At 50.4% G+C, this 57671-nt stretch carries 61 protein-coding genes and 1 riboswitch (2 of these 62 cut by a window edge); of the genes, 40 read left to right on the top strand and 21 right to left on the bottom strand.

Annotation, left to right across the window (positions count from 1 at the left end):
- The 4 genes in view from thiD to thiM are tightly spaced (at most 43 nt apart) and all read right to left on the bottom strand, a layout consistent with a single transcriptional unit that may run on beyond the window.
- Positions 1-621 carry the 5' portion of a bifunctional hydroxymethylpyrimidine kinase/phosphomethylpyrimidine kinase gene (gene thiD, locus LX24_RS01440; protein WP_243131564.1) on the bottom strand. 165 nt of this gene lie to the left of the window's left edge, so 621 of the gene's 786 nt are visible here — the first part of the coding sequence; the start codon lies at positions 619-621; its stop codon lies beyond the left edge, outside the window.
- A 43-nt stretch (positions 622-664) separates the two neighbouring features.
- Positions 665-1312, bottom strand: coding sequence for an MtnX-like HAD-IB family phosphatase (locus LX24_RS01435; protein WP_166510348.1), 648 nt, complete (start codon positions 1310-1312; stop codon positions 665-667).
- The gene (thiE, locus tag LX24_RS01430; protein ID WP_166510430.1) at positions 1297-1935 is read right to left on the bottom strand and encodes a thiamine phosphate synthase; all 639 of its coding nucleotides are present in this window, start codon (positions 1933-1935) and stop codon (positions 1297-1299) included. The genes LX24_RS01435 and thiE overlap by 16 nt, the downstream gene beginning before the upstream one ends.
- Positions 1929-2747 (bottom strand): hydroxyethylthiazole kinase, encoded by an 819-nt coding sequence (thiM, locus tag LX24_RS01425; RefSeq protein WP_207706492.1) that lies wholly within the window; start codon positions 2745-2747, stop codon positions 1929-1931. Before thiM ends, thiE begins: the two co-directional genes overlap by 7 nt.
- Positions 2748-2838: 91 nt before the next feature.
- A riboswitch (TPP riboswitch) is annotated at positions 2839-2949 on the bottom strand.
- A gap of 172 nt (positions 2950-3121) precedes the next feature.
- Here thiM and LX24_RS01420 point away from each other — a divergent pair.
- From LX24_RS01420 to LX24_RS01365, 12 genes are all read left to right on the top strand, one after another.
- Positions 3122-4072, top strand: a complete 951-nt coding sequence (locus LX24_RS01420; RefSeq protein WP_166510347.1) for a hypothetical protein — start codon at positions 3122-3124, stop codon at positions 4070-4072.
- Positions 4073-4333: 261 nt separating this feature from the next.
- Positions 4334-4669, top strand: a complete 336-nt coding sequence (locus LX24_RS01415) for a hypothetical protein (RefSeq protein ID WP_166510346.1) — start codon at positions 4334-4336, stop codon at positions 4667-4669.
- A gap of 247 nt (positions 4670-4916) precedes the next feature.
- Positions 4917-5351, top strand: a complete 435-nt coding sequence (locus tag LX24_RS01410) for a Fur family transcriptional regulator (protein WP_166510345.1) — start codon at positions 4917-4919, stop codon at positions 5349-5351.
- A complete protein-coding gene (locus LX24_RS01405; RefSeq protein ID WP_243131563.1) occupies positions 5352-6368 on the top strand; it encodes a metal ABC transporter substrate-binding protein in 1017 nt (338 codons plus the stop codon).
- Positions 6361-7113, top strand: coding sequence for a metal ABC transporter ATP-binding protein (locus tag LX24_RS01400; RefSeq protein ID WP_166510344.1), 753 nt, complete (start codon positions 6361-6363; stop codon positions 7111-7113). The genes LX24_RS01405 and LX24_RS01400 overlap by 8 nt, the downstream gene beginning before the upstream one ends.
- Before the next feature lie 7 nt (positions 7114-7120).
- Complete coding sequence (locus tag LX24_RS01395) at positions 7121-7930, top strand: metal ABC transporter permease (protein WP_166510343.1); 810 nt, start codon at positions 7121-7123, stop codon at positions 7928-7930.
- A gap of 140 nt (positions 7931-8070) precedes the next feature.
- A complete protein-coding gene (locus LX24_RS01390; protein WP_243131562.1) occupies positions 8071-8631 on the top strand; it encodes an NUDIX hydrolase in 561 nt (186 codons plus the stop codon).
- A gap of 146 nt (positions 8632-8777) precedes the next feature.
- Entirely contained in the window at positions 8778-9368 is a 591-nt protein-coding gene (locus LX24_RS01385) for an anthranilate synthase component II (RefSeq protein WP_166510341.1), read from the top strand.
- The gene (pabB, locus tag LX24_RS01380; protein ID WP_166510340.1) at positions 9358-10806 is read left to right on the top strand and encodes an aminodeoxychorismate synthase component I; all 1449 of its coding nucleotides are present in this window, start codon (positions 9358-9360) and stop codon (positions 10804-10806) included. Before LX24_RS01385 ends, pabB begins: the two co-directional genes overlap by 11 nt.
- 51 nt (positions 10807-10857) lie before the next feature.
- Complete coding sequence (locus tag LX24_RS01375) at positions 10858-11739, top strand: aminotransferase class IV (protein ID WP_166510339.1); 882 nt, start codon at positions 10858-10860, stop codon at positions 11737-11739.
- A 198-nt stretch (positions 11740-11937) separates the two neighbouring features.
- Positions 11938-13026: a GNAT family N-acetyltransferase gene (locus tag LX24_RS01370; protein WP_243131561.1), complete on the top strand. Its 1089-nt coding sequence runs from the start codon at positions 11938-11940 to the stop codon at positions 13024-13026.
- A gap of 620 nt (positions 13027-13646) precedes the next feature.
- Entirely contained in the window at positions 13647-14369 is a 723-nt protein-coding gene (locus LX24_RS01365; RefSeq protein WP_166510337.1) for a metallophosphoesterase, read from the top strand.
- A gap of 5 nt (positions 14370-14374) precedes the next feature.
- Here the strand turns inward: LX24_RS01365 and LX24_RS01360 are convergent, their stop codons facing one another.
- Positions 14375-15223 carry an LIM domain-containing protein gene (locus tag LX24_RS01360; protein ID WP_166510336.1) on the bottom strand — a complete coding sequence of 283 codons (849 nt, stop codon included), beginning with the start codon at positions 15221-15223 and terminating at the stop codon, positions 14375-14377.
- 172 nt (positions 15224-15395) lie between these two features.
- On the opposite strand from LX24_RS01360, the gene LX24_RS01355 reads away from it, so the two are divergent.
- Together LX24_RS01355 and LX24_RS01350 are read left to right on the top strand one after the other, a co-directional pair.
- On the top strand, positions 15396-15728 hold the full coding sequence (locus LX24_RS01355; protein ID WP_166510335.1) for a hypothetical protein: 333 nt from the start codon (positions 15396-15398) through the stop codon (positions 15726-15728).
- Between the two features lie 157 nt (positions 15729-15885).
- Positions 15886-16044 (top strand): hypothetical protein, encoded by a 159-nt coding sequence (locus tag LX24_RS01350; protein WP_166510334.1) that lies wholly within the window; start codon positions 15886-15888, stop codon positions 16042-16044.
- A 204-nt stretch (positions 16045-16248) separates the two neighbouring features.
- Here the strand turns inward: LX24_RS01350 and LX24_RS01345 are convergent, their stop codons facing one another.
- Together LX24_RS01345 and LX24_RS01340 are read right to left on the bottom strand one after the other, a co-directional pair.
- Positions 16249-17442, bottom strand: a complete 1194-nt coding sequence (locus LX24_RS01345) for a pyridoxal phosphate-dependent aminotransferase (RefSeq protein ID WP_166510333.1) — start codon at positions 17440-17442, stop codon at positions 16249-16251.
- A gap of 227 nt (positions 17443-17669) precedes the next feature.
- Positions 17670-19070, bottom strand: coding sequence for a metallophosphoesterase family protein (locus LX24_RS01340; protein ID WP_166510332.1), 1401 nt, complete (start codon positions 19068-19070; stop codon positions 17670-17672).
- A gap of 93 nt (positions 19071-19163) precedes the next feature.
- Between LX24_RS01340 and LX24_RS01335 the strand changes: the two genes are divergently transcribed.
- Entirely contained in the window at positions 19164-20375 is a 1212-nt protein-coding gene (locus LX24_RS01335; RefSeq protein WP_166510331.1) for a DegT/DnrJ/EryC1/StrS family aminotransferase, read from the top strand.
- Positions 20376-20522: 147 nt separating this feature from the next.
- Complete coding sequence (locus LX24_RS01330; RefSeq protein ID WP_341473547.1) at positions 20523-20930, top strand: ATP-binding protein; 408 nt, start codon at positions 20523-20525, stop codon at positions 20928-20930.
- A 1-nt stretch (position 20931) separates the two neighbouring features.
- Here the strand turns inward: LX24_RS01330 and LX24_RS01325 are convergent, their stop codons facing one another.
- The 6 genes from LX24_RS01325 to LX24_RS01300 form a co-directional block, all read right to left on the bottom strand.
- A complete protein-coding gene (locus LX24_RS01325; protein ID WP_166510330.1) occupies positions 20932-21186 on the bottom strand; it encodes a hypothetical protein in 255 nt (84 codons plus the stop codon).
- 104 nt (positions 21187-21290) lie between these two features.
- Positions 21291-21509, bottom strand: coding sequence for a hypothetical protein (locus LX24_RS01320; RefSeq protein WP_166510329.1), 219 nt, complete (start codon positions 21507-21509; stop codon positions 21291-21293).
- A 95-nt stretch (positions 21510-21604) separates the two neighbouring features.
- Positions 21605-21940 carry an AMP-binding enzyme gene (locus tag LX24_RS01315; RefSeq protein ID WP_166510328.1) on the bottom strand — a complete coding sequence of 112 codons (336 nt, stop codon included), beginning with the start codon at positions 21938-21940 and terminating at the stop codon, positions 21605-21607.
- 46 nt (positions 21941-21986) lie between these two features.
- A complete protein-coding gene (locus LX24_RS01310) occupies positions 21987-22838 on the bottom strand; it encodes a 3-hydroxybutyryl-CoA dehydrogenase (RefSeq protein ID WP_207706491.1) in 852 nt (283 codons plus the stop codon).
- A gap of 4 nt (positions 22839-22842) precedes the next feature.
- Positions 22843-24024, bottom strand: coding sequence for a thiolase family protein (locus LX24_RS01305; protein WP_166510327.1), 1182 nt, complete (start codon positions 24022-24024; stop codon positions 22843-22845).
- Positions 24025-24225: 201 nt separating this feature from the next.
- Positions 24226-24600 (bottom strand): VanZ family protein, encoded by a 375-nt coding sequence (locus LX24_RS01300; protein ID WP_166510326.1) that lies wholly within the window; start codon positions 24598-24600, stop codon positions 24226-24228.
- A gap of 140 nt (positions 24601-24740) precedes the next feature.
- Here LX24_RS01300 and lspA point away from each other — a divergent pair, with 140 nt between their 5' ends.
- Positions 24741-25211 carry a signal peptidase II gene (gene lspA, locus LX24_RS01295; protein WP_207706490.1) on the top strand — a complete coding sequence of 157 codons (471 nt, stop codon included), beginning with the start codon at positions 24741-24743 and terminating at the stop codon, positions 25209-25211.
- A complete protein-coding gene (locus LX24_RS01290; protein WP_166510324.1) occupies positions 25198-26127 on the top strand; it encodes an RluA family pseudouridine synthase in 930 nt (309 codons plus the stop codon). Before lspA ends, LX24_RS01290 begins: the two co-directional genes overlap by 14 nt.
- A 12-nt stretch (positions 26128-26139) precedes the next feature.
- Here the strand turns inward: LX24_RS01290 and LX24_RS01285 are convergent, their stop codons facing one another.
- Both LX24_RS01285 and comA read right to left on the bottom strand, forming a co-directional pair.
- Positions 26140-26592: a DUF441 domain-containing protein gene (locus tag LX24_RS01285; RefSeq protein ID WP_166510323.1), complete on the bottom strand. Its 453-nt coding sequence runs from the start codon at positions 26590-26592 to the stop codon at positions 26140-26142.
- A 200-nt stretch (positions 26593-26792) separates the two neighbouring features.
- Entirely contained in the window at positions 26793-27614 is an 822-nt protein-coding gene (gene comA, locus LX24_RS01280) for a phosphosulfolactate synthase (RefSeq protein WP_479723361.1), read from the bottom strand.
- A 228-nt stretch (positions 27615-27842) separates the two neighbouring features.
- Between comA and LX24_RS01275 the strand changes: the two genes are divergently transcribed.
- The 3 genes from LX24_RS01275 (at position 27843) to LX24_RS01265 (ending at position 30817) form a co-directional block, all read left to right on the top strand.
- On the top strand, positions 27843-29522 hold the full coding sequence (locus LX24_RS01275) for an Ig-like domain-containing protein (protein ID WP_166510321.1): 1680 nt from the start codon (positions 27843-27845) through the stop codon (positions 29520-29522).
- A gap of 192 nt (positions 29523-29714) precedes the next feature.
- Complete coding sequence (locus LX24_RS01270; RefSeq protein WP_166510320.1) at positions 29715-30062, top strand: DUF4870 domain-containing protein; 348 nt, start codon at positions 29715-29717, stop codon at positions 30060-30062.
- A gap of 215 nt (positions 30063-30277) precedes the next feature.
- Positions 30278-30817: a carbonic anhydrase gene (locus LX24_RS01265; RefSeq protein ID WP_166510319.1), complete on the top strand. Its 540-nt coding sequence runs from the start codon at positions 30278-30280 to the stop codon at positions 30815-30817.
- A 599-nt stretch (positions 30818-31416) separates the two neighbouring features.
- On the opposite strand, the gene LX24_RS01260 is transcribed toward LX24_RS01265, so the two are convergent.
- Both LX24_RS01260 and LX24_RS01255 read right to left on the bottom strand, forming a co-directional pair.
- Complete coding sequence (locus LX24_RS01260; RefSeq protein ID WP_166510318.1) at positions 31417-32559, bottom strand: FG-GAP repeat domain-containing protein; 1143 nt, start codon at positions 32557-32559, stop codon at positions 31417-31419.
- 320 nt (positions 32560-32879) lie between these two features.
- Positions 32880-34226 (bottom strand): MFS transporter, encoded by a 1347-nt coding sequence (locus LX24_RS01255; protein WP_166510317.1) that lies wholly within the window; start codon positions 34224-34226, stop codon positions 32880-32882.
- A gap of 116 nt (positions 34227-34342) precedes the next feature.
- On the opposite strand from LX24_RS01255, the gene LX24_RS01250 reads away from it, so the two are divergent.
- From LX24_RS01250 to pyrF, 9 genes are all read left to right on the top strand, one after another.
- Positions 34343-34618, top strand: a complete 276-nt coding sequence (locus LX24_RS01250; RefSeq protein ID WP_166510316.1) for a YqhV family protein — start codon at positions 34343-34345, stop codon at positions 34616-34618.
- Positions 34619-34952: 334 nt separating this feature from the next.
- Positions 34953-35501: a bifunctional pyr operon transcriptional regulator/uracil phosphoribosyltransferase PyrR gene (gene pyrR / locus LX24_RS01245; protein ID WP_166510315.1), complete on the top strand. Its 549-nt coding sequence runs from the start codon at positions 34953-34955 to the stop codon at positions 35499-35501.
- Positions 35502-35688: 187 nt separating this feature from the next.
- Positions 35689-36627, top strand: a complete 939-nt coding sequence (locus tag LX24_RS01240; RefSeq protein ID WP_166510314.1) for an aspartate carbamoyltransferase catalytic subunit — start codon at positions 35689-35691, stop codon at positions 36625-36627.
- Complete coding sequence (locus LX24_RS01235) at positions 36611-37882, top strand: dihydroorotase (RefSeq protein ID WP_166510313.1); 1272 nt, start codon at positions 36611-36613, stop codon at positions 37880-37882. The genes LX24_RS01240 and LX24_RS01235 overlap by 17 nt, the downstream gene beginning before the upstream one ends.
- Before the next feature lie 84 nt (positions 37883-37966).
- Positions 37967-39046 (top strand): glutamine-hydrolyzing carbamoyl-phosphate synthase small subunit, encoded by a 1080-nt coding sequence (gene carA / locus LX24_RS01230; RefSeq protein WP_166510312.1) that lies wholly within the window; start codon positions 37967-37969, stop codon positions 39044-39046.
- Position 39047: 1 nt separating this feature from the next.
- Positions 39048-42266, top strand: a complete 3219-nt coding sequence (carB, locus tag LX24_RS01225) for a carbamoyl-phosphate synthase large subunit (RefSeq protein ID WP_166510311.1) — start codon at positions 39048-39050, stop codon at positions 42264-42266.
- 58 nt (positions 42267-42324) lie between these two features.
- The gene (locus tag LX24_RS01220; RefSeq protein ID WP_166510310.1) at positions 42325-43128 is read left to right on the top strand and encodes a dihydroorotate dehydrogenase electron transfer subunit; all 804 of its coding nucleotides are present in this window, start codon (positions 42325-42327) and stop codon (positions 43126-43128) included.
- Positions 43128-44051, top strand: a complete 924-nt coding sequence (locus LX24_RS01215; RefSeq protein WP_166510309.1) for a dihydroorotate dehydrogenase — start codon at positions 43128-43130, stop codon at positions 44049-44051. The genes LX24_RS01220 and LX24_RS01215 overlap by 1 nt, the downstream gene beginning before the upstream one ends.
- A 146-nt stretch (positions 44052-44197) precedes the next feature.
- Positions 44198-44914, top strand: a complete 717-nt coding sequence (pyrF, locus tag LX24_RS01210) for an orotidine-5'-phosphate decarboxylase (RefSeq protein ID WP_166510308.1) — start codon at positions 44198-44200, stop codon at positions 44912-44914.
- 306 nt (positions 44915-45220) lie between these two features.
- Here pyrF and LX24_RS01205 read toward each other — a convergent pair whose 3' ends face one another.
- Positions 45221-46594, bottom strand: a complete 1374-nt coding sequence (locus tag LX24_RS01205) for an S-layer homology domain-containing protein (RefSeq protein WP_166510307.1) — start codon at positions 46592-46594, stop codon at positions 45221-45223.
- A 229-nt stretch (positions 46595-46823) separates the two neighbouring features.
- On the opposite strand from LX24_RS01205, the gene LX24_RS01200 reads away from it, so the two are divergent.
- The gene (locus LX24_RS01200; RefSeq protein WP_207706489.1) at positions 46824-47579 is read left to right on the top strand and encodes a DUF1287 domain-containing protein; all 756 of its coding nucleotides are present in this window, start codon (positions 46824-46826) and stop codon (positions 47577-47579) included.
- A 43-nt stretch (positions 47580-47622) separates the two neighbouring features.
- Here the strand turns inward: LX24_RS01200 and LX24_RS01195 are convergent, their stop codons facing one another.
- From LX24_RS01195 to LX24_RS01185, 3 genes are read right to left on the bottom strand one after another with little or no spacing between them, the layout of a single operon-like run.
- The gene (locus LX24_RS01195; protein WP_166510306.1) at positions 47623-47970 is read right to left on the bottom strand and encodes a cupin domain-containing protein; all 348 of its coding nucleotides are present in this window, start codon (positions 47968-47970) and stop codon (positions 47623-47625) included.
- Between the two features lie 25 nt (positions 47971-47995).
- Positions 47996-48451 carry a hypothetical protein gene (locus tag LX24_RS01190; RefSeq protein WP_243131559.1) on the bottom strand — a complete coding sequence of 152 codons (456 nt, stop codon included), beginning with the start codon at positions 48449-48451 and terminating at the stop codon, positions 47996-47998.
- Positions 48451-49179 (bottom strand): NAD(P)/FAD-dependent oxidoreductase, encoded by a 729-nt coding sequence (locus tag LX24_RS01185; protein ID WP_166510305.1) that lies wholly within the window; start codon positions 49177-49179, stop codon positions 48451-48453. Before LX24_RS01185 ends, LX24_RS01190 begins: the two co-directional genes overlap by 1 nt.
- 330 nt (positions 49180-49509) lie before the next feature.
- Between LX24_RS01185 and LX24_RS01180 the strand changes: the two genes are divergently transcribed.
- From LX24_RS01180 to ruvA, 9 genes are all read left to right on the top strand, one after another.
- Positions 49510-49800: a hypothetical protein gene (locus LX24_RS01180; protein WP_166510304.1), complete on the top strand. Its 291-nt coding sequence runs from the start codon at positions 49510-49512 to the stop codon at positions 49798-49800.
- A 273-nt stretch (positions 49801-50073) separates the two neighbouring features.
- Positions 50074-51786, top strand: coding sequence for an SLC13 family permease (locus tag LX24_RS01175; RefSeq protein ID WP_166510303.1), 1713 nt, complete (start codon positions 50074-50076; stop codon positions 51784-51786).
- A 220-nt stretch (positions 51787-52006) separates the two neighbouring features.
- Positions 52007-52891, top strand: coding sequence for a putative RNA methyltransferase (locus LX24_RS01170; RefSeq protein ID WP_207706488.1), 885 nt, complete (start codon positions 52007-52009; stop codon positions 52889-52891).
- A gap of 115 nt (positions 52892-53006) precedes the next feature.
- On the top strand, positions 53007-54398 hold the full coding sequence (locus LX24_RS01165) for a CCA tRNA nucleotidyltransferase (protein ID WP_166510302.1): 1392 nt from the start codon (positions 53007-53009) through the stop codon (positions 54396-54398).
- A gap of 82 nt (positions 54399-54480) precedes the next feature.
- Complete coding sequence (gene nadE / locus LX24_RS01160; RefSeq protein WP_166510301.1) at positions 54481-55209, top strand: NAD(+) synthase; 729 nt, start codon at positions 54481-54483, stop codon at positions 55207-55209.
- Between the two features lie 40 nt (positions 55210-55249).
- Complete coding sequence (locus tag LX24_RS01155) at positions 55250-55987, top strand: YebC/PmpR family DNA-binding transcriptional regulator (protein ID WP_166510300.1); 738 nt, start codon at positions 55250-55252, stop codon at positions 55985-55987.
- Positions 55988-56124: 137 nt separating this feature from the next.
- Positions 56125-56739 (top strand): hypothetical protein, encoded by a 615-nt coding sequence (locus LX24_RS01150; RefSeq protein WP_166510299.1) that lies wholly within the window; start codon positions 56125-56127, stop codon positions 56737-56739.
- 131 nt (positions 56740-56870) lie between these two features.
- On the top strand, positions 56871-57359 hold the full coding sequence (gene ruvC / locus LX24_RS01145; protein WP_166510298.1) for a crossover junction endodeoxyribonuclease RuvC: 489 nt from the start codon (positions 56871-56873) through the stop codon (positions 57357-57359).
- Between the two features lie 73 nt (positions 57360-57432).
- Positions 57433-57671: the 5' portion of a Holliday junction branch migration protein RuvA gene (gene ruvA, locus LX24_RS01140; protein ID WP_166510297.1), read on the top strand. 382 nt of this gene lie beyond the right edge of the window; the window shows 239 of its 621 coding nt (coding positions 1-239); the start codon lies at positions 57433-57435; its stop codon lies off the right edge, out of view.

Raw genomic sequence — 57671 nt, 5'->3', positions numbered from 1 at the left:
GTGGGTATTCCTGGTATCCACCCTGGGCAGGGTAAAGGTGTGCATTTTTTGCCCGTCAAAAAACACATCGGTGGCTTCATGATCATCCATGTGCCCGCCTTTGATCAAAACTCCCCGGGCACCCAGGCCATGGATTAGCCGGGCCGCCCTGTAAACAGAGTCCGCACCGGTAATCTTTATACCCGCCAAAATTTCAGCCTCATATTTATTGGGGGTAACGATAAAAGCCCGGGGCAGTAATTTTTCTTTAATGGTTTGCACGGCGTCGGTTTCCAGCAGCAGGTCGCCGCTGGTGGCCACCATCACCGGGTCCACCACCACATATTTTACATCATGGGCCGCCAGCCGCTCCGCCACGGCCGCAGTTACTGCAGCATTGCCCAGCATACCAACTTTAACGCTGTCCACACCGATGTCGGATATCACCGCATCTATCTGGGCGGCCACCGTTTCCGCCGGCAGCTGGTGTATGCCCTGCACCCCCAGGGTGTTCTGGATGGTCACGGCGGTGATGGCACTCATGCCGAAGACCCCGATATTCTCAAAGGCCTTTAGGTCCGCCTGAATACCCGCGCCCCCGCCGGAATCGGAACCGGCTATGGTTAAAGCCCTTTTCAGCACTTGTCACGGCCTCCCCTTTCCTTATAAGTTTATTTGAACTGTTTTATTCCGTTAATTTTTGCATCTGAATTAATATATCCTGAAAATTATTGAACCGGCGGGCGGTTATGCCCTCCCGGGCGCAATAGGCCTCTAGCGATCTGCCTGCCCTGGCGAAAACCAAACCGGCAAAATGCGCCGGGCAGCGATCGGAGTAACCGTCTCCGATATACACGTTCAAGCCGTCCGGGTCCATCAGCTCCAGCATGATTTTACTTTTGCACACCCCGCAGCGCCCACAGCGAGGGTTGTCGTGGGGGGTCTCTATTTTCCAGCCCTGCCGGTAATGCATCCGGTTGGCGTAAAAGGGCAGCCCCAGATTGTACCTGGCCAACATGGGGCGGATGTAATTATCGTACCCGTCGCTCAATATATATATGGGGTATCCCTTTTTCCCGGCCCAGGCGGCAAAATCGAGAAAGGTGGGGTCCAGCACCTGTTCTGCGATAAAATCATCCAGTTTCGCCGGGGTCATGTCCATCAGATCCAGGGTTCGCTGGGCGCAATCCCGGGTGGAAAGTTTCCCCGCTTCCCACAAACAGTTGAGCTCATGCCAGCCGGAAGCGGCAAACCGTTTCACCATGGTGGCGCAGACATCTTTGTCGGCAATGGTGCCGTCAAAGTCCGAAAAAAATATTATCGATTTTGCCACAGGTTAATCATCCTTCGGGCGGCGGCCTGGATATCCGGGGACGTCATTAAGGCTGATACCACGGCCACCCCGTCCATGCCGGTATCCCGGACGGCTTTTAAGTTGTCCAAATCAATACCGCCGATGGCCACCAGGGGCAGGCGGGTTTTTTGCCGTAGCAGGCGCAGTTTTTCTATGCCCAGGGGTGCCGCGGCGTCGTCCTTGGTGGGGGTGGCAAATACCGGCCCCACTCCCAGGTAATCCGCCCCGGTGTTTTCCCCCTCCCGCAGTTCTTCTTCGTTACTCACCGACAGGCCGATTATTTTATCTTCCCCCAGCAGGGGGCGCACCACGGTTACGGGTAAATCCTCCTGTCCCACGTGCAACCCGTCGGCGTCCGCCGCCAGGGCAATATCCAGCCGGTCGTTGATAATCAGGGGTACCCCCCGGGGCACCAGGGCTTCCTTTAAAGCCAGGGCCAATTGATAAAAATCCCGGCTGTTGGCGTTCTTTTCCCGCAGTTGCACCACGGTTACGCCGCCGGCCACGGCCTTTAAAACCTCCGCCACCAAATCGCGCCCGCCCAGGTAATGGCGGTCAGTCACCAGGTACAGTGCATAATCTATTTGTTTACCCTTCACCAGCACTGCACCCGCCCTTCCTTAATAACATCGTCGCCCCGCAGCTGGTAGAGCCGGTCCACCAGGGCGATCCGAAAACTCCCCGGCCGGTCCCCTGTTTGCCGGGCGGCCCGCTCTCCGGCAATATTAAAGCCCAGGAGACCGGTTACCGAGGCCAGCCACGGTTCTTCCGGTGCGGCCCCCAGGCAGGCGGCCATAACTCCCCCCACCATACAGCCCGCCCCGGTGATTTGTTGAAATAAATGTGTGCCGTTGGCAGTGCTTGCCACCTGCCGGGCATCCGCCACCACGTCAACGGCGCCGGTGGCTACCACAACAATATTATCCCGCCGGCTTAACTCCCGGCAAACCGTGTCCAGGCCGTCGCCGCTGTCCAGGGAATCCACCCCCCGTGCTTTGCTGGCCACCCCCGCCAAACTTTTTATTTCGGCGATATTGCCCTTTACTACTTTTAAAAATTCAATTTCCTGCAACCTGTGATACAATTTCCGCCTGCCTGGTATGGCACTGCAGCCCACCGGGTCCAGCAGGCCGGGCACTTTATTTTCACGGGCACTACCTGCTGCTGCCATTATGGCGGCTTCCTGTTCCGTGGTCAGTGTGCCCGGGTTGATGTACAGGGCGGCGGCCAGAGCGGCGAAGTCCCCGGCTTCAGCCGGGTTTTCCACCATGGCCGGGGAGGCCCCGGAGGCGATGATGGTATTGGCCACGTCGTTAACCGTTACATAGTTGGTGATGCAGTGCACCAGCGGGTTGCTGCGGCGCACGGCGTCCCACAATTCGGCACATTTTTTTAACAGAGCGCTGGTTTCCATATTGTTTCCCCCTTAGTTACAGCATAGTTATTATGGCTTTTTAGGATAAAAAAATAAAGATGAACCAGCACAGGGTTCATCCTTAAACACTTTTAAATCATTTACACTTTCCTCCGCTGGTATTAGCCAGATCAGGTACAAAGGGTCAAAAGCTGCCGCTTTACTCTCAGCCCCGGCTTCAGGAGCCCCCCCAGTGTGCCTATATTTAATTGTATGGTAATCATTTTATAGTTAATGGCAATACCCGTCAAGGGGTGGCTAAAATTGGGGGGAACAATTTGCCGTGGAATTAAGTCATATAATTCAAGTGCCGGGCAATGTGCAAGGGTGTAGCGGGTGCCCGGTGGCAAACTACTATCAACGGGGAGGAAAAAATGTTGCTGAAAAAAATATTACTGCCGGCAGTATTAATAGTATGCCTGGCCATGTCCCTGATTGGTTGTTCCACCAACCAGGCGGGTACCGGCGACGACACGGACCGGGGTCAAGGCACCGGGCAAGGCATCAGCCGGGAAGAGCAAACTGTGCTAATGGATGACTTCGGTGCCCTGGTGGCAGGCAGTGGGGATATTGATGAAATAATTAAATACGTGGACGACAACATCTCCAAGCTTTCTCCGGAGAATGCTTCGCAAATGATTACCGGGCTGGAAAAAGCCCAGCAGGATTATTTACCCGAGATGGAAGCCAGGTTTTACCCCGACGGCATAGCCCAAAAATTCTTTGCGGTCTACCAGGCCGGTGGGGATATTAACGACCCTGATACCATAAAGGACCAGGAGATAAAACAGCTGGTGCAGCAAACTAAAAATGCGGGCTATAAGGTGGATACCGCCGAGGGTATGTATTACCCCGTTATCGATTACCAGCGGTACCGGGAATACAGTTCCATGGTGACTCCAGATATTAAAGCCTATATCGATATTATGGCCGCCCACTCCAACAATCCTCCCGCCAAAGATGCCGCGCTGGTGATTGGCTGGGATGAATTACTGTCCCGGGCGTTGCAACAGGAAAAGTTTGTCGATACCTATGCTGACTCAGCCAAGCTTGCCGGTGTGCGGGATATGTACCGGCTGTATGTTCAATTTGTTTTATTCGGGCTCAATAATACCCCTTTGTTCAGTTATGATGATAAAGCCATGTCCCCTGATGCCAAAACAGGCTACGCCAGAGTACTGGCGGAAAGCGAACCCAGCCGGCTGACCGAAATTGTCCAGGGTTTCCTTGACCTTGTGGAGCAAAATAATAACCGGCTGACGGGTGAAGTGGAAAAATACAGGCAAAAATGTCTCGAAGATATTGGCATTGCGGGCATAGATTAATAGGGTTCTAAACAGGCTAATTCCATTCCACGGTTGTGACCACCCGTGGAATTATTTTTACCACCGGGGGAAAGATGTCTAATGGACATGCCGGCACATCCATGATATAACATAATTATGGAAGGGGCTGTTCGAAATGCCGCGCGGGATTCACTTGTAATCCTTACGTTGGCTGGCTTTTGCGCTTTTCGAACAAACTGTAGAAGAGACTCTCTCTAATAAGGTTGTTTACAATAATATTATATAGAAGGAGTTGGACCGATGGAGAACAAGGAAAAAAGTACGGACGCCCGCTATCTGCTGGCTGCTTTAATTGAGATATACCGGGGCAATGTTGTTTATTTGCCCGAGTTTGACCCTCAAATGGAAAGGGATTTGCTACGGGATGTTTTTTCATCCGCTATTAGCTTTGCCAGGTTTGATGAATCCCGGCAAACCATCAGCAATGAGATATTCAAATGCGTCAACGAAGGGGCCACGGTGAAGGAGCAGATGGAACTGGCCAAAGACCAAACCCCCGATGTATTAAACGCAAAAATGGTTGCCGCCGCCCATGTGTTGAAAATCATGGACGACAGTAAAATTATGCTTTCATAAAGCAGCTAACCTGCTCCTTGATTAATCACCATCGCAAGAAATAACCCCGCTATGGCAGGGGTTATTTTTATGCCTGGTTAATGCCGGGCCAGGCATTGTTAAAAGAATAAAATTCCCGGATAACTTCTAATCCTTTGTGTTATTAAATAGTATTAACTATGGATACCGTCCATTAACTTGACAAGTAAAAACAGGTGGGGTATTTTTATTTAAATAAGAACAATTCCTGTTTAGGAGTGATACTGTTTTGACGGCCCAGGATATTTTTGACAAATTAAAGGAGCATGGTTATAAAATAACTCCCCAGCGCCAGGAAATTATCCATTTGCTGGCCCGGGAGAAAAGGCATATGACCGTGGAAGACATTCATAACCATATAGCGGCCCGTTTCCCAAATTTAAGCGTGGATACCGTTTACCGCAATGTCGGTGTGTTGGAGCGGCTGAATATGCTGGACAGAACGGATTTTGGCGACGGCAAGGGCAGGTACAAACTGGTGGAAAGGGAAGGTCACCGGCACCATTTAATCTGCCTGAAATGCGGCTTTTCCGAGGAAGTGGATTTCTGTCCTTTGGATTACATTGACCAGCAGAGTATCAGGGAAAAAAATTTTGCCATTGAGAGGCATAATTTTGAGATCTTTGGTTATTGTGCCCGGTGTGGAAAAAAGGGGGATAAGTAATTGCGTAAAACAGCTGTTTTATGGTTATCGATCGTATTATTAATCAGTTTATCAATAACGGGCTGTAGTGATTCCGCCGGCCAACGGGGTGACACCGGGACGCAGGAGGATGAGATGCTGGTTTATGCCACCATTTACCCTGTTTATGATTTTGCCGCTCGAATTTGCGGTGACCGGGCCCGGGTGGTGCAGCTGGTGCCCGACGGAGTGGAACCCCATGATTGGGAACCTTCACCCGGGGATATGGTTAACTTGCAAAAGGCCGGGGTATTGATTTACAACGGCGCGGGTATGGAAACCTGGGTGGAAAAGGTGCTGGCCGGCCTTAAAAAGGGCGGGCCGGTGCCGGTGGACTGCAGCGCGGGGATTGCACTGCTCCCTGTGGATGGCCCAGCCCACGGTCACCAGCACCCTTTGGAAACCGCCGGGCATGACGCCCACACCGGCGGCCACGACGACGGGTACGGGCACGGCTCGAATATTGACCCGCATATCTGGCTGGATCCCCAAAACGCTTGCAAGATGGTGGATAACATACTCCGGGGAGTGCAACAGGCAGACCCGGAAAACGCCGCCTATTATGAGGCCAATGCCCGGCAGTACCAGGAACAGTTAAAACAATTGGATCAAAGGTATGCCGAAACCCTGGGCGGGGCTGGTATGCGCAAGTTTATCGTATCCCACGCCGCCTTTGGTTACCTGGCCCACCGGTATGGCCTGGAGCAGGTGCCCATCCGGGGTATATCCCCGGAGGCCGACCCCAGCCCGGCCCGGATGACGGAAATCATCAAAACGGTACGCCAGGAGGGGGTCAAATATATCTTCTTTGAAACCCTGGTCAGCCCGCGGGTTTCCGAGGTGATTGCCCGGGAAGCGGGGGCCGAAACGCTGGTGCTCAACCCCCTGGGCGGTTTGACCGCCGGGGAAAGGCAGGCGGGTAAAGATTACCTGGCCGTGATGGAGGAAAACCTGCACAACCTTTCCCTGGCCCTGGGAGTGATAGAAAACCATGATTGAATTAAATAATGTGCATTTTACTTACGGGTGCCACCCGGTGCTGGACGGTATCTCCCTGCATGTGCATGAAGGTGAAGTGGTGGGGATAACCGGTCCCAACGGAGCGGGCAAGAGCACTTTGCTTTATATCATCCTGGGGCTTTTAAAACCCCAGTCCGGGGAGGTTAAAATCCTGGGCGTGCCGGTAAACAGGTTCAGGGAATGGCACCGGATCGGTTACGTTTCCCAGAGGGCCACCCTTTTTAACCGCAGTTACCCGGCCACGGTATTTGAAGTGGTACTGTCGGGCCGGGCGGCGCTGCGGGGCATGTTTCGCTTTTTCGGCCGGGGGGATAAACGTTGCGCCGAGGAGGCGCTGGAGCGGGTGAATATGTTGTCGTGGCGCAATACCCCCATCAGCGCTTTATCCGGGGGGCAGCAGCAGAGGGTGATGATTGCCCGCGCCCTGGCGGTAAAGCCCCGGATTTTAGTGATGGATGAGCCCACCAATGGCGTGGACGCCGCCAACCTGGCGGATTTGGCCCGGCTGCTCAAGGATTTGCGCTCCGATGGCGTCACCATGCTGCTGGTGTCCCACGAGCCGGAATGGCTTTCTTCCCTGGCCAGCAGGCGGGTTTGCCTGGACCGTAAAATTTGCTCCTGCCATTGCCATGACTATCCCGGTGAACTGCTCTGGCGGGAATGCACGCAGAGCCGGGAAGAAAAAATAAGCCTGGACTGCGCGGACAGTCTGGTCAGGGGGTAGGTACCCGTTGGAGATATTTCAGTATGATTTTATGCTGCGGGCTCTGGGTGGGGGGCTGCTGGCGGGGGTTATTTGCCCCATTATCGGGCTTTTTATCACCCTGCGCCGCATGTCCATGATTGCCGACGCCCTGTCCCACGTTTGCCTGTCCGGGGTGGCGGCCGGCCTTTTAATGGGCACCCAGCCCGTGCTGGCGGCATCCGCCTTTGCCCTGGGCGGCTCACTGTTAATTGAAGGCTTGCGGGACAAATACAAGCATTATGCCGAGCTAGCCATTGCCATTATTTTATCGGCCGGGGTGGCCCTGGGGGCTATCCTGATTGGTTTGGGCAACGGCTTTAACGGCAGTTTTATGAGTTACCTGTTCGGCAGTATCGTCCTGATCACCGGGGAGGATATTTATGTCATGGCGGCCATCGGCCTGCCGGTGCTTCTGTTGACAGTGTTCTTTATTAAAGAACAGTTTGCCATCACCTTTGATGAGGAGACCGCCAGGGTCAGCGGTTTGCCGGTGAAATTGATCAATGTGGGCTTTACTGCCCTTACGGCGTTGACCATTGCGGTATCCATGCGTATTGTGGGAATATTGCTGGTTTCATCGCTGATGATTTTACCTGTGGCGGTGGCCATGCAGGTAGCCAAAAGCTTTCGGGGCACTCTGGTTACTGCGGTCGCCACCGGGGAGGCGGCTGTATTAATAGGCCTGTTATGCTCCTTTTATCTGGATTTGCCGCCGGGGGGTGCCATTGTCATGACGCTGGTGCTGCTGCTGGTGCTGACCCTGGCCGTAAATTCCCGCCGGGCGGCTACCGCGTAACAACCTTGTATGCATGGCCTTGCCAGGGCACAAAAGGTCATGAAAGAATGTTTACGTTGAGGTTTGATCTTGAGGGGTTTTTCCAACAACTTCTATCATAACTCTATATTATGTCCGGTTTAACAGGGGTGAACATAAGCGTGATTGCAAAGGAACAGAGGTTGGAACAGAGGTTTTTTTACTGTCCCAAATGCGGGGGAAAACTGTCATACCGTTACCGAGAGGGGGACCGCCCACGGCTCACCTGTAGTGCCTGCCGGTATATTTTATATGAAAACCCGGTGGTGGGTGTGGCCGCCATTGTTCTAAACCCCCGCAACCAAATACTGCTGGGGCGCCGGGTTGGGGGAAAATACGCCGGGTTATGGTGTATTCCCTGCGGTTACGTTGAATATGACGAAGATGTATACCAGGCGGTACGGCGGGAGTTTAAGGAGGAAACCAACCTGGATATAGAGCCCCTTGGGGTATACACGGTACAGTCCAATTTCCATGACCCGGAAAAACATACCGTGGGTATCTGGTTTTGGGCCCGGGTAACCGGCGGGGAATTGCGGGCCGGCGATGACCTGGACCGTGCCGGTTATTTTGATCTGTATAACCCCCCGCCGCTGGCCTTTCCCACCGACCGGGTGGTTATTGAGCGCTTGGGTGATGATATAAAGAAAAGGGTATTGACAGCCCGGGCGGGGTTGTATTAACATGATGCTGACAATTTAATGGCGGAGCGGAGCAATAGCGTTGATGAGATAGTTTAGCCGAGACGACTCGGAGACTTGCGGGGTGAGAACCAGCTTATTTGGGCTGGTTTTTTTTATTGCCCCAATAAGTTAAAGGGAGGCCAGCCATGATACTGCTCATTGATAATTATGATTCCTTTGTTTATAACCTGTATCAATACCTTTGTGAGCTGGGACAGGAAGTGGAGGTATACCGTAATGACAAAATAACCCCGGAGGAGATAGAGGCGCTGTCCCCGCAATGTATTGTGCTGTCACCGGGGCCCTGCAGCCCGGATGAGGCCGGCATTTCCCTGGAGGTGGTCAGGCGTATGGCCGGCAAGATTCCCATTTTCGGTGTTTGCCTGGGGCACCAGACCATCGGCCAGGCCTTGGGGGGTAAAGTGGTGCGGGCTCCCAGGCTGATGCACGGCAAAACCTCCCGGGTATTTCACGATGGCCGGGGAATATATGCCGGCCTGCCCAATCCCATGGCGGTGGCCCGTTACCATTCATTGATTCTGGAAAGGGAAAGTTTGCCGGAATGCCTTGAGGTTACTGCGGTTACCGCCCGGGGGGAAATAATGGGGGTGCGTCATCGCCACTTACCGGTGGAAGGGGTGCAGTTCCACCCCGAGTCGATATTGACCACCTTCGGGAAAAAAATTATGAGCAACTACCTCAATTCCATCGAGGGAGGGATGGGACATGCCGGTTAATTTGCCTTTATATAAAAAACTGTCCTTCCGTGTTGAAGCGCCGGTGTTGCTGGAAAAGCTTAAATTCCTGGATTACCCCTTTTTGCTGGACACGGGTATGCAGGTTAACGGTCTGGGGCATCACTCCTTTGTGGGGGCCGATCCCTTTATGGTGCTGACCGGCAAGGGAAACCGGGTTACCCTGCACCGGGGTAATGAAGTGGCTGAATACCAGGGTTCGCCCGTGACGGAATTGCAAAGATTGATGGAACAACTGGCCATGCCGCCGGAGTGCGGTTTATTTCCGTTAAACGGCGGGGCGGTTGGTTACTTCAGTTATGACCTGGGGCGGCAGTTTGAAGAAATACCGGTGCAGGCCGTCGATGATTTGCAAACTCCCGACCTTTGCCTGGGTTTTTACGATACCCTGGTGGCGGTGGATGTACGGACAAATGAGGCCACCATTATATCCACCGGTTTACCGGAGCGGGGTGAGGCGGCCTTCAGGCGGGCCAGGCAGCGGCTGGAGTGGTTTGAAACCTGGTTGAGCTCGGATACAAACCCGCCAGCCGGGCATTTGCCCGGCCGGGACACCGGGTTTTGCTCCCGAAAGGCCCGTGAAATGGAGTCCAATTTTACCATGGACCAGTACTGCAGTGCGGCGGCCCGGGCTGTGGAATACATAGCCGCCGGGGATATTTTCCAGGTCAACCTGAGCCAGCGTTTCACCGTGCCCCAAGCCATGGATGCCTGGACCCTGTACCGGCGGCTGAGAAAAATTAATCCCGCCCCCTTTGCCGCCTACCTCTCCTACGGTGATATGGAAATAATCTCCGCTTCTCCGGAGCGTTTTTTAAAGGTGGAGGGGGATTTGGTGCAAACATGTCCCATCAAGGGTACTAGACCCCGGGGGCACACCCCTGCAGAAGACCAGCGCCTGCGCCGGGAACTGTGGCACAGTGAAAAGGACCGGGCCGAGCTGATGATGATTGTTGACTTGGAGCGCAACGACTTAGGCCGGGTTTGCCAGGTAGGTTCAGTCCACGTGCCGGATCTGTACCGCCTGGAGGAATACGCCACTGTATTCCACCTGGTGTCCACGGTGGAAGGCCGGTTGCTGCCCGGCAAGGGTATTGCCGACCTGTTGGCCGCCACTTTCCCCGGTGGGTCAATAACGGGTGCGCCCAAAATCAGAGCCATGGAAATTATTGAGGAAATTGAGCCGGTGCGCCGGGGAATATACACCGGCTCCATCGGCTATCTCGGATTTGACGGGCGGGTGGATTTAAATATAGTTATCCGCACCATACTGGCCACCGGAGGTAATATGTATTTTCAGGTGGGCGGGGCCGTTACCGCCGATTCGGACCCTTATAAAGAATACATGGAAACCCTGGACAAGGCCCGGGCACTGATCAGGGCGCTGGGATGGGATACCGGCTGTGCCGGGTTGAAATAAGCAGACCAGAGCTTACTTTTAAACAAGCTTTTTAAGGAGGCTAAAAATAATTTGTCTGAATTTTACCTGGTTAATGGTCAAATCGCCACCGGCACCGGTATGAAACCGGGATTAAAGGATATGGCACTGCTGTATGGTTACAGCCTGTTTGAAACCATGCTGGTTGTGCGGGGCAGGCCGGTATTTATCAACCGCCACCTGAAACGAATGCTGCAATCCGTATCCGAGCTGGGTATTAAGCTAACTTATAGTTATGATGTTCTAGCTGCGATGTGCAGCCGGGCCCTGGCCCGTTCCGGTATTCGGGAGGGTGTACTGCGCCTGATGGTCACAGCCGGTGACGGTGGTGATGAGGGCGGTAGCGTTATAACAGCGGTGCGGGAAGGCCTGCCCTACCCGGAGGAGCAATATGCAAAGGGTTTTGCGCTGGTAACCCTGGATTTTCCCCGCAATGAGCAATCACCTCTGGTTAAGCATAAAACAGCCAATTACCTGGAAAATCTACTGGGCCGGCGTAAAGCCCGGCTTCAGGGCTATGATGAAGGCTTATTTTTAAATACCAGGGGGATGGTGGCGGAGGGCACGGTAAGCAATATTTTTATCGTGCAAGACGGCATATTATTGACGCCCCCGGTGGAAGCGGGATTGCTGCCGGGCACCGTGCGCCGCCTGGTAATGGAATACGCTCCCCGGTTTGGGTACCGGTGCATGGAAACAGATTTAAGCCCCGGGGATATTAAAAATGCCGGTGAATGCTTCTTAACCAACGCATTGATGGGTGTAATGCCCGTGGTTAGCCTGGATGGACATGCACTGGGCGGGGGGGAATCCGCCAGGCCCGGCGCGGTAACGAAAATTATCAGGGATATGTATCTGGAACTGGTGCTTAAAGAGTTGGGCCGGCCAGTAACATCACAGGGGGTAACTGAATAGTATATGACAGAAAGTATTAAAACACTGGGAGGAGTTACTAAATGGCATACGGCGGTTTTCAATCCAGCGGTTTGATCCTTTTCCTGATCTTGATTTTAATTGTGTTTGGAATGGGCTTTAAAGGCTACGGGTCTTACCAGGCGGCGGAAGAATAAACTTGATGGAAAGAGATATTTCTGAAATTTTGGAGTTGCTTTTATGGCAACTCCAAAGTTTTTTCGGTACGGGAAGGAGAAAAATATGAAAGTGCATATCACCAGGGTTGATAATCCTGCGGCCATGCAATCTTTTTTATCAGTACCCGACCTGGTTTACGGGCGGGGGACTGTGCCGCCTTCGGCGGGTAAATATGCCACGGGCTTGCGTTTTATGCCCTTGGCCAACCCGTTATTACAGCACCTGAAATTTGCCAACTATGTGGCCACTATTGACGATCAGCCCGTGGGGCGGGTAACCGCCTCCGTTGATGGGCTAAATCCCCGGCCGGAAGAAGGGTTCTGGGGTTGTTTTGAATGTATCGACGATTCCGGTGTCGCCGCGGCCCTCCTTGACGCTGCTGCCAAATGGCTGAAAAAGCAGGGTAAAACAGTGATGATTGGACCTGCTACTTTAAATACCAACCAGCAGGTGGGGTTAATGATCAAGGGATTTGAGTATGAACCACAGATGGAAATACCTTATAATCCCCCCTATTATCAAAGGCTGGTGGAGGATGCCGGGTTGGAGAAAATACATGACCTGGAATGTTTTAAGTGGACGCTACCCGGAGAACTCCCCCGGCAGTTGGCCCGCACCGGGAGCGTGCCGGGTGTAATGATCAGGCCGGTGAATTATGCCAGCGGGCGTGAGGCTAAAATTGTCCAGGAAATAAATAACAGGATGCTGGCGGGGATGTGGGGGTTCATACCGCTGTCCCTGGCGGATACCAGGGGTTTTTTAATGAGCCTGTCATCCCGGGTTCCGCCGGATTTATTTATGATCGCCGAGGTGCACGGGCGGCCTGCAGGTATGTTTTTATCAATCCCTTACCAAAAACCCGGCCAGGACGGAGATGGTGGAGTAATTCGGCTGGCCATCGGCGGTATAGTACCCGAGTTCAGGCATCAAGGCATTCACTGGCAGTTGTTAAGGAGTTTTTATACCTGGTGTAAAGAGCACGGATATACCCGGGGAGAAGCCTCCCAGGTGGCTGAAAGTAACGATACTGTCAAAAGAAAAATTATCATGCCCTTGTTTGGCGGTCAGATTATCAAGCTTTTCCGGGTTTACCGGCGGAGCCTGGACTGATTATATACCGGTGGGTAAAATTAGTGGCATTTAGCCGGGCGATAATTCGGGAAAGTGGTAAAAATTTTACAGCAACTGTAACAATTTTGCAGCCCGTTAAATATTATGTTATTACAAAATTGAAAAATGAAGGAGGAGTCTGGAATGTCGGGTAAAGGTACTTATTTTGATGGTAGCTTCATTCTATTTCTGATTCTGATCCTGCTGGTATTCGGCATGGGCTTCTATGGATGGGGTGCTTAATAGTTAAGCAACCATTTAATGTTTATAACAAAAAAGGAGGGGTGAATAATGGCTTACGGTGGTGGCACATATTTTGACGGCAGCTTCATTTTGTTCTTAATTCTGATCCTGCTGGTCTTTGGCATGGGTTACGGTGTATACGGCGCCAGTAAAAAATAATCATATCCACCGGTTTGCATGGTAATCCCCTGTGGGCTGCGCAGGGGATTCTTAATTATGGCGCCAAAAAGCCTTTATCCTTTGTGGGAAAGGGTTTTTGGCAACATAATTATCACTGTTGAAATGCAGGAATAAATATCCTGGCAGGCGAAAAGAATAATCATCACATCTCCATCGGATGATTTTTCACCGGGAGTTTACACAGGGGGATTTATTAATTGAGGATATTCGCCATCGCTGATTTGCACCTTTCCTTCACAGGTGCCCTGCATGTGGATAATTGGGATGCAAACCGGGAGTACAAACCCATGGTGGATTTGGACAAAACCTGGCATAATCACGCGCGCCGGATTTATGAGAATTGGCACCGGCTGGTAAAGGAGGATGATGTGGTGCTGGTGCCGGGGGATATATCCTGGGCTATGCGGCTTGATGAAGCCCGTACGGATTTCGATTACCTGGGTTCATTACCGGGGCGGTTGATTTGTGTACAGGGTAACCATGATTACTGGTGGCAGAGCATTTCCCGGGCCAGGGCAGCGGTACCGTCCAATGTGCATTTAATACAAAATGATCATGTTGAACTGGACGGAATCAACATCTGCGGCACCCGGGGTTGGCTTTGCCCAAACGGTGCTTACTTCAAGGAGGAGGACGAAAAAATATATCGCCGGGAATTGATCCGGCTGGAAAACTCATTACGAAGCGCTCAGGCGGGGCCTAAATTGGTGATGATGCACTATATGCCCACCAATGAAAAACACGATTATTCGGGTTTTATAGAATTGCTGCAAAAATATGAAGTGGCAACGGTGGTTTACGGTCACTTACATGCCAAAGCCTGCCGGTACCGGTTGCCCGACCGGGCTTGGGGCATAAATTTTCATTTAACCAGTGCTGATTATCTTAACTTTACGCCCCGGTTGATTGTTTCGTACTGATTTAGCTATGCATTGCCGTTATTTTTGCCGGTGTGCTCAAAACATGCCGGGTGTCCGAAAACAATCTCTTTGTCCCTGCAGGCATATACCGCTCTGGTGCCGGCGGGTACTTCCCGGCCGCACACCATGCAGGGGAGGGGTTCCCGGGCCGGTAAAACAACCCCTTGCAGTTCTTGGCCCCGCCAGTGAATATGAACCTGGTGTAGTTTGTTTTTATGTGGTTTAACCGGTGAACAGCCGGGATGAAAAAACCGGCTCTTTTTTTTGCCCTGTTCCCTGAAACGGTAGTGAACAATGGGACTATAGGGCATTATTTTTTTACGGCAGCGGGAACAGGTGCGGGCACTACCGGCGTTGCCCTTAAGCAGGTAGCGCGTGTGATCGGGTTTACAGCGCACCTTCATGTCCTTTATATATTTAGCCCGGGCGGGGTCTTCCTTTATCCAGGCATCAACTTGACGATAATAATCCCGGTAGTTGCGTTCTTCAAGTTTTATATCGGCCGGAAAACCCGCTGCTATTATTTGTTGTTGAAAAATACTTTCGGCCACTTCGTGGGCCAGACCCTCCATTTTTGCGGTCTCCCATTGGTAACCGTTTTCAGTGAGCCATTTATGCAACCCGAAAAAAATATTACCGGAGCAGACGTAAAGGCGGTCATTCCGGCTTACCCCGGCTTCCCGCATCATTTCCAGTACTTTTCGGCGGGCCACTTCTTCCATGCTCAGTTTATTGTCCCAGGTAAGGGGTAGATATCTTTTATATATTCGCCGGGGTTGTTCACAGACCAGTACCAGCACTTCGGAAAATGCCCTGCAGCCTCCCCCGGCGTCTTCAATGTACCATTGCAGCATTGTCAGGTTATGACCTCCCAGGAATAAAACGTTAAACAAATGGATACACATACAGCAGCCGATTCGGTTATGGTGACTGCCGTATTTTAGGTTCTGGTTACCTTGCCTGTATTATGATATATTATAGCATAGGGAATTCTTCATGTCTTTTTTAAGGGGGGAGTATATTTTGATGTCCAGGTTTGTTTGTGATATTTGTGGGGAAGAAGTTGCTGTTCACGAAGGGATTCTTACCTGGGCCAGGGACGATGAAACATTGTCCAACTTTACACTGACCCATAAAAATTCTCCCGAGCGTAACTGCCAGCCGGCAAATAATAACCGGTTTAAAGATTTGTATACACTCACCATGATCCATGGTTACCTGGAGTTTATTGCATATCTGGTGGACCGGTGGGAAAGCGGCTTTTTTCTGCGGGATGCCGAGTCGCTGAAAAAAGTGCTGGAGCAGTTAAACCTGCACATGCACGAAAAAATAATATTGCTCACCGAAGAAGAAAACTAATCCACACCAACCTTTTATATACTTGTTATCTAAACAGTAAGTTTAATATGGTACGTTCCCCATTCCCCGGATTTTTTACGTTTCGGGGATTTTTTCATTGTATCAGCCACCTGGAGTGAGGCAAAATAATAAAAATTAACTACAGGTGGTGATGACAATGCCCGGTTTAAAAGATACTTTTAAGCACGAGTTGGTACGCGGGGAATCTCCCGCCAGGCTGTGGGATAAAGATGAAAAGGGCAAAGCATTGCGGCAAAACCCCTATAAGACTCCACCCAATAACCTTACAACCAAACAAAAAAAATACGGTTTTTGATGTTAACAGGCTGTTCGTAATAATTTTTATTATTTGGTTTGGCCGGTCGCGTAACTTAACTGTACCGCAACTGCGGGTTCTCCGGAACTCGCGGTTTGTTTTTTAAAGAAAAAAGGGCTGAAGTGGCCATGCATCTCCAGCCCGTTATGCAATAACCCCTTATTTATTGTTATTAGATGAACAGCTTGTGGTAAAACAGGGTGCTTACTTACCGGTTAAATTGAATTCCCGGGCAAGCTCTGTGAAGGCGGGCAAACCTCTTTTGATAACCTGCATGTCCATGCAGTAGGAAAGCCTGAAATGTCCCGGCAGTCCGAATCCGCTGCCGGGAACCAGCAGTAAATTGTATTTCTGGGCCCGGCGTACAAATTCCACATCGTCCTCAATGGGGCAGCGGGGGAAGAAGTAAAATGCACCCATGGGTTTGGTTACCTCAAATCCCAGCTCGGTAAGGTGTTTATAAATAACGTCCCTTTTTTCCTGATAAGCCGCAATATCTACACTTTGACGTTGCAGCGGTGTAATCAAACGCTGGATTAGGGCAGGGGCGTTGACGAAGCCCAGAGTGCGATTGCAAAATACCAGCCCGTCGAAGATAAGCTCACTGTCCTCGATATCCGGGTTTAATGCGATGTAACCGATACGTTCACCGGGCAGTGCCAGATCCTTGCTGTGGGAAGTAACTATAATGGAGTTTTTAATATAGTTAAATACATTGGGCACGGTGGTGCCCTCATATACAATTTTAGCGTAGGGTTCGTCGGAAATCAGGTAGACCGGCGTACCCAGTTCCCGTTCCTTCTGTTCCAGCAGCCTGCCCAGCTCTGCCAGGGTTTCGGCGGGGTAAACCGCGCCCGAGGGGTTGTTGGGCGAATTGATGATAATGGCCCGGGTATTGGGTCCGATGGCTTCGGCCAGGGCTGCCGTATCCAGCTGAAAATCAGCTTTGGTGGGTACTTCCTTTATCCGGCCGCCGTGGTTATCCACGTAAAACCTGTATTCCACAAAGTAGGGGGTGGTGACGATTACCTCCTCGCCGGGGTTGAGCAGCGTTTTTAAAACCACGTTAAGCCCGCCGCCGGCCCCGCAGGTCATGACAATGTGACCGGGGGTTACAGGCCGGCCGGTATCCTCCGCCAGTACACCGGCTATGGCTTGCCTGGTTTCTTCGTAACCGGCGTTGCTCATGTACCTGTGCATGCCCGGTACCGGGTCGGCGGCGATTTTCCGCAGCTCCCGGTGGAATGCCTCGGGAGGTTCCACGTCGGGGTTGCCCAGGGTAAAATCATATACCTTTTCGGCTCCGTAAATTTTACGTAATTTCTCCCCTTCTTCAAACATCCTGCGGATCCAGGATGAATTGGACAGGGAAGTTTCTATTTTCTGGGCTATGGGCATTAATAATTCACTCTCCTTGCTATGCTGACGCGCTTTTTTTACCGCTGTAAATTATTTCTGGCTTGTTTGGAAAAAACCTGCCTCTGAAAATAAATTGCCTTTAAATAGTTTATCCCAAAAGCAGGCACCTGCGTAAGCATCGCAAATGCCAGCCAACGTAGAGGTTATAAGTGAAACTTGGGCGGATTTTTTATACAGCCCCTTAAACTTAAATATAATATGAAATATTAATCCGGTTCCGGCGGGATGTCGAACCTGATCCTGTTCAGGGTAAACCCTTGTTCCAGATTGCTAACTGAAATGGTATCCGCCGCCACCAGACGCTTTTTACCTGTTTCACCGGGGTGGAAATGCAGCAGCACTACGGAATAGGGTATTTGTTTGGTTTGTAATCCCCGCAAACCCGCCGCGCCGGAGGTGCCCGCGTTAATCAAAATACTGCCCCCTTGTTGGTGTATCTCCATCCGGTGGTTGTGTCCGAACAGTATCACCGGCACATAACCGGCCAGTGAGCGGGCCATTTTATCATTGTGCAGCAGTGCGATATCCACCTTTTCCGGCCCCAGCTGATCGATGCTTTCCTGTACTTGCCGGGTCAGCCTGGGTATGGTGCTTAAGTCGGGCGGTGTCACTGCGCTGGTGGTGGAGGACGGATCAGGCACCCCGTAAAAGGTCAGCCCGTATTTTTCCACCAATCCCTTTACCACGGTAACGTTGGGTATTTGCTCCATCTTTTCCGTAATGGCCGGCGCATCGTGATTGCCGGGAATAAAAAAGTAGGGTATATCAATATGGTTTAATTGTTCCAGCAGCACTGTTTCCAGCGGAGTACCAAAATCAGTGATATCTCCGGTATCAATGATCATATCGGCCCCAAACAGCCCGGCCACCTGCAGTACGAAATCCATACCGGCCGGGTTATTATGCAGGTCGGATATATGCAATATTTTAAATTCTTCGGTTTCATTTCCAATGGGCTGTAAACTGTCCACCCGTTCATAAATTTGATTAAGATTTTCGGCTATGATGGACAGGTTTTCACCCAGGAGCTCAATTTTGCCGAAGGTTTCCTGGGCCAGGTTGACCATCCACGGGGCCATACGCAAAACGCCCGAGTACTGAGGGTTGCGAAAGGCGCTGCTGTCATAGGTGAAGTATGTGGCAGCCAGTAAACCCCCTGCCAGTATCATGCCGGCCAGTGCACCGGCGATATATTTGGGGGGGCTGCCCTTACGGGTGATAAAAACACCCGTCACTCCGCCCAGCAGGGCCAAGGCCAGCAGCTTGGCAATAAATACCGCAGCCACCTGCCGCAGTACCGTTTTGCTTTGCTGGATAATTTCGTCGCGGCCCGTGTTGTGGTTCAAAAAACGCTGTATTGACTGCAAGTCGATATTTTCCAGCCGTACCGACAAAGACAGTGGTGCGTTGTGGGTGTGGGCGCGCACGGTACCCAGGGGCGGTAATTCCACTACGGTGTAACCCTTTTCACTAATCTGCGCCGATACTCGAAACTGGAGGGCTTCGATATTAAACTGCATGTGTCCGAACAGGCTGATTAACAGCACCGCTCCGGCGATGGCCATTAACACACTGAAAAAAAATTCGCTTTTGGAGGAAGTAATCATTTTCAGCTCCTGAAATATGTGCTAATAATATACTTGCCATCGAAATCATTTATTAACAGGCGCGTATGCCTGGTTTAATCAGAGGGGGAAAAGATGATCGATAAACCTGCTGTTGCCGGGGGAAAACCGGTACGGGAAAATTCTTTGCCGCTGGCAGAGGCTTCGGTACATGAGAACGATATACTGGCGGTAACCGGGGTGCTGCGCGGGGGAAAACTGGGCTGTGGTGAAACCGTGCAAAAATTTGAAAGGGCTGTGGCGAAGTATGTTGGTGCCAGGTATGCCGTGGCGGTATCTTCCGGCGCAGCGGGGCTGCATATTGCCCTGATGTCCGCTGCAGTCGGTCACCAGGAGGAGGTTATCACTTCACCGCTGACCCACCCCGCCACCGCCAATTGTATTCTATACCAGGGGGGCATACACACCTTTGCCGATATAGACAGCGCCACATTTAATATTGATCCCGGGGTGGTGGCGACAAAAATAAGCAGCCGCACCGCAGCACTGATACCGGTACATTTTGCCGGTAATCCCTGCAACATGGAAGCGCTACACAGGCTGGCCCGGGAGCATAACCTCATTGTTATAGAGGATGCCGCCCATGCTTTGGGCGGTGAATATGGCGGACAAAAAATCGGCGCTTTAAGTGATTTGACGGTGTTTAGTTTTAGCGATCCCCAGCATTGTTATACGGGGGAGGGCGGCGTGGTAACCACCGACTCCGAGGAATTTTACCAGTGGATGCTGATATTCCGGGAAAACGGTATGGTCCGCGATCCCCAAAAACTGGCCAGGCCCGAGGGGCCATGGCGGGTGGAAATGCAAGACCGGGGTTATAACTACCGGATGACTGAAATGCAGGCCGCCCTTGGTATTGGTCAATTGGCCCGGGCCGAGGAATTTATTGCCCGGCGCACCGCCATTGCGGAAAAATATAACCGGGCTTTGGCCGGTCACCCGGCCGTGGTGCTGCCGGAACAAAATCCCCGGGGCCGCTCCACCTGGCACTATTACCTGCTGGCGCTGCGTTTGGAGAATCTCAAAGCCAGCCGCTCGGATATTTTTTATGCTCTGCGGGCGGAAAACATTGAAGTGGGCGTACATTACCTGCCGGTATTTTTACACCCTTACTACCTGTGGATTGGCCACCCCGACGTGTGCACTTTGGAAGGCAGCCTTTGCCTGCAGGCCGAGGAACTGTATAATCGTTTGTTAACCCTGCCTTTATACCCCGCTATGACCGACCGGGATGTGGATGATGTAATTACGGCGGTGATCCGGGTTTTGGACTATTATACACTCTAGGGAACTGTTCGAAAGATCCGTGCGAGATTCGTTTAAAATCTCTACGCCGGCTGGCTTGCGTCGCTCACGCAAGCCCCGGGTGTGATCAATATCACACTTTTAATGGGGGCAATATTACTTTAAACAGTAGCCCAAAGGGGTATATTAATGACAGAAAATATTAGCGAGGTGAACAACGTGGCAAAAAGACAAATAGTTAAAATAGACGAGGAAAAGTGCAACGGCTGCGGGCTTTGTGTAAGCCCTTGCGTGGAAGGCGCCATTACCATTGAAAACGGCAAGGCTAAGGTGACCAGGGAGGAGTTATGTGACGGGGCCGGTTTTTGTATCGGAGTGTGCCCCCGGGGGGCACTGTCCGTGGAAACCCGGGAAGCACCCGATTTTGATGAGCACGCCGTGGAGATGCATGTAAAACAAAACCCGGGGACATATATTCCCCAGGCCTGCTTCAACTGTGGCAGGAATGAAGACGAGGTAGCTGTTCTGCCATGCCGAAAAAAAGGGCAAAGCCTTTGGGTATGCACCAAGTGCCTGCCTGCACTGATTCACGGTTAAATTATTGGGTTTCATTGGACTCATGGTTCTCGTTATTCAAATTCGTGTCATTCATGTTCATGAACATGGTGCGGGCATGTTCAAAACTGTTATTCATAGCAGTGATCCCTTCCCGCAGGGTGCTTAAGGAACGCGATGTTTGGTCGATCAGTCCTCTGACAAATCCCAGTTTGACATCGGCCTGGCTATCGGTACTGAGAACCAGTAAAATAAGAATTAGAAACAATGAAAAAGGATTGGCATTTCTATTGGACAAATTACACGGCCTCCTTTATCTAAATAATTATATCTCTATAATATGCCGCAAAACTTCTATGGTGAAAGTTTGGAGGCCTGCCGGGATTGGCAAAGATAGGTTGTTCATATTTTACGCAAAGGTATGCTCATTACCCGGTCCGTTCCACAGGCGGGACAGGTAAACAGGTGCCGGCAGCATTCATCCTCAAAGCTCATGTTGAAGTACGGGCTGTACGGTCCCTTGTAATCCGTCACGGGACCGGCATCAACCATAGTATGGCCGCAGGGACAACGGGGTAATAGCTTCTCCAGGCCGTTGCATAATACGCACGCAGTATCCATAAAGCAAATACCTCCTTTTTTCGTTATTGTACCCGTCCCGGGCCCGGGGCATAAAAAACCCGCGTAAAAACTACGCGGGTTTTTCGCCGGGTTTTTTATGTTGCTATTTCAGCTTCTTCCAATAGCTTCATTTTTAACACTTTTCCGCTGGGTGACTTGGGGATCCTTGGGATAAACTTAACAAGCCGGGGTAGATTTTCGGCTGCCAACTGGTTGCTTTGTTGCATAAAAGCCAATATTTCGGTTTCGGTAACATTATCAGCCCGGGGCACAATAAATGCAACCAGGCATTCTTTGCCATCCTGGCCGGGCGCGTATATTACCGCCACTTCGTCCACCGCAGGGTGTTCATACAATAGGTTTTCCACCTGGCGAAACATAAATCTGTTGATCACCGGGGAAACATCGCCCGTTGTTTGATTACATTCCATTACTTATTCCCTCCCCTTTTCCAGCAGTTTTTAATTAGCTGTGTAATTAGTTATAATTGTAAAAACCGCGTCCGGTTTTCCGGCCCAGGTGTCCTGCACGTACCAGTTTTCTAAGCAGCGGGCAGGGGCGATACTTGGAATCGCCCGTTTCGGTATAGAGGGTGTCACATACCATGAGCAGCGTATCCAGTCCGATTAAATCTGAAAGGGCCAGAGGTCCGATGGGGTGGTTGGCACCCAGTTTCATGCCTTTATCGATGTCTTCCGCCGAAGCGACCCCTTCCATCAGCACAAACATGGCCTCGTTGAGCATGGGTACCAGTATGCGGTTTACGGCAAATAATGGTGCCTCGTTAACCATAATGCTTTCTTTGTCCATCTTTTCCACCAGTTCCCGGGTTACTTGCACTGTGTCATCATCTGTCTCGGCGGCCCGGATCAATTCAACCAGCTTCATTACGGGCACGGGGTTGAAAAAGTGCATACCGATAAATTTGTTGGGTCTTCTGGTAACCGCGGCCATTTCGGTTACGCTCAAGCCCGAAGTGTTGGAGGCGAAATAAGCTTCGGGCTTGCAGATTTGATCCAATTCCCTGTAAAGCTCTTTTTTCAGTTCCATTTTTTCGATAATGGCCTCAATAATAAAATCACAGACCGCCAAGTCGGCAAGGGAAGTGGTGCCCTTGATACGTTCCAGCGCGGCGGCGGCATCCGCCTCGGTTAATTTTTGCTTTTTTACTTCCCGGGCCAGGTTCTTTTCGATCACTGCCATACCCCGGTTGACCAATTCACCGGTAATGTCACGCATAATCACCCGGTAACCTGCTTTGGCGGCCACCTGGGCGATACCGTTACCCATTGTGCCTGCTCCCACAACCCCGATTACGTTAATAGTCATCGATTTAGACCTCCCTTTCCAAAATAATGGCTATTCCCATACCGCCGCCCACGCAAAGTGAAGCCATGCCGTAACGGGCATTGCGCCGTTCCATTTCATTGAGTAATGTAACCACGATGCGGGTGCCGGTGCAGCCCACCGGGTGACCCAGGCTGATGCCGCTGCCGTTAACGTTGGTGATTTCCCGGTTCAGATCCAGCAATTTTTCACAGGCTAAATACTGGGCGGCAAATGCTTCGTTCAATTCAATTAAATCAATGTCGGCCAGGCTTAGCCCGGCCCGCTTCAGGGCCTTTTTTATGGCCGGCACAGGGCCGTAACCCATCAAATCGGGTTCCACCCCGGCCCGGGCGTGGCTGACAATGCGGGCCAGCGGTTTTATGCCCAGCTCCCGGGCCTTATCCGCCGACATGATGATCACTGCCGCGGCGGCATCATTTAAGCCCGAGGCGTTGCCCGCCGTTACGGTGCCGTTTTTACGAAAGGCCGGGCGCAGCTTGGCCAGGCTTTCCATGCTGATGTCCGCCCTGGGGTGCTCGTCACGATCCACCAACACCGGGTCACCTTTACGCTGTGGGACGGGTACCGGTACAATTTCTTTGGCAAAGTAACCCTTCTCGATGGCATTAATGGCGTTTTTATGGCTGCGGTAAGCAATTATATCCTGTTCTTCCCTGGTAATACCATACTTGTCTGCCAGCCGCTCGGCTGTTTCCCCCATCATTATTTTATGGATGGGATCGGTGAGGGTCTCCCACAGCGCATCGGTAAATTCACCATGCTGCAGGCGCATGCCCCAGCGGGCTTTTTTTAATACGTATGGTGCGGTGCTCATGCTTTCAGTGCCGCCGGCCAGGACGATATCCGAATCGCCGGTGACTATCTGCTGGTAACCGGAAATAATCGCCTGCATGGCCGAGGCGCACTGTCTCTGGATAGTCATGCCGGTCACCGTGTCCGGCAGTCCGGCCATTAAAGCTGCGGTGCGTCCAATGTTTGGTTCTTCACTGCTTTGTACACAGCAGCCCAGGATAACGTCGTCGATGTCCGCCGGGTTTACGCCGGCACGTTTGATTACTTCTTTAATTACAGCAACGGCCAGCCCGCCTGCCGTTACGGTGCGCAGCGAACCGCCAAAGTCGCCGATTGGTGTCCTGGTGCCTGCTACTATTACGACATCTTGCATGTTTTTGACCTCCTTGTTTTAATCAAGCTCGAACATTAGCAGTTGATTAGCTATTCTGAAAACTTTAACAATACCAAAATGATTTACTCCTATTGTATAACATAATTTTCTTCTTAATTTTGAAAAAGTCCTTCTTTTCTAAATATTTTAAGATTAAAAATATTTAGACAACGTGGTTTGCCGCCATTAATTCTGCTGCGTTTATTTTCTTGACGTGCCGGATTGGCTCGTGGTGCCCTTCCTTTGAACAAGATAAACCACAGCCAGCCCCAGTCCCGCCCCCAAAAGGTCCCGGGCTATGTCATAGAGGTCGGGATAGCGGGTGGGAATAAAATGCTGGTGTATTTCATCGGTGATACCATATAACAGGCACAGCAGAAAGGCTTTTACAAAGGGACGGGCATGGTGGTACCTGTGTAAGGCCAGGTAATATAAAGGTCCCAGCACAAAGTAGGCTACTATATGGCCCGGGTTAAGATTGTCGATAAAGGGAAACAAGGAGTGTAGTTCACTGCCTGTCCGCCCGGATAAATAAAATATCAGGGCCATCCAAAGGATGGCGGGAATCCAGTACATAGTCCCCCGACTCCTGTATAAATGGCTGGGCTGCTATTTAACCCTAATGATGGTTTGACAGTAATTTAACAGACATGTTTCCGATATCCAAACATGTGGTATTATATCATATAGCGTTATATTTGGGGAGGTTTATAAGTTTGCGTTTTTTTGTTATTGTGCTGGTTACACTCCTCCTGGACCAGTTTTCCAAGTATATCATCACATCGTCTATGCTGCTGGGAGAGTCCATTCCGGTTTTGCCGCCGGTTTTTTATATCACCTATATTTTAAACCCCGGTGCTGCCTTTGGTATACTGGCCGAAAAAACAACCCTGTTTATTGTTGTCTCGTTGCTGGTGGTGGTGGGGGTGCTGGTGGGTTATCGCTTTTTACCCCGGGAAAGGATTCTGGTGCGCCTGGCTTCGGGCCTGGTTGCGGGGGGCGCGCTGGGTAACTTGATTGACCGGGTGCGCCTGGGTCGAGTGATTGATTTTTTGGATTTTCGGGTTTGGCCGGTCTTTAACCTGGCGGACACGGCAATAGTTATAGGTGCCGTGCTTCTAATTATAGATATTTGGCGCAATGATAAAGGGGAACAGCAAAGGGTGGACGCCAATGCCGAAAACTGAAATTTACCGGGTGGAGGCCGGGGAGGCCGGGGTGCGTTTGGATGTTTTTGTGACCTCCAGGGAGGGTAAGCTGAGCCGGTCCTTTGTGCAAAAGCTTATCGGCGATGGTGCCGTCACAGTGAACAGGGCAGCGGCCCGGGCCAATTACAGGTTAAAGGAAGGGGATACCGTTGTTGTTAACCTGCCGCCGCCCGTGGAACTTACTGTACAGCCCGAGCCCATAGCCCTTGAAATTTATTATGAGGATATGGATGTCATAGTGGTGAATAAGCCCAGGGGCATGGTGGTGCACCCGGCGGAGGGAAATTACACGGGTACGCTGGTTAATGCCCTGCTTTATCACTGCCGGGACCTTTCCGGTATCAACGGTGTGCTCAGGCCCGGCATTGTGCACCGCATTGACAAGGATACCTCGGGTTTGTTGATGGTGGCTAAAAATGACCTGGCCCATGAGCACCTGGCGGGCCAGTTAAAGGAGCATACTGTCCGGCGGGGTTACCTGGCCCTGGCTCACGGTGTGCTGTCCAGTGACCGGGGGGTGGTGGATGCACCCATTGGCCGGGACCCGCGGGACCGGCAGAAAATGGCCGTAACCAGTCGCAATGCCAAAAAAGCGGTGACCCATTACCGGGTACTGGGCCGGGCAGGTAATTATACATTATTAAAATTACGCCTGGAAACGGGACGTACCCACCAGATCAGGGTACATATGGCTTACATTGGGCACCCGCTGGTGGGAGATACCAGATATGGACCGGGTAAGCCCCATTTTAATTTGGAGGGTCAGTTTCTGCATGCTTACCTGTTGGGGTTTATCCATCCCCGCAACGGTGAATACATGGAATTTCGTGCCCCTTTGCCGGCGGAGCTAACCACTATATTAAAAAAATTGGGGTTTGACGAAAAAACTGTTTAAAGTTGTTTTTTGCTATTTAAATAAACGAATTGTTTCCAGAAACAGTGCGGTCAACCCGGCTGCCATCAATGGCCCCACGGGAACGCCGTTTAAAAATACAATGCCGAATATTGAGCCGATCAGCAGCCCGAAAATCAATTCGGGGTCGATTTGCAGCAGCCGTAACCCCTCACCGTTTAAATGGGTGGCCAGTGCCCCCCCAAGGATGGCCAGTATGCCCGGCAGGGAAGTAAAGGTGCCGATTAATTCTTTTTCCGTTACTTTACCGCTGGCCACGGGTACCAAAATAGCCAGTAATAAAAATAACAAGCCTATTTCTAGGCCTCTTTTTTCAAGCAACGAAAATATAAAATGCAAATTGGAAAATTTAATTATCAGTAATACGCAGGCAGCGGTGGCAATTAAATTGGAGCGGGCAATAATGCCCACCAGGAGCAGCGCCACCAGCAGTGGTACTCCATTCATGATCTCGCCTCGCCATGACAATTTTTAGTAAATATATGCCGCCGCCTTTCACTGTATTACCTGGTTTAACTAAGTGGTTGCTTGATGGTAGCATTACATTTCCACATTATTGACGGTTTTAAAACTATTTGCCGGTGCCGGGTGTTTACCTTACAACACCCGGCACCGGAGCGAACAAGTAAAAAACCGTAATTAGCCTTTTATTTTGGTTCATCCAGATCGGCTAGCACCAGCTGCAGGGTATCTGCCCGCAGTCCCACCCGCAGTGCCTCCACCGCCAGCACCTCCTGGGGTGGGATATTGCCCAGGTTTACATCCGAACCAAACCGGGTAATCAGATCTTGCTGTTGAATTTTTAGGGGTGCTTCCCAGATAATTAAAGACGGATCGCCGATATAATCCAGAAGTACCTGCAAATCATCATCTGCCATTTTACCATTGGCATCATAGAGCCCTACATTAAGACCACATTCCCGGCCTTCCAGAATAACCTTGTAAGCACCGTTTTGCAAATCTTTAAGGGCCATGCGGGCCAGTGTTTCCACCGGTATTTCGGCGCCGTTGTTTTTTTTGCCCACTTCGGTTAATACTCTAAATCCCTTTTCGGCAGCTAATGTTATTGTTTCTTCTCTCACCTCCTGGCTCAAGGGTATGGTTCCGTCACTCACCTCAATGGCCGTGAAGCCAAAAAAATTGCAGGTGTCGAGAAACTCCCTGACCTTGTTTTGTAATAATGCCACTTCTAAAAATGTGCCTCCCGGATAAATATCAATATTGTATGAACGCACCAGTTGTATTTTTTCTTCCAAAGCCCCTTCGGCATAGAGGGCCGGTGTTCCGAAACCCAGCTTGATGAAATCAATGTGCTGGTAATTGATTTTTAAAAGGTCCCTGGTTTCCCCTATGCCCATACCTTTATCGATTACCATGGTTAGTCCTTTGTTTCTGGGTTTGTTCAATCGTTCACCAAGCGGGAAGGAAATAACCTCCCGCCATTTACTGGAATACGCGTATTCAGACAAATTACCAACCCCTTTCCCGGTTATTTCGCATACGCCGGGAGAACGCATGCAGTTGCCCACCCCCTTTTAATTTTTCTAGCCGGGAAAGAGATTTTTGTGCACTTGATTAGAAAATATTCACTGGCCTGCGGATTGGTTACCTGGTTGACCTGCCAAATAACGGTGCAGTTACGTATATCAAGACAGGTGGTTAAATCCATCCAAAAATAATGCGGGGAGTGGTTTTTATTGCGGATTAACAGGTGGAAATGCTTTATTGGAGGCATGCTTGCGGTGGCTGTATTTGCCTTCGCCATGATATCGCCAACGGATGCTCTGGCCAAAAACAACGGCAACGGTAAAGGTAACGGCAAAATACCTCCGGGACAATTGAAAAAAATATCCTTTACCATGATGGGCGATGTCTATGGTCACTGGGCGGCCGAACCTGTAACGGCCATGCAAAGGCAAGGCATCATTGTGGGATTCCCGGATGGGAAGTTTTATCCCCAGAAAGAAGTCTCCAAAAACGAGGCACTGGTCATGTTGATGCGTGCCATGGGCTACGAGGATGAATCACCCACCGGCAAAAGTTTGAAGTTGGTGCCGAAAAGCTGGGCCAGTGGCATGGTTGCCCTGGCTTTGGACAAGGGTATTATAACCCGGGAAGAATTAAAGAATTTTAATGGTAACGAAGCGGCCCAGAGATATGAGGTGGCCGTGTGGCTGGCCAGGGCGCTTTCAAACAGTGATATGTTGGGTAACTTGTCAGGTGGGACCGTACAATTCATCGATGCCGGTAAAATACCGGGTTATGCTAAAAATTATGTGGCCCAGATGGCCCGGGCCGGTATTATGAGAGGTTACCCCGGTAATGTCTTTAAGCCCCAAAACCCGGTGCAAAGAGCGGAAATCGCGGCTATGTTGTTCCGGTGTCAAAATATGTTTTCGTTGAACCCCAGATTTGAATTTATTAAAGGTACCGTGGATGATGTAATGCCATCGGACCCGGCCTTTATATCCATAGTCCCCGGCAGTGATGACCGGTTGACAATACTGGTGCAGGTGGCTGATGATGCTGCCATATTTGTTGATGGCGAAGCAGTGGAACTAGAGGATATTGAAAGGGGTTACGCGGTTTCACTGGTGCTCAACTCAGCCCGTAAAGCCATTGTGGTAAGTGCGGGCTCAGAAGGTGCCGCGGATAATGACGATGAGAACAAAGACGAGGCTGCCCCGGAAGTTGTCAAACTCAATCCCAAAGATGGTGCCGGTGATGTTAAAGCCGGTATTGATGAACTGGTGGTTACCTTTGATGAAAAAATCTACCCCGTTAAATCCCTAAAGGATATTAAGGATAAAATAGGGGTGGAAAATATCACTAAGGACCGGAGCATTAATATTGGGGATGTTGAAATTGACGGTAGGGATTTAATCATCGAACTGAAGGTAGGGTTGGAAGAAAACTGTCGTTATGCAGTATATATCCCGGCAAATATCATCAAGGATAAAGAAGGCAATAAATTTGCCGGTATTAACTCCAGGGACTGGCGATTTGCAACATTTGAAGGTGAAGATGAAGATGAAGACGCCCCGAAACCAGAGAAATTAAATCCTAAAGATGGTGCAAAGGTTGAGTACGGTATCAAAAAAATAACGGTAAAATTTGATGAACCGGTGCAATGGGTAAACGAGAAATCCAGTAAAAATACGGCAATAGTATTTAATACAACCACCAATGCTTTACTAACTCCTGATGATGTTAATATTGATGAAGACCAACTGGTTATTGAATTTGATAAAAAACTGCCGGTGGGAGAATACGGCATAACTATTTCGTCAGGCATTATAGAAGACCTGTCCGGTAATAAATTCCCGGGCATTGGTGTTAACGATTGGGTATTTGAAGTGGTGGAGGAAGACGACTAATTGCATTAGTAACTCGAACTTAAAGGGGAAGCCATAGCGGCTTCTCCTATTGTATTTTATAAGAGGTGCCGGAGCAGGTTTGGGTTGATAATCGAGGAAGTTAATGAGAAAATAGTACAGATTGTACTGAAAGTTGGTGCCTGATTTGCCCCAATTGGTGAACAGAAAGCCCGGTGGAGGGAGGTAAAACGAATGGTTTTACCGGAAAGCAAACTTTTAGGTGCGGTGTGTCACGGTTCCATATTCTTTGGCCTGCCTATAGTGGTGCCGCTGATTGTCTATTTATTAAAGAAGGATGATGATTTTGTTAACCATCACGCCCGGGAGTCGCTGACCATGCATATTATATCCCTGCTTTTAGGGGTGGGGGTGGGGATACTGTGCCTTTTACTTATCGGATTTTTGCTGGTCGTTCCCCTGGCGATATTGGGAATTGTATATACTGTCTTCGCCATAATAGCAATTATAAAATGTTTGTCGGGCGAATATTACCATTATCCCATCACTACGAAATATGCCCGGGCCTGGTTTGAATGCTGAAAATTTGAGGTAAAAATTTTTCTTTACTTTTGTCACTTAAAGAAATAATTCACTTTCCTTGCAGGAATAAACCATATGGTTATCGAATAGCTAAAATAATGATCACTTGTTTTGTGATACATATTTAGCTATTATTTTTTTCTGCTAAGTGAATTATGGTACAAATCTAATGGAGTGACTGTGCTAGAATATAAAACTATATGGGAGGTCTTAGTATGGATAACTTGGTGCCAATTCGTTCCGTTGACGATATTTTCCCCAAATATCGCAACACACCCATCGATCTTTTATTGCAGTATCACAACCTGAATGCCCCCCTGGATAATTATGAACATGCGGAAGTAGTAATCGGCATGTGCATGGATAATCGCAAGCAATTGCGTATACCCGATAACTTTGCTTATATTCTCCGTACCGGCGGGGGCAACCTGCGTCATATTGAATTTAAAATATCATACGCCGTGGCTGTTGGGGGCGTCAAAGCCATTGCTTTAATTGGCCATGATAAATGCGGTATGGTTAACTTGATGGCCAAAAAAGATAAATTTGTGCAGGGGTTGGTGGACTGGGCCGGCTGGGATAAGGAGCGGGCAGAAGAGCACTTCATGAATTACGCACCCATGTTTGAAATTGATAATGAAATCGATTTTGTTATTAGCGAAGCCCGAAGATTGCGCCAGCGCTATCCCAAAATTTTAGTGGTCCCTTTGTTTTATGGTATAGACGACAAACTTTTATATTTAATTAATGAATAATGCGCGGGCGGGTGGGGTTACTTGCCCGCCTTTTCCGCCTTTTTTGCATTACAGCCATTAAGGCTTCAAACACCTTGCACCCGTGCAAGCGCTGTAAAAGCCGGTCATGGACTTTTCCATCAGCCACGATATATAAAATTTTGTTGCGATTAGGACCAGCCGTAATCAGTGCTTAAGCGTAAAGTCATAATGAGCATATTTTCCTGCTGGCTAATCTTCTTTTAATTTATACGTGGGGACGGTGTTTAAATATCCTTTCATCTTGCCATATTTGATAAAATTGTCCTGTATGCTAATCTCGGAATTCAAAAGTTCTATGAAAAATTTCCTAATGCGGTCATTGGTTAAACTTTGCTTGACAGCTGCAACATGTATCAGCGTGGCGCCTACGATACCGAAAAAGAGGTTTCGATACATAAAGTCATCATTAATAAAATGTTTGGTATCTGCCGGCCAGGCAATGATCCTGGCGGGTTTTTTTTATGAACAAAAAAGTCCCGGGTATTACGGTGGGTACCATTACTGTGCGTACCGCCGAAAACCCGGGATATACAGTTTTATCAATTAAACACCAACCATGCAAAGGCACCGGTTAACTATTATTTGTGACCGTATACTTCCTGCAGTAAAACAGAGACATTGTTCGAGTTGGCATTTGCCGTGGCCAGTCCCGGCTTGTTGTCACCTGTAAAATCTGCTGTGGTGATGCCAAAAGGAAACTCCCCCACCGGGAAATCAGTGATTGCTTTGAAACTGCCCTTCCCGTCACCCCACAGGATTGAGACATCCGAGTCGCCGGAGTTTGCCACGGCCAGGTCTACGTTATTGTCATTGTTGAAATCTGCTGTGGCTATCCCTATGGGTCCATCGCCCACCAGAAAGGGAGAGCCGGGAGCTGAAGTGAAATTGCCGGTTCCGTTGCCCAGCAATACCGATGCGTTTTGTTCGTTAATATTTGTCACCGCCAAATCCACATTGCTGTCGTGATTAAAATCTGCAGCTGTAATACCAAAGGGACCGTTCCCAACCGTGAATGGTGAGCCGGTGGCCGGGGCGAAATTGCCGGTGCCATTGCCCAGCAGTACTGATACACTGCTATCAAGATTATTGGCCGTGGCCAGATCCACATTACCGTCATGGTTAAAGTCCGCCGCAGTGATACTGAAAGGAGAGTGCCCCACCGGAAAATCGGTGGCTGTCCCGAAGGTGCCGTCACCGTTACCCAAAAGAATGGAAACGTTATCACTGAGGCTTGTTACCGCCAGGTCCACGTTGTTGTCGTTATCACAGTCCGCTGCGGTAATGCCTATGGGCAGATTACCGGCGGGAAAGTTCGTGGCCGGGCCGAAATTACCGTTACCGTCCCCCAGCAGAACAGAAACATTATCGTTTAAAGTGTTTATTACCGCCAGATCTATGTTGCCGTCGTGGTTAAAGTCCGCTGCAGTTATACCGCGGGGGGAATTCCCCACCGGGAAGTCGGTAGCCGCGTCGAAACTGCCATCTCCGTTACCCAGCAAAACCGACACGTTATGGTCCAACAAGTTTGTCGTGGCCAGATCTATTCTGCCATCATTGTCAAAATCCGCCGCGGTGATGCCGTTGGGGTTGCTGCCCACCGGGTGGTTGACTGCCGTCCGGAAGGTTACTCCGGCAAAGGCTGCATAAATCCCTGCAAATAGCGTTAATATGGCTAATAGTGCCAGCGCTGAGGTAATCTTATTTAACTTTTTCCACTGCATTTGTTACCGCACCCCCATTGAAGCCAGTTGTTAATTGAGCGTGCCAATAATCAGATACTAAAACCCCCTTTCCCATGGTGCTTGTTTAAAGTTTTTGCATTATCACAGGCGTGCCCAACCCATTATCCTTATCCATACAATAAAACCATGTTTTACCTATACTATTCATTTGCCGGTGTATTAGTTACTGCATATGCCATGCTATGCATTGCTCCCGTCCTAACCGCGAAAATAAAAAAGGGAACACCGGGCATAAGCCTGTTCCCCTCATTTTATTAAGGATAAGAATAATTGTTGCAGTAACCGTGGGCCGGGTAACGTTATTCCCCGGGCATGTCCTCTTTCCCTTTGTCCTTTTTACCTCCGGGCAGGGGTTTGCGAGCAGGGGCAAATACAAACTCGGTTCTTACGGCCTGTACCGCCTGGCCATTGGCCTGTTGCGGCTGTTGTCCCGCTCCCGAATCGCCCGCCGCTGTCAAGTCCTTGACTCTGATAAAGAATAATGCCGCCAGCGCTGTTACCCCGGCCAGTATGGTGCCGCCCCAGTACATGTAAGCGTTGCTGATATCCATCAGGTAGCCAAACAGAGGCGGCCCCGCGGCCACCCCTAAAAAGCGCACGCTGCCATATACCGAAGTGACAAGACCCCTTTCCTGGGTATCGGTGGTGCTGGTGATGATGGTATTCAAACATGGCAACAGCAGTCCCGTACCTAAACCGGCCATGGAAATGCCGGCAAAGAAAAGATAAATATTTTCGTATATGTTCAGGGCGGCCAGGGAAACAGCCACCAGGCCGAGCCCGGTTACCACCAGCCATTTCATCAGCCGCACCTTTTTTTTGATCAGCAGGCCGGTGACAAAAGAAGTAACCGACATAAACAGCACAGGTACCGCCAGAGCCGCGCCTTTGACGAGACCGGTCAAACCCACGGTTTCCTCCAGGTAATCACTGAGGAAAAACAGTATGCCGAATAGTATAAGCAGGGCAACCATACCGCTCAAAAAAATGGTGGCCAGCAGCACCGATTTATTTTTAAATACCTTTTTTATAGACTTGCCGTACTGGGCTATACTCTGGGTGGCCCGGTTTTCTTCCGGTTCCCTGGTTAAAAACCAGATGCCCAGCACGATGGGTATGATGATGGCCGGGAAAAATAAAAAAGTGGCGTACCAGACAATCAAGCCAATGGCGGCCCCCAGCACGGGGCTCAGTACTTTGCCGAAGCCGTTGGCTGCTTCCACCACCCCCAGGGCCTTGCTGCGTTTAGGGCCGGAAAACAAATCACCGGTGAAGGCCATGGCAATGGGAGTGGTGCCCGCAGCACCGATGCCCTGAATTATCCGCCCGCTGATAATCCATGTATAAGCCCTTTCGTGTAGAAACATGGCGGCCAGCCCGGCGATGATTCCGCCCAGCCCATATAGTATCAGGCCAGGGATAATTACTTTTTTACGGCCGATGCGGTCGGATAAAAATCCGGCCAGCGGTATGAGCAGGCCGGGTATGGAAAAAGCGGTGATGACCATGCTGACTTTTATCTCGCTAAGATTCAGCGCTGCCTGTAATTGTGGCAATACCGGTATAAGCATGGAATTGCCCAGTACCATAATAAAAGGCACGGCCGCAATGGCGGCCAGTGCGGCTGCTCCGGCTTGCGCCCCCATGACGCTCCACATCCTTTCTAAAGACACGGATATTTTAACTCTAAGAGACAAGTGCTATGCATTTTAACACCCACTCCCGCATAAGAAAAAATAGTATAAAACGGGGGTGGAAGGTAATGTTTCTTATTTTTGACAAGATAGTCATTTCCATGGCGGCGGTGCGCTTTTTATCCGCGACCATTGAATTTACAGCGGCCATGTTGATGCTGCACTTCAATAAGGTGGAAACGGCATTTAAAATTAATGCCGTGCTGGCCATGGTGGGACCCACCATTTTAATTATCGTTACCACCCTGGGATTGGTGGGTTTGGCCGGCAAAGTGTCTTTGGCGGGTATGGCCACCATAATGCTGGGAGTAGCATTAATCTTTTTAGGTATTAATAAACTTTAAGAGTCTGTTGGAAAAGCAGGCTTTGGCGTATGAGCACTGCAAATGACAGCTACCGTAGAGATTATGGGGGATCTTGCATAGACTTTTCGAACAGCATTTTTAAGATGTTGTATAAATGGTTTTTTACCGGGTGAAAATTTGAACGGGGGATTTGTATAATGCGTTGACGTCCCCGGTTGTTTTTGATAGTATTGTGTAGATGAAAAACCACCTTTAAAATCGGTCCCGTGAGACCGGTAAGGATACATAGTATAAACAGGGTCAGTGTGCCTGTCTATGCCTCTTACCGGGTAGACAGGTTTTTTAATGCTGTTATTTGACGGGGGGTGTTCTCTTGCCGGCATTAAGGGAAAAGGCCCGGATCATTGACCAGGATGGTATCAGGCGTGCCCTGACCCGTATCGCCCATGAAATTATTGAGCGCAACAAGGGTACGGATAATTTGGTACTGATTGGTATCAGGCGACGGGGTGTACCCCTGGCCCGGAGATTGGCCGGTAAAATCAAGCAGATTGAAGGCAGTCAAGTGCCGGTGGGCATTCTTGATATTACCCTGTACCGGGATGATTTGTCTTCTCTAAACCACCAGCCTGTGGTTAGGCAAACCGAGGTTAACTTTTCTATAGAAGGCAAAAAAGTGGTGCTGGTGGACGACGTTTTATATACCGGGCGCACCATTCGGGCCGCCCTGGACGCTGTTATCGATTTGGGGCGGCCCAGGAGTATTCAACTGGCGGCACTGATTGACCGGGGCCATCGTGAATTACCCATCAGGGCCGATTATGTGGGGAAAAACGTTCCCACGGCCCGCCGGGAACTTGTGGAGGTACGCCTGTCGGAAACCGATGGCATGGACGAAGTGGTGATTATGGAAAAAACATAAATAGCTTTGGCTCCTTTTAAGCGGTCCCGAGAGGCTGGCAAGGGAGAGCTTTCAGCTCGTTTGGGGATTTTGTGCCGTCCATATGACATTTGGCACGGTATATCCCTGTGTCGTAGCTCAGCCGGCCTCCGCCGGGTTTTTGATAAACCCGGGGAGGCTTATTTATTGGGGAGGGGGTTATTTTGGATTGTATAAACACAAGGATTTGTTGGCATTAAAAGACCTTAGCGCTGGTGAAATCAGTTTCTTACTGGATACCGCAAAGCCTATGAAGGAAATAATCACCAGGCCCATTAAAAAAGTACCCACGCTGCGGGGTCGCACCGTGGTGAACCTTTTCTACGAAAACAGCACTCGTACCCGTAGCTCCTTTGAACTGGCGGCTAAATACCTGAGTGCGGACAGCATCAATATATCCAGTTCCTCCAGCAGTGTGGCCAAGGGTGAAAGTTTATACGATACCGCCCGGACTATCCAATCACTGGGTGCCGATGTGGTGGTGCTGCGCCATCCCATGGCCGGGGCGCCGCACCTGCTGGCCAAAACCGTTAAGGCGGCGGTGATTAACGCGGGGGATGGGGCCCATGAGCATCCTTCCCAGGCGCTGCTGGACCTTTTTACGGTACGGGAACGCCGGGGAAAAATCGACGGCCTCACGGTGGTTATCGTGGGAGACATACTGCACAGCAGGGTGGCACGCTCCGACATTTGGGGGTTTACCAAACTGGGGGCCGAGGTGCGGGTTTGCGGCCCGCCTACATTGCTGCCTCCGGAGCTGGAGCAAACCGGTGCCCGGGTGTTTTACCGGCCCGAGGAGGCCCTGGCGGGCGCGGATGTAATCATCATGCTGCGCATTCAAAAGGAAAGGCAGCGGCAAGGCCTGTTTCCGGGCTTGCGGGAATATGCCCGGCTGTACGGTTTAAACCGGGAGCGCCTGGCCCTGGCCGCACCCGGTGCGCTGGTTATGCACCCCGGGCCCATGAACCGCGGGGTGGAAATAGGCCATGATATTGCCGACAGTACTGTGGCGTTAATAGAAGAACAGGTAACCAACGGCGTAGCGGTTCGGATGGCTCTGTTGTACCTGTTAACCGGGGGAGGTGCTCACCATGAAGCTGATCATTAAGGGCGGACGGGTAATTGATCCCGCTGTGGGCAAAGACGAGCCGGCCGATATATATGTGCGGGACGGTATCATTTGCGCCCGGTTTGCGGAGGATGAGGATACACAAATCATTGACGCCACCGGCAAGCTGGTGGTGCCGGGTTTGATAGATATGCACGTGCACCTGCGGGAACCGGGCTATGAAGCCAAGGAAACGATTGCCACCGGCACCGCGGCGGCGGCCCGGGGCGGTTTTACCGGTGTGGCCTGCATGCCTAACACCGACCCGGTTGCCGATAACCGTTTCATCATCGAATTTATCAACAAGCGGGCAGCGGAGGAAGGTCAGGTTAACGTTTATCCCATAGGTGCCATTACCAGGGGCAGCCGGGGCGGGGAACTGGCCGAACTGGCTGATATGCGGGATGCCGGGGCGGTGGCCTTTTCCGACGATGGCCGGCCGGTGTCCGATGCCGGGCTGATGCGACGGGCTATGCAGTACTGCAAGATGTTGGGTGTTCCGGTTATTTCCCACTGTGAGGAACAAACCCTGGCCGCGGGCGGGGTAATGCACGAAGGATACCAATCCACCATACTGGGGCTAAAGGGAATTCCCGCCTCCGCCGAGGAAGTTATGGTGGCCCGGGATATCATCCTGGCTTCAGAAACAGGCTGCCCGCTGCATATAGCCCATGTCAGTACCGCGGGTTCCGTGGCGCTGATCAGGGAAGCCAAAAAGAGGGGTTGCCCCGTTACTGCCGAGGTTACACCGCACCACTTTACTTTAACCGACCAGGCGGTGACCCATTATAATACCGCGGCCAAGGTTAACCCGCCACTGCGCGGTGAGGCGGATGTCCAGGCGGTGCGGGAAGGGCTGGCTGACGGTACCCTGGATGTAATCGCCACCGATCATGCACCCCATACCTATGATGAAAAGAACGTGGAATTCGACCTGGCACCCTTTGGCCTGGTGGGGCTGGAAACCGCGGTGGGGCTGGTCTGGACCGAGTTGGTGCACACCGGTATACTTACTCCTTTGCAGGCGGTGGCGAAACTGGCGCTGCATCCGGCCCGCATACTGGGGATTGACCGGGGCACACTGGCTGAAGGTAGCGTTGCGGATATAACGGTTATAGACCCCTTGCTAACCAGACAGGTTGATCCCGAGCAGTTTGCCAGCAAAGGTAAAAACACTCCCTTTGCCGGCCGAACCCTGCAGGGGCTGCCGGTAATTACCATACGATCGGGCGCCTGTATTTATACCACTATATGATCATAAAGCCCGCCATTTTATATGGCGGGGCGGAACACATTTCATAAACGGATACAATTGAATAAACTGCGGAGGTGTATACATTTGAAAGCTTATTTAGCCCTTGAAGATGGGACAGTCTTTACAGGCCGGTCTTTTGGTGCCACAGGGGAGCAATGGGGGGAGGTTGTGTTTAACACCGGCATGACCGGTTACCAGGAGATACTTACTGATCCCTCCTATTGCGGCCAAATAGTGGTGATGACTTACCCGCTGATCGGTAATTACGGTATTAACCGTGAGGACTTCGAGGCCGGAAACTCCTTTATTCGGGGTTTCGTGGTTAAAGAAGCCTGTGACCATCCCAGCAACTGGCGGGCCGGTTACCGTATCGGTGACTTTCTGGCCCGGGAGGGGGTGCCGGGCATCAGCGGGGTGGATACCAGGGCACTCACCCGACACCTGCGCAGTTATGGAACCATGCGGGGCGTTATTGCCACGGGGACGGTGGACCCGGCTCTATTGGTGGAGAGGGCCAAAACCTGCCCAACTTTAAGCGGTCAAAAACTAGTGGCCGGTGTGGCTGTCAAGGAGTCTTATACCATTGCCGGGGGCGGTCCCAGGGTATTGCTCATTGACTTGGGATCAAAACAAAATATCATTCGCAAGCTTAAAGAACGGGATTGCACTGTGATGGTGGTGCCGCCGGATATTACTCCCGGGCAAATTGCCCAGCTTGCCCCCGATGGGGTGCTCATATCCAACGGCCCCGGTGACCCCGAGGACGTGCCGGGAACCATCGCCACCACCAGGGCTATCATGGGCAAGTACCCTCTGTTCGGTATTTGCCTGGGTCACCAGGTCATGGCACTGGCCCTGGGCGCTAAAACCTATAAAATGAAGTTCGGTCACCGTGGTGCCAACCACCCGGTAAAGGATCTGCGTACCGGGCGGGTTTACATTACCTCCCACAACCACGGTTTTTCCGTGGCTGAGGATTCGCTGGCCGGGTTGGATGTTGATGTTACCCATATCAATTTAAATGACCACACGGTGGAAGGTATCCGGCATAAACACCTGCCTTTGTTTGCGGTGCAGTATCACCCCGAGGCATCACCGGGGCCGCAGGAATCGGATTATATATTTGACCAGTTTATGGATATGATGCGCGGGGAGGGACGGTAACATGCCTATTAAGCAAGGGATTAAAAAGGTTTTGGTGGTGGGCTCGGGTCCTATCATCATCGGCCAGGCCGCTGAATTCGACTATGCGGGCACCCAGGCCTGCCGGTCATTGCGGGAGGAAGGGCTGGAAGTGGTACTGATCAACAGTAACCCGGCCACCATTATGACGGACAGCAACATGGCCGACCGGATTTATATTGAACCCATTACCCCCGAATTTGTCACCCGGGTTATTGAGAAGGAAAGGCCCGATGGTTTTTTACCCTCCCTGGGCGGCCAGGTGGGACTGAACATGGCGCTGCAGTTATCTGATATGGGAGTGCTGGAAAAATATAATGTGCAACTGCTGGGTACCCCGCTGGATGCCATCAAACGGGCCGAGGACCGGGAACAGTTTAAATCCACCATGGAAAGAATCAACGAGCCCGTGCCCGAAAGTGTCATCGTCTCCTCGGTGGAAGAAGCGGTGGACTTTGCCAGGGAAATCGGCTTTCCCCTGGTGGTTCGCCCGGCTTATACCCTGGGCGGCACCGGCGGCGGCATGGTCTACAATATGGATGAGCTGATCAGTACCTGCACCAAGGGCCTAAAGGCCAGTATTATCCACCAGGCCCTCATTGAACGCAGCCTGGTGGGCTGGAAAGAAATCGAGTTTGAAGTAATGCGGGACAGTGCCGATAACTGTATCACCATTTGCAGTATGGAAAACATTGATCCCATGGGGGTGCATACAGGGGACAGCGTGGTGGTGGCCCCGGCCCAAACCCTAAGCGACCGGGAGTACCAGATGCTGCGCAGCGCTGCTTTGAAAATTATCCGCGCCCTGGGGGTGGAAGGCGGGTGCAACGTTCAGTACGCCCTGGACCCCAACAGTTACAGTTATTACGTTATTGAAGTTAATCCCCGGGTGTCCCGCTCTTCAGCCCTGGCCTCCAAGGCCACGGGTTATCCCATCGCCAAGGTGGCCAGTAAAATTGCCATCGGTCTTAACCTGGATGAGATTAAAAATGCGGTGACGGGTAAAACCTATGCCTGTTTTGAGCCTGCTATAGATTACACGGTGGTCAAATTCCCCCGCTGGCCCTTTGACAAGTTTGCTCTGGCCGACCGGTCCCTGGGGACCCAGATGAAGGCCACCGGTGAAGTAATGTCCATTGACCGTTCCCTGGAGGGGGCGCTGTTAAAGGCGATTCGCTCCCTGGAAATTGGTGTGCCCGGCCTTATTTACCCCGGATTTGCGGACCTGTCCCAGGATGAAATCGAGCAAAAGCTGGAGCAGCCCAATGACGAGCGGTTCTTTGTGCTGGCCGAGGCGCTGCGCCGGGGCATGCTTTTGGAACGCATCCATAACCTGACTAAAATAGACCGTTTCTTTATCCAAAAGATAGATAACGTGGTGCAGTTGGAGGATCAGCTGCGTCGCGGTGGCCGGGCGGCTTTAACTGCGGAGCTGCTCAGGAGGGCCAAGGAAATGGGTATGGCCGATGCTTACCTGGCCCAGGCAGCGGGTATTAAGACGGGTGAGGTGCGGGCGTTGCGTGAAGGGCACGGTATACTACCGGTTTACAAAATGGTGGATACCTGCGCCGCTGAATTTGAGGCCGTTACACCATATTACTATTCCTGTTACGATACCGAGGATGAAGCTGAGCCCACAAATAATCCCAAAGTGGTGGTGCTGGGCGGCGGTCCCATTCGTATCGGCCAGGGTATTGAATTTGACTATTGCTCGGTACACTCGGTGTGGGCGCTGAAGGAAATGGGTTACGAGGCCATTATTGTCAATAATAACCCGGAAACCGTCAGCACCGATTTTGATACCGCAGACCGGCTGTACTTTGAGCCGCTGCTTCCCGAGGATGTAATAAATATACTGGAGAAGGAACAACCCGTGGGGGTAATTGTGCAGTTTGGCGGGCAGACCCCCATTAACTTGGCTGCCCATGTGCAAAAGGCCGGCTTTAATATCCTTGGTTCTTCCCTGGATAGCATCGACCGGGCCGAAGACCGCCGGCGTTTCGACGCCCTGCTAAGCCATTTGAATATTCCCCGGCCTGCGGGTGGTACCGCCTTTTCGGTGACCGACGCCGAAAAAATTGCCGCCGGTATTGGTTTCCCGGTGCTGGTGCGCCCCTCCTATGTGCTGGGCGGGCGGGCCATGGAAATTGTTTATAATATGGATGATTTGAGGAATTATATGGCCACGGCGGTTAAAGTAACCCCGGAACACCCGGTGCTGGTGGATAAATATTTCCTGGGCGAGGAAATTGAAGTGGACGCCATTGCCGACGGGGAAACGGTGCTTATTCCCGGTATCATGAAACACGTGGAGCGAGCCGGGGTGCATTCGGGGGACAGCATTGCCGTTTACCCGGGCGATCACCTGGACCGGGCGGCCCGGGAACAAATCGTGGATTATACCACCAGGCTGGCTTTGGAATTGGATGTGCGGGGCATGATCAATATTCAGTACGTGCTTTATAACGGTCAAATTTACGTGCTGGAAGTCAATCCCCGGGCCAGCCGCACGGTGCCCTATATGAGCAAGATTACAGGTATTCCCATGATTAACCTGGCCACCAAAATCATCATGGGCCGCAAACTTAAAGAGCTGGGTTACCAGGGCGGCCTTTACCCGGAGGGCAGGCTGGTGGGGGTCAAGGCACCCGTGTTCAGTTTTGCCAAGCTGTTGCAGGTGGATATATCACTGGGTCCCGAAATGAAATCCACCGGTGAGGTGCTGGGGGTGGATGCCAGCTACCCGGTGGCCCTGTATAAAGCTTTGTTGGCTTCGGGAGTGGAGTTCCAGCGGCAGGGCAATATACTGGTGACCGTGGCTGATAAAGATAAGGAAGAGATGCTGCCCATTATCAAGGGCTTTAATAGCCTGGGTCACAAAATATACGCCACCACAGGCACGGCCCGTTACCTGGAAGAACACGGGGTGGCGGTGACCAGGGTGAACAAGGTGCGGGAAGGCTCTCCCCATATTGCTGACCTGCTGCGCCGGGGGGATATTCACCTGGTGATCAATACCCTGACCAAGGGCAAAGCCCCGGAGCGGGACGGCTTTGTCATCCGGCGGGCCGCCGTGGAACTGGCCGTTCCTTGCCTGACCTCCCTGGACACCGCCCGGGCCATCCTGGAAGTGCTGGGGGACATCAAGGAAGGCTCCGACTTCCCGCTGGTGCCCCTGCAGGAGTACGTTGTCCCGTATTAACATTATTTTCTGCGGTACAATTTATAGCACGGGTATCTAGTACAGGGGGTGACTATTTATGTCCCGGTTAATGCAGTTGGAGATAACCGGCCATTGGGAACATGTGCCCGGCGTGCGGGTAATGGAATTTACGGCCCCGCACTTGGCCCGGGCAGCCCAACCCGGCCAGTTTTTACACATTCGCTGCGGGGAGAGCAGTGACCCGCTGCTACGGCGTCCCATCAGTATTCACGCCGTGGACCGGCAGTCCGGCCGAGTTAAGATAATGTTTCAGGTGGTGGGTAAAGGCACGGCCTGGCTGGCCGGTCGCAGGGACGGTGTTATTGATGCCATGGGACCTTTGGGTCGTGGTTTTACTGTCCACCCGCCCGCAGCGCTGCCGGAGAGCGCAAATTTGATCGTGGTGGGCGGCGGCATTGGGGCTGCGCCGCTATATTTTTTATTGCAGGAGCTGGCCCGGGCCGGCCTGGCCCGGCGGGTTAAAGTGTTGTTAGGGGCGCGAAATGCCCGGCAGTTGCTCATAACGGAGGCTGCCCGTGAATTGGGTTATGCTGTACGGGTGGCCACCGACGATGGTTCCGCAGGGTACCGGGGTTTAGTTACCGCTTTGCTGGAGGAAGAATTGAAGCCGAAACCGGGTTATGTTTATGCCTGCGGTCCATCGCCCATGCTCAAGGCGCTGTGTGTCATGTTGCGTGATTACGGAGTGCCCGGCGAGGTGTCGGTGGAGGAGCGGATGGCTTGTGGTGTGGGGGCCTGCCTGGCCTGTGTTTGCCGGGTAAGGGATGCCGGCGGGAAGGAAACATACCGGCATGCCTGTGTTGATGGCCCGGTCTTTCCCGCGGGGGAGGTGGTCTGGTAATGAACACTGCGGTAAATCTGGGCGGTATAGCCATGAAAAACCCTGTAACCACGGCTTCCGGCACGTTTGGATTTGGCCTGGAATACCAGGACTATGTTGACCTGCAGCGGCTGGGGGCGATCACCGTCAAGGGTACCACCCTTAAACCCCGGTTGGGCAACCCGCCGCCGCGCATTGTGGAAACCCCTTCGGGGATGCTCAATGCCATCGGTCTCCAGAACCCGGGTGTGGAACAGGTGGCCGAAGAAATCATGCCCCGCCTGGCCGGGCTTGGGGTGCCGGTGATAGTGAACATTGCCGGGGATACGTTGGAGGATTACGCCCGGGTGGCTCGCCGGCTGGACGGCGTGCCCGGGGTGGCGGGGTTGGAGGTAAATATTTCCTGCCCCAATGTGAAAAAAGGAGGCATCCAGTTTGGCAGCGATCCCCGCACGGCGGCCGAGGTGACCCGGGCCGTCAAGGGGTCCACGGGTTTGCCTGTAATTATTAAATTGTCCCCCAACGTGACGGATATGGTGGCCATGGCTGAGGCGGTGGCTGAAGCTGGTGCCGACGCTTTGTCCATGATTAATACCCTGCTGGGTATGGCCATTGATGTGGACAGGCGCAGGCCCGTGCTGGGCAATGTCACCGGCGGGCTTAGCGGCCCCGCCGTGCGACCGGTGGCGGTGCGGGCGGTTTGGCAGGTGTACCGGGCGGTGGCCCTGCCCATACTGGGCATGGGGGGCATTATGACCGCCCGAGATGCCCTGGAGTTTATTCTGGCCGGGGCCACAGCGGTGGCGGTGGGCACCGGCAATTTTGTCAACCCCCGGGCTACACTGGATGTGGTGGAGGGGATTGAACAATATATGCAGAATCACGGCTTTACAGATATAAATGAGCTGGTAGGTTTAGCCCAGCGCGATGGCGGGTCTTGCTGAAGACCGGGGTAATTGAAGGCATCCCGGGTGTTGTATTACACCGGAGAGTTTTAAGCTGCGTTGCGACGGGGCGTTGGGTGTTACTATAGCTACTTTGCAAGGCTTTGGGTATACAACGGGTTTATGTATGACCAGCGAGGAGTGAAATGGGTTTGTCAAAGGATCAATTAATCGTGGCCCTGGATGTGGACAGCCGGGCCAAGGCTCTTGAACTGGTGAGTGAACTGGCCGGGCATGTGGGGTTTTTTAAAGTGGGTATGGAGTTATTTTACGCTGCTGGAATTGGTATTGTCCAGGAAATAGTGGCTGCGGGGGCAAAGGTTTTTCTGGACCTGAAGCTGCACGATATACCCAACACCGTGGGCCGGGCAGCCCGGGTGCTGGTGCGTTCCGGGGCCTCCATAATCAATGTGCACGCTGCGGGGGGTAGTGCCATGCTGCAGGCCGCAGGCGCAGCGGCCCGGGAGGAGGCCCACCGGCTGGGTATGCCGGCTCCGCTGGTGGTGGCGGTGACGGTGCTCACCAGTATTGACCGGGAAACTTACCAGCAGGAAATTGGCTTTTCGGGGGAAATTGCAGACCGGGTGCGGGCCTGGGCTTTACTGGCCCAAAAATCGGGGTTGGACGGGGTGGTTTGCTCGCCCCGGGAAATAACGCTGGTGCGGGATGCCTGCGGCCCCGAATTTAAAATTATTACCCCCGGCATACGTCCCGCCGGGGCACAGCTGGGCGACCAGCGCCGGGTTATGACACCGGGAGAGGCTATAAAGGCGGGCGCCAGTCACCTGGTGGTGGGCCGCCCGGTAACCGGGGCGGCGGACCGGATTGCCGCAATTAAAAATATTCTCGATGAAATAAACTAATTGCCACGGGTGTGTAAAGTTGCAAAGGTAGCGGGGGATGTCACCTTCAGGGATATTCCGGAAGGCCGGTTTGGCCTTTCGGAATTCATCCCGGTGTTGCTATTGTTTCCCAATCCCGTGGTTGGGTGGCATGGTTAATATTTTGGTCACCTCCAACATGTTTAAATCATCAGTGTTCCATAAAATTGAAGCCCTTTCCCTGCTGGATGGGTAAAGGGCTTCAATGAAAGGGCATTTAATGGACTGCACCTGGTGCGAATTACGCATAATCATTAATCTAATGCTGGCACTTTGTTCAGGTTTTAATTATTGCTCAGCAGCCGGTTGTACAGTTTCAGTGCTTTCAATTTCAGGCGCAGTTAAAGGAAATTCCTCGGCATTGAGGGCTTCCTGGGGCACCACTATGTCCATTGGGGCGTTGTAATCACTGTAGCTGAATTCATAACAAACCTGCATGGTGTCGATGGGCACAGGCTGTCCTTGAAACTCACCGGCATAGGTGACGATGGAATAATTGCTGGCGCTTACGGGTAAATAGGTTTCTTTGTTCACGTACATGGTTCCCGCGTAAGAAATTGATTGCAACATGCCCTGGGCTTGATCCAGGGTTTGTTGTAATTGGCCGCCGCCCAGTTGGCCAAGGGCGGCAATCATTTTGGCCAGGTCTTTGATTTCGCCGTAATAAGCCAGTTTATATACTTCCTGGCCGGCCAGTTTTTCTTCACCTAAATACCGGTAGTGGAACATGTTCTTGAGCTCTTCCGGTAGCGGATTGGTTTGCTGTTTAAGTAATTCCATGATATTGGGAAATGCTGTATCGGGTATTCTTGTCCAGGTAATCTCCTTGGTTTCTGGATCCTGCATGCTCATGAACATGCCGTCACGGGTGATATACTGTTCCATGGTTATGGACTCAGCGGGCAGGTTTTCGCCTGCAGATATGAAGGTTTCCATAACCATATGCAGGCCCTGGTCCATAACCAGTTCAGCATCCATGTATACGGTGGTGCTAACGCTGGATGGCATGTCCCGGTTATCTCCAACCTGTCGCATATTCATTTGCATATCCATTTCTCCGGACATGCGCGTGCTGGTGATGCTCTGATTGGCAGCTTCCATTTTATCAGTGATTTCCTTGCACTTTTCAGCTGTGCCGAAGACATGGGTGAGCAAATCGGCACCTTCCTCAGGGGTTAAAACTTTTTGGGCGTCCACCCGGGTCAACAAGCCTTCGCTGACCATCCAGCTATAATTATTAAATGCCCAGTGGTTGCCGGTAATAGGTAGTTGGTTTGCTTCCCTGGCCGGTACTTCCTGGGGCAGCCCCAGTGTCCTGGCTACCATGGCTACAGCCTCGGCCTGGGATATGGGTTGGTCGGGTTTAACTGTACCATCGCCAAAACCCCTTAATATACCCGTGGATAAAAGAGTTTGCATGCTGCTCGCATACCAGGCTTCGGCTTTTACATCGCCGGGCAACGGAACTGACTTTTCTGCGGGTTGTAAGTTGGCGGCTTTAACCAGCATGGCACCGAATTCAGACCTGGTTAAAGTATCACCCGGTTCCCCCGGCAATACATTTAATAAATCGGAACTGTCAGCAGCATAAGCGGAAAAACATAATGCGAATACCAGTACCAGTGCTAAAATTGTTGCCCGGCGCATCGTTTTCCTAAACAATAATCTATCCCTCCCCGTTTTATTAATTGATAAAACAATTCACCTCCTGTAGTAACCTTCCAAAATTATAACATATCCGTAATTCAATTTGGTACAATGAAACGTAATAAATAGGTGTAGAAATGGCTGCAGGAAGGTTATTTTACTAATTTTAGGGTTTATGGTTGGTTTTTGCAACAAATAACCCTACCTTTAATACGGAAGATATAATAAAAATCAGGAGGTCGGGATGATTATCAGGGGCAAAAAACAAAGACATTTATTTTTCCGGGCGATTAGTGTGGCGGTAATAACAAAGGTTGCTATTCCCGCCGGGGTGAGCCTGGTGTTAATGTTGCTTGTTGTTTTGGCCGCCGGTTGTGGTGGTACAGAGTTCGACGGGCAGGGGAATGCGGGTATGTCGTTAACTGAGCTGACGGTTCCTTCACCGGTGGAAAAAATACCGCCTGAACAACGAAATGTTTATGATTGGGTGGTCATCGGTGCCCGGGAGGAAGTGGCCAGGGGAGTGACCTACGACGCCAGCTATCGAAATATAACCTACCCGGGCGGTGATGTTCCACCTGCTGTTGGGGCCTGCACCGATGTGGTGGTACGGGCTTTCCGTAAAGGGGGAATTGATTTACAGCAACTTATACACGAAGACATGCAGCAGCATTTTGAACTGTATCCGCAAAACTGGGGTCTGCAGGGACCGGATACCAACATTGATCATCGCCGGGTACCCAACCAGATGGCCTTTTTTAATAGATTCGGGCGTTCGCTACCGCTTTCGGCGGAAGAAGAATATTTACCGACCTGGCAGTGGGGCGACGTGGTTTACTGGCGTTTTCCCAACGGGCTGGAGCACTGTGGTATCATCAGCGACCGCAAAAATAAACAGGGGTTACCGCTGGTTATTCACAATGCCGGTATATCCCGGGAAGAGGATTGCCTGACCAGGTGGGAAATAATTGGCCACTATCGCTACCCACCGGAAGACTAAATCATTGCAGTGGCCTTAACTACCGGCTTGCCCGGTTGATTTATTAAACGTCTCCCTCTTCCGGTACAATGCAAATAAAAACAAAATCCTGCTGCCCGCGGTTAATAAATTGGTGTTCGGCACCACCGGGGACGTAGGCCGAATAACCTGGTTGCACGTTTTGCTCCCGGCCGTTTAGGTAAACAGTCCCCTCACCGGATACAATATAGTTGATGTGCGGCCAGGAATGGGAGTGACGGGGGGTTTGTCCGCCAGGGGCAACTGTGAACAGGCGCATCACCCATCCTTCCCAGCCTTGAGCCGGACCCACCAGTGATTGCTTGATGACGTTCAATGCCCCCGGGGCGTTGACACTTATTTTCTTAATGTTCTGGGCGCTTTCCACATACATAATAAATTCCTCCTTATGAAAAGGTTTAATTGCCCTTTTGCAGTTCTCCGGCTAACATTTTCGCTACGTCCGGATCTTGTTTTTTTAACAGGGTCAGATACATAAAAATACTGCCGGGATAGGGGATATTTTCTTCCAGTATGGTGTTTTCAAGACAAGTACGGGTTAATGCGATGACACAATCCGGTGAGTGATTGTCCTGGCATTCCCGGCATTGCCGGCAGGTTTCGGCCAGCGCCGGTATGATATTCTCCACAAAGTAATGCTTCAGGTCAGTCCCGGGAATATGATTTAACGCTCCGGGGATATCCAATATACCCTTTTGTTTGGCAAACTGCAGAGACCGCAGGGCAAACCCCACCATACACGCTGCGGGTCTGCACTGATCAGTCTGGTAAAGGTCGCAGTCAGCGCATATTTTTTGCAGCGGGCTGATCATGGCGTCAATATCCACCAAGTCTGAAGTTCTGATATCAACCACTACTGTTCCCCCTTCCCTTCAAGAAAAGACAGAAACTCCCGGTCCGCCGAGCCTTGCTCTTTACTACCTGACAATAAGCCCGCAGGGGGGTGGAAGGGTTCCGGCCCCAGCCGGGCGATGGTTCTGGCCAGCCGTTCTTTGGATAGACCCATTGCCCTGTACCGTTCCAATACATGGTCAAGCAGTTTAAACACTTCTTCCTTACATACTTTGCCCGCCAGCAATTGACCGTGCACGGGTTTACTGCCGCCGCCGCGCCCGCCCAGAAAAACATCGAAGGCATCAGCACCCCGGGCAACAACGCCAAAATCGGCGCACAGCGGGTCGGTACAGCCCCGGGGGCAACCTGCCACGGCAATCTTTACGTCCTTTGGGACATCCTGTCCGAGATATTTTTCCTGGATGGCAATGCCCAGGTCCAGGGCATCCCCCAGCGCCCTGGGACAGAGGGCTGCGTTGCCGGCACAAGCTTTTACTGCTCTTACGGCCCCACCGTATGGGGATACATGGAGCCCCAGGTCGTTAACTCGTTGTTCCAATTGGGATACCCTTTGTTCATCTAAAACAGCAACCACTGTTTGTCTGGTGGTGAGCTTAAGCCGAAAAACATCACAGTCCTGAGCTGCTTTACCCAGACCGGCAAACTGGTCCGGAGTAAATACCCCGCAGGCGGCCACAATGTTAATGGCAATGAGACCGCAGCTTTGTTTGAAATACGCTTTTCCCAACTGTTTCACCCCAATGAATTGATTGTCTAATTCACTGTTATTATAACAGTATTATAAAGCAAAAACCCGGACAATAAGGCTAAAATTTCATCAACGGCTTTTTATATCATCAATTCGATTTTGCCTTCACTGGTATTCCCTTTTGTCATTGCTGTCCCGGAAACTTGCTGTGTTAGCTTTTGATAAGTTTTATTATCCGCAAATTTTTGATAGTTTACGGATTGCATATTGGATTTGGAGATTTCCATGCTTTGTAAATGTTCTAACATATTCATGCGTAAAAGAATATGATAATTCATAACCCAATTTGTAAGGTGGGAGCGCAGGGATATGGATATGTTGAGGGCCTGTACAGTATTAAATTATTTACTGGGATCCACTGTAGTAGTAACTGCCTTGTGTAATTACTTAAAAAAAGGGAAAATAGTCCCCCTCTATATAGCCCTGGCTATTATTATCGCCGGACCACTGGAGGCATTGCTGGTTAATTATGTTAAACAATCGCCGGCAATTTCACCCGTTGATGAGGAACATTACGTAAAAATGGTGGATAACATAACCAGTATAGTTTTTTTAATATTATTGGGGCTTGCGGTCAAGGAAAGCGATAAAGATATTTAGCAATCAGTAACTTATAATTTCCCCGGGTTCCACTAATTACCTTATATTTGTTTATATAATTAAGAATTGTTTTTTTTCGACAAATATGCTAACATAAATTTGCGCGCAATAATCTTAATTTTTAGAATAGGTAATTAATTAAAAAGATACGAAATATGACGCCGGCTAAGCGGTATTAATCTCTGCAGAGCTTTATACTCCGGTAATGGACAAGTTTAAGTCATACCGGTCCGATTCTGTACAATTAATTAATCAAAAGGAGTTACTGGTTCTATGAGTAGTTTAATTTCCGGTTTGGAAAACCTCTGGCAATATATGTGGCAGCTCAGCAGGCAAACCAAAAGGCTTATCCGTTTTGATATGGCTGCTATGGCTGATAACGGTAATTTATCTGAAAAGGAGCGCAAAATTGCAGAGCAGGTGCTCCCCGGAGGCACGGATTCCCTGGGCCGCGGTAATTCCGGTGGCGGTTCAGACAATGGTTCAAGAGGGGGCGGCTATAACCTGGCCCAAAAAATCGGCCTTATCCTTGGTCCCGTCTTATTTTTGCTGGTGTTAATAATGCCGACCCCTGCGGATATGCCGCCGGTAGCCAAGTTGGTGCTGGCCGCTGTGGTCTGGATTGCCATCTGGTGGATTACCGAGGCCATTCCCATCCCGGCCACCTCACTTTTACCCATAGTGCTTTTCCCTTTATTAGGTGTCCAGGATGTTAAATCTACCACGGCATCCTATGGTGATAGCACGGTGTTTCTCTTTATGGGAGGATTTTTCATTGCCGCGGCTATGGAGCGTTGGAACTTGCACCGCCGTATTGCATTAAATATTATAAAACTGGTCGGTACCGGTCCCAAAACCATTATTCTGGGTTTTATGGTTGCCACAGCCTTTCTTTCCATGTGGATTTCCAACACAGCCACCGCAATGATGATGATGCCCATTGGACTGGCGGTGATTGTTCAAGTCGCACTTTTATTAAAACAACAGGGTTCGGATATTGATACTTCGCTGGGACGTTTTAATTTTGGTACAGCCCTGATGCTGGGGATTGCTTACGCGGCGTCCATAGGCGGTGTGGCCACCATTATCGGCACCCCGCCCAATGGGATTTTTGTAGGTGTAGCCAAGGAGATGTGGGGCCAGGATATATCCTTTGCTTCCTGGCTGGCTTATGGTATTCCCCTGGCCGCTGTTACCCTGATTTTCGCCTGGTGGTATTTGACCACTGTGGCTTACCCGGTAAGGATTAAGGAACTGCCGGGTGGGATGAAAGTTATTAATGACGAAATTAAAAAACTCGGTCCCATAAGCAGAGCCGAAACTCAGGTGGCCTCAGTATTTATTCTGGTGGCTCTTTTATGGATCTCCAGTTCATTCGTACTGAAAGATTTTATTCCCATGATAAATGATGCTACTATCAGTATTCTGGGGGCCGTGTTGCTGTTTTTACTGCCGGTGAACCTGGCTAAGGGACAGTTCATACTTGATTGGGAAAGCGCTTTGAAAATTCCCTGGGGGATCTTGCTGCTCTTTGGTGGCGGTATTTCCCTGGCCGGGGGCTTTAAAAGCAGCGGTCTGGCCGAGTGGATTGCCACCAGGCTGACCGGTTTGGAAGGTGCCTCCATGCTGGTGATTGTGCTGGCGGTTACCACCATGGCCATTTTCCTCACCGAAGTAACCTCCAACACGGCAACCGCCACTATGTTAATGCCGGTGATGGCCTCCATGGGTATAGCCATGGGTATTCACCCCTATGCCTTGATGATTACGGCAGCCATTGCTTGCTCTTACGCCTTTATGCTGCCGGTGGCTACGCCGCCCAATGCGGTGGTATTCGGAACCGGTTACGTTACTATCCCCCAGATGGCCAGGGCGGGTTTTGCTTTGAACATTTTCGGGGTTATAGCAATTACAGCCCTTACCCTCTATTATCTGCCGGTGGTTTGGGGTATAAGCTTTAATACTATACCGGCTTGGATTAAATAAATTTTGCGGGTATAAAAATTTAAATAACAATAAAAAAGTATTTAAATTGAAAGCGCCTTGGTTTGAGGCGCTTTTACATTACTTATTTGGTTTAATGAGTCTGTTGTGATAACCTTTTCATCAAGTTGTTAAGGTTTTTAATTTCTACTATCGATTGTGTTATAATACGGCAGGGTTGAAAAATAAATTCTAACTTTGTGTATTATAACGGGGTGGTCATATGTCCGAAAATAAGAGGAAAACAGCAAAAACAGGTCTGCTGGCGCAAAATACGAACCTTTTTAGGTGCCCGCTATGTTCCGGTTCGATGCAATTATTGCATTTAAAAAGTTTGATCTGCGCCAATAATCATTGCTTTGACTTATCCAAGCATGGATATATAAATATGCTGACCCATCCCCAGCATACTAAATACGATAAAATGATGTTTAAATCCAGACGGATAGTTAGTAAAAGTGGCTTTTTTGCACCTTTGGATGAAAAAATTATTGAGATAATAATGGATAACAGTGAAACTGCCGGTGCACTATTAACGGTATTGGATGCAGGGTGTGGCGAAGGTTCTCGTTTGGCTGGTTTACAAGAGAAAATTACCCGCAGATTTCAAAGGGATTTTTTGGGGGTGGGGCTGGATATATCAAAAGATGGTATCATTATAGCCTCCAAGGATTATAAAAACAATATATGGTGTGTGGGAGATTTGGCCAGAGCCCCCTTTGCCGACCGGAAGTTTAATATTATCCTCAATATCCTGTCGCCTGCTAATTATATGGAGTTTCGCAGAATGATTACAGATGATAGCATAATTATCAAGGTAATTCCCGAGCGATGCCACCTGCAAGAACTAAGGGCCGTTTTTTATCAACATACCGATAAACAGAATTATTCCAACGACGATACCCTGGAGCTTTTTAAAACTAATTTCAAGCTCAAGGAAATAAAACGGGTACATTACAAGTATGCTTTAGAACACACTGGTATTGAACCGCTCATCCGGATGACGCCCTTATCCTGGGGAACAACGGAAGAGCGATTGCAAAAAGCCCGGGAGATGAATTTAAGGGAGGTCACTGTAGATCTAATCATACTGGTTGGAGGTAACTAAAGGGTAAAACTAACATCCACATGCATTGCCATACCATCAAAAGGAAGAAAATTTTATTTTCAGGTTAACTGGTATAATCAAGATACTTTATAAAAGAAATCAAGGTGTTTTGAGGATGCAGGTAAACGAGGTTCTTAACATGGTTAATGTTGTTTCCAAGGGTTATTGCTTCCTGGTTGGCGGTAGTGTAAGAGACCTTCTGTTAGGACGTGCCCCCAGGGATATTGACCTGGTGGTATACGGGCGGGCCCGGGATTTAGTTTGTAAGTTAGTAGGAGTGAACGGTATCCGTACTGTGGTGTTAAATAAGGAACATGATCTAGTCCGGGTTGTTTTGCTCTCCAATATGTATCATGTGGATATTACCGGCCTTGGTAGCGAAGAATTGCCGTTGGATTTAAGAAGGCGTGATTTTACCATAAACGCTATGGCCCTTCCGGTGAAGGATTACCTGCAGGGAGATTGGTCCGGTCTGGTGATTGATCCCCTGGGCGGTCTGTCGGATTTGCGCGAGGGGGTTATCAGGGCTTGCTCAACTGCGTCTTTTAATAAGGATCCCATAAGGGTTTTACGGGCTGTAAGGCTGCAAGCACAGTTAGGTTTTAATATCGCGCCGGGTACCATGGAGTTGATGCAAAATTTGCAAAGACCCTTATCAACCGCACCGGGGGAGCGGGTGTGGGAAGAATTTCGCCTGATATTGGATTTGCCCAATGCTTCGGACATTATTGATGTACTGGCGCAGCGAATAAAGGCATTGGAACAAATTTTTCCGGAAATAGAACTTATGCGGCGTATGGAACAAAACTATTATCACACTGATAATGTCTGGGATCATTGTTTTAAAACGCTGGTGGAATTTGAACGCTTGACCCGGGACGAATCTCTGCGGGTTGGGGAAAATTATTGGCGCGGGGAAAAGCGACTTCCCGTTATTAAGTTGGCCTGTTTGTTTCATGATGTGGGTAAACTTAAAACCAGCGGCATGCGGGAAGACGGGCGCATAACTTTTTACGGCCATCACCAGGCCGGCGGGCCGATGGCGGAGAATATCGGGCACCGTTTAAAGATGAGCAAGCGGGAAATACAGCTATTCCGACGCCTGGTGGAATGGCACATGCAACCGCTGTTTCTTTACAAAAACAATCCCCCGTCTTCTAAATCAGTATTCCGTTTTTTTCGCCATTTGGGCCAAGACACTCCGGCTTGTCTGCTGCTAAGCTTGGCTGATGTGACCAGCAGCCGCAGAGCCACGGGAAAGCTTGCATTGGCTGAAGAATATAAAAAATATATTTTGCATTTACTTCGTCAATATAAGGAGAAAAAAGATCAGGTATTTAACCATAAAACATTACTGGATGGAAAGGAAATTTGCAGCATATTCGGTCTGAAACCATGTCCTCTGGTCGGCAGATTGAAAAATGATTTATGGGATGCACAAATGGAAGGAAAAGTTACTACCCGGCAGGAGGCGTTGGAATTTTTGCATAGTAAAATAAAAAGGTAAAGCTGTGTGCAGATTTGTTCTACTTTAAAAAAATGTGATAAAATAATAACGTGTGTGTAATGCTTTGAATGGGGGGCAAATGATGCAAATTGAAAACCTGGCCAAAAAAATTGAGGGTTGGTTGCTGGAACAGGTTAGCGATAGAGGAGCCAAGGGTTTTGTTGTGGGGTTGAGCGGCGGTATTGATTCAGCTGTTGTTGCGGCATTGTGCCGAAATGTTTGTCCCCAAAATACTCTTGGAGTGATTATGCCCTGTTATAGTAACCCCGAGGACGCCCGGCATGCGCAGTTGCTGGCTGAGTCAATAGGTATCGAATATAAAACAGTGATTTTGGACAAACCCTTTGCTGAAATGGTGAAACTGTTGACCGGTGAAGATTTTAACCCGGATAATAAGGATTTGGCGATTGCCAATATCAAGCCGCGGCTTAGAATGACCACCCTTTATTATCACGCAGCCAGAAGGCAGAGCCTGGTGGTGGGCACCGGTAACCGCAGTGAACTTACTGTGGGCTATTTTACCAAATACGGTGACGGCGGAGTAGATTTGCTGCCTATAGCCAATCTGGTTAAGAAACAGGTTGTTGAGCTGGCCAGACTGCTTGAAATTCCCGCCCCTATCATTAATAAGCCGCCCTCCGCGGGTTTGTGGGAGGGACAAAGTGATGAAAAAGAAATGGGTATCACCTATGAAGAGCTGGATAGATATATTTTAACTGGACAGGCTGACGACCGGGTGCGAAAAAAAGTGGACGAACTGGCCATGAAAAGTTTGCATAAAAAACAGCTGCCGGCCATGCCTCAGCTTTAAAGATATTTTTTGCAATAAGTATCAAGAGGAGATGAATTGGATGTCAGGGCACTCTAAATGGTCAACTATAAAAAGAAAAAAAGCCAAAGTTGATTCGCAGCGAGGCAAGATTTTTACTAAACTGGCTAAAGAAATAATTGCTGCGGCCAGGCAGGGCGGCGGTGACCCGGAAGCTAATTTGCGATTGAAAAACGCCATTGCCAAAGCCAAGGAAGTAAATATACCCAACGAAAACATACAACGAGCCATAAAGCGCGGCACCGGTGAACTGAGTGGTGCCAATTACGAGGAATTAACTTATGAAGGATACGGTCCCGGGGGAGTGGCCGTGATGCTGGATATCATGACGGACAACCGTAACCGCACCGCCGGTGAAATAAGGCACCTGTTTTCCAAGTATGGTGGTAATCTGGGTGAAACCGGTTGTGTTTCCTGGATGTTTGATACTCGCGGGGTACTGATCATTGAAAAGGCCAACCTTAAAGTGGATACAGATGAATTTTTGCTGACCGCTCTTGACGCCGGTGCTTTGGACGTCAAGGAGGAAGATGACAGCCTGGAGGTAATTACTGAACCCGATGCATTGAACCAGGTAGCTGAGACACTGGAGGTGGAAGGGGTGGTCATAAGCCATTCCGAAGTAACCAGAATACCCCAAAATACGGTGGTGCTTACCGGTAGCCAGCAGGAACAAATGCTTAAACTGATGGAGATGCTGGAGGATCATGACGATGTACAGGAAGTCTACGCAAATTTTGATATTTTAGACGAGGAATAGGTTGCTATAAAGGCAACCTATGTTATTTTTATGCATGATTTTGGCAATAATCCTTTTATTAAGTTAAGTTGCAACAGTTTGATCGGAAAGTGTAGAAGAACTATAAATGTCTGAATACTTAACGAAGGGGTATTGCCATGATAAAAAAACTGCTGGGTATGATTGTGGCAGTCATGATTGTAGTTTTTGTTGCCATAGCTGTTTATTTTACTTTAAACACCGTTGCCAATCCGGCTATGAAGCCTGTATTAACCGCGGACAGAGTAGAGCCGCTGGTAAAACCCACCACCTCCTTGCGCCGGGAGAACAAGTATAATGCTTGTGGAGATGTGGAGGTATATTACCGGGGACCGGCTACCGAAGATCTGATTGGTCTGGATGAGAAGCGGCTGCAAATGAAGTATCCCCGGCAGGATGGTTGGGCTATTACTGTGCACAGTGATGAACTGGTCATTACAAGACAAATAGACGGGTTATGCGGTATGCACAATGAATACAGACACCTGGGTATCCACGAAGGTTATCTGGCTGTTTATCAGGGACCGCTGGGCTACGACGATATACTATTGCGTTTGGAGACAAGCATAGATGTTAATCTATTGCCGGAGCCATTTTTGGAAAAGTTGCACCGGGCCGATGCATTTGAGGTTTTGAGCCCTGATGAAAAGCTTGATTTACAAAATACCTTGGAATTTACCGACGAACAATCATTGAATGTATTACTGGAAAACTTTGACGAATACAGGGGTTAAGCCAGGTTATTGTTTTAGGGCGAGAATGTTTCTATTCATGGAACACATGTTGTGGTTGTGCTGTCATTATGTTACTATGTTGGGTGATGAATTGAATAATTTTACTAACTTTTAGGATGTGGAGTGATTCGTTGCGTGTTTTGGGAGTGGACCCCGGAATTGCTATAACAGGCTATGGTATTGTGGACTATGCCGGTAACAGCTTTATGCCGGTGACATATGGTGCTATACGCAGTGCGGCGGATATGCAGCCGCATATGAGATTATATAAATTGTATAATGAGCTGACAGACTTGATAGTTCAATATCGTCCCCAGTGTTTAGCCGTGGAAGAATTATTTTTTAATCGCAACGTGCGCACCGCCATGTCCGTGGGGCAGGCCCGGGGTGTGATTATACTGGCCGCGGCTCAAGCAAATCTTGCGGTTTACGAGTACACGCCTTTACAGGTGAAACAGTCTGTGGTGGGTCGTGGCCGGGCTGATAAACAACAGGTGCAATATATGATAAAAATTATACTGAATTTGCCGGTTATTCCCCGCCCGGATGATGTGGCGGACGCCCTGGCCGTGGCGGTCTGTCATATTAATAACAACAGTGGTGGTCTAACTATAAAATAAAACTCAGTGTTTAAATTGATAGGGTAGGCAAGAATACTTCAGTTAATTAAAAAGTTAGGTGGGCGACACTGGTATGATAGCTTTTTTAAGAGGCGCGGTGGCCGGCGTGGAAAATGAGACAGTGGTACTCGATGTGCATGGAGTTGGTTACAAGGTTAATGTAACAGCTGCCTGCGCTGCCAGTTTGGCGGGGCAAGTGGATAAGGAAGTTTTTTTGCACACGCATATGATTGTCCGGGAAGATGACATGCAGCTCTATGGTTTTTTTAGCGCAGACGAAATAAATGTTTTTCTTTTATTGCTGGGAGTTAA

It is taken from the genome of Desulfallas thermosapovorans DSM 6562 (assembly GCF_008124625.1).
Classification (GTDB): domain Bacteria; phylum Bacillota; class Desulfotomaculia; order Desulfotomaculales; family Desulfallaceae; genus Sporotomaculum; species Sporotomaculum thermosapovorans.
The sequence above is the reverse complement of the archived record's forward strand: the minus strand, read 5'-3'. Positions and strand labels throughout refer to the sequence as shown.

Excerpts from the sequence above, each read along its gene's own strand:
- LX24_RS01290 (WP_166510324.1), top strand. The coding sequence starts at position 25,198 with ATGCCGAAAACTGAAATTTACCGGGTGGAGGCCGGGGAGGCCGGGGTG.
- LX24_RS01330 (WP_341473547.1), top strand. The coding sequence starts at position 20,523 with ATGACAGAAAATATTAGCGAGGTGAACAACGTGGCAAAAAGACAAATA.
- LX24_RS01175 (WP_166510303.1), top strand. The coding sequence starts at position 50,074 with ATGAGTAGTTTAATTTCCGGTTTGGAAAACCTCTGGCAATATATGTGG.
- LX24_RS01270 (WP_166510320.1), top strand. The coding sequence starts at position 29,715 with ATGGTTTTACCGGAAAGCAAACTTTTAGGTGCGGTGTGTCACGGTTCC.
- LX24_RS01360 (WP_166510336.1), bottom strand. The coding sequence starts at position 15,223 with ATGCTGCAATGGTACATTGAAGACGCCGGGGGAGGCTGCAGGGCATTT.
- LX24_RS01415 (WP_166510346.1), top strand. The coding sequence starts at position 4,334 with ATGGAGAACAAGGAAAAAAGTACGGACGCCCGCTATCTGCTGGCTGCT.
- LX24_RS01220 (WP_166510310.1), top strand. The coding sequence starts at position 42,325 with ATGTCCCGGTTAATGCAGTTGGAGATAACCGGCCATTGGGAACATGTG.
- pyrF (WP_166510308.1), top strand. The coding sequence starts at position 44,198 with ATGGGTTTGTCAAAGGATCAATTAATCGTGGCCCTGGATGTGGACAGC.
- LX24_RS01370 (WP_243131561.1), top strand. The coding sequence starts at position 11,938 with ATGGCAACTCCAAAGTTTTTTCGGTACGGGAAGGAGAAAAATATGAAA.
- LX24_RS01180 (WP_166510304.1), top strand. The coding sequence starts at position 49,510 with ATGGATATGTTGAGGGCCTGTACAGTATTAAATTATTTACTGGGATCC.
- LX24_RS01335 (WP_166510331.1), top strand. The coding sequence starts at position 19,164 with ATGATCGATAAACCTGCTGTTGCCGGGGGAAAACCGGTACGGGAAAAT.
- LX24_RS01310 (WP_207706491.1), bottom strand. The coding sequence starts at position 22,838 with ATGACTATTAACGTAATCGGGGTTGTGGGAGCAGGCACAATGGGTAAC.
- LX24_RS01345 (WP_166510333.1), bottom strand. The coding sequence starts at position 17,442 with ATGCCCATAGCCCAGAAAATAGAAACTTCCCTGTCCAATTCATCCTGG.
- thiM (WP_207706492.1), bottom strand. The coding sequence starts at position 2,747 with ATGGAAACCAGCGCTCTGTTAAAAAAATGTGCCGAATTGTGGGACGCC.
- LX24_RS01200 (WP_207706489.1), top strand. The coding sequence starts at position 46,824 with ATGATTATCAGGGGCAAAAAACAAAGACATTTATTTTTCCGGGCGATT.
- LX24_RS01250 (WP_166510316.1), top strand. The coding sequence starts at position 34,343 with ATGTTTCTTATTTTTGACAAGATAGTCATTTCCATGGCGGCGGTGCGC.
- pabB (WP_166510340.1), top strand. The coding sequence starts at position 9,358 with ATGCCGGTTAATTTGCCTTTATATAAAAAACTGTCCTTCCGTGTTGAA.
- LX24_RS01350 (WP_166510334.1), top strand. The coding sequence starts at position 15,886 with ATGCCCGGTTTAAAAGATACTTTTAAGCACGAGTTGGTACGCGGGGAA.
- LX24_RS01195 (WP_166510306.1), bottom strand. The coding sequence starts at position 47,970 with ATGTATGTGGAAAGCGCCCAGAACATTAAGAAAATAAGTGTCAACGCC.
- LX24_RS01315 (WP_166510328.1), bottom strand. The coding sequence starts at position 21,940 with ATGGAATGTAATCAAACAACGGGCGATGTTTCCCCGGTGATCAACAGA.
- LX24_RS01215 (WP_166510309.1), top strand. The coding sequence starts at position 43,128 with ATGAACACTGCGGTAAATCTGGGCGGTATAGCCATGAAAAACCCTGTA.
- LX24_RS01255 (WP_166510317.1), bottom strand. The coding sequence starts at position 34,226 with ATGGGGGCGCAAGCCGGAGCAGCCGCACTGGCCGCCATTGCGGCCGTG.
- LX24_RS01385 (WP_166510341.1), top strand. The coding sequence starts at position 8,778 with ATGATACTGCTCATTGATAATTATGATTCCTTTGTTTATAACCTGTAT.
- LX24_RS01150 (WP_166510299.1), top strand. The coding sequence starts at position 56,125 with ATGATAAAAAAACTGCTGGGTATGATTGTGGCAGTCATGATTGTAGTT.
- LX24_RS01300 (WP_166510326.1), bottom strand. The coding sequence starts at position 24,600 with ATGTACTGGATTCCCGCCATCCTTTGGATGGCCCTGATATTTTATTTA.
- LX24_RS01355 (WP_166510335.1), top strand. The coding sequence starts at position 15,396 with ATGTCCAGGTTTGTTTGTGATATTTGTGGGGAAGAAGTTGCTGTTCAC.
- LX24_RS01155 (WP_166510300.1), top strand. The coding sequence starts at position 55,250 with ATGTCAGGGCACTCTAAATGGTCAACTATAAAAAGAAAAAAAGCCAAA.
- LX24_RS01235 (WP_166510313.1), top strand. The coding sequence starts at position 36,611 with ATGAAGCTGATCATTAAGGGCGGACGGGTAATTGATCCCGCTGTGGGC.
- nadE (WP_166510301.1), top strand. The coding sequence starts at position 54,481 with ATGCAAATTGAAAACCTGGCCAAAAAAATTGAGGGTTGGTTGCTGGAA.
- LX24_RS01400 (WP_166510344.1), top strand. The coding sequence starts at position 6,361 with ATGATTGAATTAAATAATGTGCATTTTACTTACGGGTGCCACCCGGTG.
- LX24_RS01285 (WP_166510323.1), bottom strand. The coding sequence starts at position 26,592 with ATGAATGGAGTACCACTGCTGGTGGCGCTGCTCCTGGTGGGCATTATT.
- LX24_RS01420 (WP_166510347.1), top strand. The coding sequence starts at position 3,122 with ATGTTGCTGAAAAAAATATTACTGCCGGCAGTATTAATAGTATGCCTG.
- LX24_RS01165 (WP_166510302.1), top strand. The coding sequence starts at position 53,007 with ATGCAGGTAAACGAGGTTCTTAACATGGTTAATGTTGTTTCCAAGGGT.
- LX24_RS01170 (WP_207706488.1), top strand. The coding sequence starts at position 52,007 with ATGTCCGAAAATAAGAGGAAAACAGCAAAAACAGGTCTGCTGGCGCAA.
- LX24_RS01260 (WP_166510318.1), bottom strand. The coding sequence starts at position 32,559 with ATGCAGTGGAAAAAGTTAAATAAGATTACCTCAGCGCTGGCACTATTA.
- LX24_RS01340 (WP_166510332.1), bottom strand. The coding sequence starts at position 19,070 with ATGATTACTTCCTCCAAAAGCGAATTTTTTTTCAGTGTGTTAATGGCC.
- LX24_RS01320 (WP_166510329.1), bottom strand. The coding sequence starts at position 21,509 with ATGGATACTGCGTGCGTATTATGCAACGGCCTGGAGAAGCTATTACCC.
- carB (WP_166510311.1), top strand. The coding sequence starts at position 39,048 with ATGCCTATTAAGCAAGGGATTAAAAAGGTTTTGGTGGTGGGCTCGGGT.
- LX24_RS01265 (WP_166510319.1), top strand. The coding sequence starts at position 30,278 with ATGGATAACTTGGTGCCAATTCGTTCCGTTGACGATATTTTCCCCAAA.
- LX24_RS01305 (WP_166510327.1), bottom strand. The coding sequence starts at position 24,024 with ATGCAAGATGTCGTAATAGTAGCAGGCACCAGGACACCAATCGGCGAC.